Annotated in this window: 50 protein-coding genes, 2 tRNA genes and 1 pseudogene (1 of these 53 running past the window's edge); 29 read left to right on the top strand and 24 right to left on the bottom strand. The window is 48.8% G+C overall.

Annotated features, from left to right (window positions below; translation table 11 throughout):
• On the bottom strand, positions 1 to 61 hold the 5' end (the start) of the coding sequence (locus K2G41_RS08390; protein WP_300117246.1) for a DNA polymerase III subunit gamma/tau. The gene continues 1,871 nt to the left of window position 1, outside the view; 61 of the gene's 1,932 nt are visible here — the first part of the coding sequence; its start codon is at positions 59 to 61; its stop codon lies beyond the left edge, outside the window.
• Positions 62 to 382: 321 nt separating this feature from the next.
• Here K2G41_RS08390 and K2G41_RS08385 point away from each other — a divergent pair, with 321 nt between their 5' ends.
• Both K2G41_RS08385 and K2G41_RS08380 read left to right on the top strand, forming a co-directional pair.
• The gene (locus K2G41_RS08385) at positions 383 to 970 is read left to right on the top strand and encodes a DUF4230 domain-containing protein (RefSeq protein ID WP_300117244.1); all 588 of its coding nucleotides are present in this window, start codon (positions 383 to 385) and stop codon (positions 968 to 970) included.
• Positions 971 to 1,005: 35 nt separating this feature from the next.
• Positions 1,006 to 1,602, top strand: a complete 597-nt coding sequence (locus K2G41_RS08380; RefSeq protein WP_300117242.1) for a DUF4230 domain-containing protein — start codon at positions 1,006 to 1,008, stop codon at positions 1,600 to 1,602.
• A 143-nt stretch (positions 1,603 to 1,745) separates the two neighbouring features.
• On the opposite strand, the gene K2G41_RS08375 is transcribed toward K2G41_RS08380, so the two are convergent.
• From K2G41_RS08375 to K2G41_RS08330, 10 genes are all read right to left on the bottom strand, one after another.
• Complete coding sequence (locus K2G41_RS08375) at positions 1,746 to 2,606, bottom strand: OmpA family protein (RefSeq protein WP_300117240.1); 861 nt, start codon at positions 2,604 to 2,606, stop codon at positions 1,746 to 1,748.
• Positions 2,607 to 2,716: 110 nt separating this feature from the next.
• Positions 2,717 to 4,771 (bottom strand): hypothetical protein, encoded by a 2,055-nt coding sequence (locus tag K2G41_RS08370; RefSeq protein WP_300117238.1) that lies wholly within the window; start codon positions 4,769 to 4,771, stop codon positions 2,717 to 2,719.
• Between the two features lie 73 nt (positions 4,772 to 4,844).
• Entirely contained in the window at positions 4,845 to 5,105 is a 261-nt protein-coding gene (locus tag K2G41_RS08365) for a hypothetical protein (RefSeq protein ID WP_300117236.1), read from the bottom strand.
• A gap of 117 nt (positions 5,106 to 5,222) precedes the next feature.
• A complete protein-coding gene (locus K2G41_RS08360; protein WP_300117234.1) occupies positions 5,223 to 6,026 on the bottom strand; it encodes a metal ABC transporter permease in 804 nt (267 codons plus the stop codon).
• 28 nt (positions 6,027 to 6,054) lie between these two features.
• Positions 6,055 to 6,465: a phospholipase gene (locus tag K2G41_RS08355; RefSeq protein WP_300117232.1), complete on the bottom strand. Its 411-nt coding sequence runs from the start codon at positions 6,463 to 6,465 to the stop codon at positions 6,055 to 6,057.
• A gap of 46 nt (positions 6,466 to 6,511) precedes the next feature.
• Positions 6,512 to 7,777 carry a 3-phosphoshikimate 1-carboxyvinyltransferase gene (locus K2G41_RS08350; protein WP_300117230.1) on the bottom strand — a complete coding sequence of 422 codons (1,266 nt, stop codon included), beginning with the start codon at positions 7,775 to 7,777 and terminating at the stop codon, positions 6,512 to 6,514.
• A 168-nt stretch (positions 7,778 to 7,945) separates the two neighbouring features.
• Positions 7,946 to 8,491, bottom strand: coding sequence for a hypothetical protein (locus K2G41_RS08345; RefSeq protein WP_300117228.1), 546 nt, complete (start codon positions 8,489 to 8,491; stop codon positions 7,946 to 7,948).
• A gap of 28 nt (positions 8,492 to 8,519) precedes the next feature.
• A complete protein-coding gene (locus K2G41_RS08340) occupies positions 8,520 to 9,596 on the bottom strand; it encodes a lysylphosphatidylglycerol synthase transmembrane domain-containing protein (RefSeq protein WP_300117226.1) in 1,077 nt (358 codons plus the stop codon).
• Positions 9,597 to 9,795: 199 nt separating this feature from the next.
• Positions 9,796 to 10,800, bottom strand: coding sequence for a virulence protein RhuM/Fic/DOC family protein (locus K2G41_RS08335; RefSeq protein ID WP_300117224.1), 1,005 nt, complete (start codon positions 10,798 to 10,800; stop codon positions 9,796 to 9,798).
• Between the two features lie 83 nt (positions 10,801 to 10,883).
• Positions 10,884 to 11,405, bottom strand: a complete 522-nt coding sequence (locus K2G41_RS08330; protein ID WP_300117223.1) for a GNAT family N-acetyltransferase — start codon at positions 11,403 to 11,405, stop codon at positions 10,884 to 10,886.
• A gap of 96 nt (positions 11,406 to 11,501) precedes the next feature.
• Between K2G41_RS08330 and K2G41_RS08325 the strand changes: the two genes are divergently transcribed.
• The 5 genes from K2G41_RS08325 to K2G41_RS08305 all read left to right on the top strand — a co-directional run bounded on the left by K2G41_RS08325 (position 11,502) and on the right by K2G41_RS08305 (position 18,866).
• Positions 11,502 to 14,456 carry a DUF4982 domain-containing protein gene (locus K2G41_RS08325; RefSeq protein ID WP_300117221.1) on the top strand — a complete coding sequence of 985 codons (2,955 nt, stop codon included), beginning with the start codon at positions 11,502 to 11,504 and terminating at the stop codon, positions 14,454 to 14,456.
• Positions 14,457 to 14,538: 82 nt separating this feature from the next.
• Positions 14,539 to 15,078, top strand: a complete 540-nt coding sequence (locus K2G41_RS08320) for a hypothetical protein (protein WP_300117219.1) — start codon at positions 14,539 to 14,541, stop codon at positions 15,076 to 15,078.
• Positions 15,079 to 15,084: 6 nt separating this feature from the next.
• Positions 15,085 to 15,786, top strand: coding sequence for a DUF4919 domain-containing protein (locus K2G41_RS08315; protein ID WP_300117217.1), 702 nt, complete (start codon positions 15,085 to 15,087; stop codon positions 15,784 to 15,786).
• 108 nt (positions 15,787 to 15,894) lie between these two features.
• Positions 15,895 to 17,415 carry a GH3 auxin-responsive promoter family protein gene (locus tag K2G41_RS08310; protein WP_300117216.1) on the top strand — a complete coding sequence of 507 codons (1,521 nt, stop codon included), beginning with the start codon at positions 15,895 to 15,897 and terminating at the stop codon, positions 17,413 to 17,415.
• Between the two features lie 59 nt (positions 17,416 to 17,474).
• On the top strand, positions 17,475 to 18,866 hold the full coding sequence (locus K2G41_RS08305) for an alkaline phosphatase (RefSeq protein WP_300117215.1): 1,392 nt from the start codon (positions 17,475 to 17,477) through the stop codon (positions 18,864 to 18,866).
• A gap of 111 nt (positions 18,867 to 18,977) precedes the next feature.
• Here K2G41_RS08305 and K2G41_RS08300 read toward each other — a convergent pair whose 3' ends face one another.
• Positions 18,978 to 20,129: an ATP-binding protein gene (locus tag K2G41_RS08300; protein ID WP_300117355.1), complete on the bottom strand. Its 1,152-nt coding sequence runs from the start codon at positions 20,127 to 20,129 to the stop codon at positions 18,978 to 18,980.
• 210 nt (positions 20,130 to 20,339) lie between these two features.
• On the opposite strand from K2G41_RS08300, the gene K2G41_RS08295 reads away from it, so the two are divergent.
• The 7 genes and pseudogenes from K2G41_RS08295 to K2G41_RS08265 form a co-directional block, all read left to right on the top strand.
• Complete coding sequence (locus K2G41_RS08295; RefSeq protein WP_300117214.1) at positions 20,340 to 21,404, top strand: acyltransferase; 1,065 nt, start codon at positions 20,340 to 20,342, stop codon at positions 21,402 to 21,404.
• Positions 21,405 to 21,634: 230 nt separating this feature from the next.
• On the top strand, positions 21,635 to 22,738 hold the full coding sequence (gene recF, locus K2G41_RS08290; RefSeq protein WP_300117212.1) for a DNA replication and repair protein RecF: 1,104 nt from the start codon (positions 21,635 to 21,637) through the stop codon (positions 22,736 to 22,738).
• Positions 22,735 to 23,025, top strand: coding sequence for a DUF721 domain-containing protein (locus tag K2G41_RS08285; RefSeq protein ID WP_300117211.1), 291 nt, complete (start codon positions 22,735 to 22,737; stop codon positions 23,023 to 23,025). The genes recF and K2G41_RS08285 overlap by 4 nt, the downstream gene beginning before the upstream one ends.
• A gap of 41 nt (positions 23,026 to 23,066) precedes the next feature.
• Positions 23,067 to 23,534, top strand: coding sequence for a thioesterase family protein (locus tag K2G41_RS08280; protein WP_300117209.1), 468 nt, complete (start codon positions 23,067 to 23,069; stop codon positions 23,532 to 23,534).
• Positions 23,535 to 23,567: 33 nt separating this feature from the next.
• Positions 23,568 to 24,953, top strand: coding sequence for an rRNA cytosine-C5-methyltransferase (locus tag K2G41_RS08275; RefSeq protein WP_300117208.1), 1,386 nt, complete (start codon positions 23,568 to 23,570; stop codon positions 24,951 to 24,953).
• Positions 24,954 to 24,986: 33 nt separating this feature from the next.
• Positions 24,987 to 25,670 carry a tRNA (guanosine(37)-N1)-methyltransferase TrmD gene (gene trmD / locus K2G41_RS08270; RefSeq protein ID WP_300117206.1) on the top strand — a complete coding sequence of 228 codons (684 nt, stop codon included), beginning with the start codon at positions 24,987 to 24,989 and terminating at the stop codon, positions 25,668 to 25,670.
• Positions 25,671 to 25,906: 236 nt separating this feature from the next.
• Positions 25,907 to 26,806: pseudogene (locus tag K2G41_RS08265) on the top strand (pectinesterase family protein); the annotation flags it as partial.
• Positions 26,807 to 26,928: 122 nt separating this feature from the next.
• On the opposite strand, the gene leuS reads toward K2G41_RS08265, so the two are convergent.
• Positions 26,929 to 29,703, bottom strand: coding sequence for a leucine--tRNA ligase (leuS, locus tag K2G41_RS08260; RefSeq protein WP_300117204.1), 2,775 nt, complete (start codon positions 29,701 to 29,703; stop codon positions 26,929 to 26,931).
• 47 nt (positions 29,704 to 29,750) lie between these two features.
• Positions 29,751 to 30,716 carry a quinolinate synthase NadA gene (gene nadA / locus K2G41_RS08255; RefSeq protein WP_300117202.1) on the bottom strand — a complete coding sequence of 322 codons (966 nt, stop codon included), beginning with the start codon at positions 30,714 to 30,716 and terminating at the stop codon, positions 29,751 to 29,753.
• Between the two features lie 1,172 nt (positions 30,717 to 31,888).
• Here nadA and K2G41_RS08250 point away from each other — a divergent pair.
• Both K2G41_RS08250 and K2G41_RS08245 read left to right on the top strand, forming a co-directional pair.
• Positions 31,889 to 32,035, top strand: a complete 147-nt coding sequence (locus K2G41_RS08250; RefSeq protein WP_300117200.1) for a hypothetical protein — start codon at positions 31,889 to 31,891, stop codon at positions 32,033 to 32,035.
• 274 nt (positions 32,036 to 32,309) lie between these two features.
• A complete protein-coding gene (locus tag K2G41_RS08245) occupies positions 32,310 to 33,083 on the top strand; it encodes a glycosyltransferase family 2 protein (RefSeq protein ID WP_300117198.1) in 774 nt (257 codons plus the stop codon).
• A gap of 85 nt (positions 33,084 to 33,168) precedes the next feature.
• Here K2G41_RS08245 and K2G41_RS08240 read toward each other — a convergent pair whose 3' ends face one another.
• Positions 33,169 to 33,759 (bottom strand): ribonuclease HII, encoded by a 591-nt coding sequence (locus tag K2G41_RS08240; RefSeq protein WP_300117196.1) that lies wholly within the window; start codon positions 33,757 to 33,759, stop codon positions 33,169 to 33,171.
• Positions 33,760 to 33,819: 60 nt separating this feature from the next.
• Positions 33,820 to 34,530, bottom strand: a complete 711-nt coding sequence (locus K2G41_RS08235; protein WP_300117194.1) for a response regulator transcription factor — start codon at positions 34,528 to 34,530, stop codon at positions 33,820 to 33,822.
• Between the two features lie 263 nt (positions 34,531 to 34,793).
• Between K2G41_RS08235 and pyrH the strand changes: the two genes are divergently transcribed.
• Both pyrH and frr read left to right on the top strand, forming a co-directional pair.
• Positions 34,794 to 35,504: a UMP kinase gene (gene pyrH / locus K2G41_RS08230; protein ID WP_300117192.1), complete on the top strand. Its 711-nt coding sequence runs from the start codon at positions 34,794 to 34,796 to the stop codon at positions 35,502 to 35,504.
• 42 nt (positions 35,505 to 35,546) lie between these two features.
• On the top strand, positions 35,547 to 36,104 hold the full coding sequence (gene frr, locus K2G41_RS08225; protein WP_300117191.1) for a ribosome recycling factor: 558 nt from the start codon (positions 35,547 to 35,549) through the stop codon (positions 36,102 to 36,104).
• A 163-nt stretch (positions 36,105 to 36,267) separates the two neighbouring features.
• Here the strand turns inward: frr and K2G41_RS08220 are convergent, their stop codons facing one another.
• Complete coding sequence (locus tag K2G41_RS08220) at positions 36,268 to 36,870, bottom strand: DUF4254 domain-containing protein (RefSeq protein WP_300117353.1); 603 nt, start codon at positions 36,868 to 36,870, stop codon at positions 36,268 to 36,270.
• A 212-nt stretch (positions 36,871 to 37,082) separates the two neighbouring features.
• Between K2G41_RS08220 and K2G41_RS08215 the strand changes: the two genes are divergently transcribed.
• The 9 genes from K2G41_RS08215 (at position 37,083) to K2G41_RS08175 (ending at position 46,937) form a co-directional block, all read left to right on the top strand.
• Entirely contained in the window at positions 37,083 to 37,862 is a 780-nt protein-coding gene (locus K2G41_RS08215) for a radical SAM protein (protein ID WP_300117189.1), read from the top strand.
• 27 nt (positions 37,863 to 37,889) lie between these two features.
• Positions 37,890 to 38,804, top strand: coding sequence for an LD-carboxypeptidase (locus tag K2G41_RS08210; RefSeq protein WP_300117187.1), 915 nt, complete (start codon positions 37,890 to 37,892; stop codon positions 38,802 to 38,804).
• A gap of 367 nt (positions 38,805 to 39,171) precedes the next feature.
• A complete protein-coding gene (ybeY, locus tag K2G41_RS08205; RefSeq protein ID WP_300117185.1) occupies positions 39,172 to 39,600 on the top strand; it encodes an rRNA maturation RNase YbeY in 429 nt (142 codons plus the stop codon).
• Positions 39,590 to 41,470, top strand: a complete 1,881-nt coding sequence (gene mnmG, locus K2G41_RS08200) for a tRNA uridine-5-carboxymethylaminomethyl(34) synthesis enzyme MnmG (RefSeq protein WP_300117183.1) — start codon at positions 39,590 to 39,592, stop codon at positions 41,468 to 41,470. Before ybeY ends, mnmG begins: the two co-directional genes overlap by 11 nt.
• Before the next feature lie 77 nt (positions 41,471 to 41,547).
• A complete protein-coding gene (locus K2G41_RS08195) occupies positions 41,548 to 42,066 on the top strand; it encodes an adenine phosphoribosyltransferase (RefSeq protein ID WP_300117181.1) in 519 nt (172 codons plus the stop codon).
• Positions 42,067 to 42,172: 106 nt separating this feature from the next.
• Entirely contained in the window at positions 42,173 to 43,984 is a 1,812-nt protein-coding gene (gene uvrC / locus K2G41_RS08190; protein ID WP_300117179.1) for an excinuclease ABC subunit UvrC, read from the top strand.
• A gap of 216 nt (positions 43,985 to 44,200) precedes the next feature.
• Positions 44,201 to 44,581, top strand: a complete 381-nt coding sequence (locus K2G41_RS08185) for a phage holin family protein (protein WP_300117177.1) — start codon at positions 44,201 to 44,203, stop codon at positions 44,579 to 44,581.
• 266 nt (positions 44,582 to 44,847) lie between these two features.
• Entirely contained in the window at positions 44,848 to 45,297 is a 450-nt protein-coding gene (locus K2G41_RS08180; protein WP_300117175.1) for a PepSY-like domain-containing protein, read from the top strand.
• Positions 45,298 to 45,446: 149 nt separating this feature from the next.
• Entirely contained in the window at positions 45,447 to 46,937 is a 1,491-nt protein-coding gene (locus tag K2G41_RS08175; RefSeq protein WP_300117173.1) for a pectinesterase family protein, read from the top strand.
• An 85-nt stretch (positions 46,938 to 47,022) separates the two neighbouring features.
• Here K2G41_RS08175 and K2G41_RS08170 read toward each other — a convergent pair.
• The 5 genes from K2G41_RS08170 to K2G41_RS08150 all read right to left on the bottom strand — a co-directional run bounded on the left by K2G41_RS08170 (position 47,023) and on the right by K2G41_RS08150 (position 51,219).
• Positions 47,023 to 47,097: transfer RNA gene (locus K2G41_RS08170), tRNA-Pro, on the bottom strand.
• A 127-nt stretch (positions 47,098 to 47,224) separates the two neighbouring features.
• A complete protein-coding gene (locus K2G41_RS08165) occupies positions 47,225 to 48,169 on the bottom strand; it encodes a D-2-hydroxyacid dehydrogenase (protein ID WP_300117171.1) in 945 nt (314 codons plus the stop codon).
• 82 nt (positions 48,170 to 48,251) lie between these two features.
• Positions 48,252 to 48,872, bottom strand: coding sequence for an LUD domain-containing protein (locus K2G41_RS08160; RefSeq protein ID WP_300117169.1), 621 nt, complete (start codon positions 48,870 to 48,872; stop codon positions 48,252 to 48,254).
• Positions 48,873 to 49,024: 152 nt separating this feature from the next.
• On the bottom strand, positions 49,025 to 50,389 hold the full coding sequence (locus tag K2G41_RS08155; protein ID WP_300117167.1) for a lactate utilization protein B: 1,365 nt from the start codon (positions 50,387 to 50,389) through the stop codon (positions 49,025 to 49,027).
• Positions 50,390 to 50,472: 83 nt separating this feature from the next.
• Positions 50,473 to 51,219 (bottom strand): (Fe-S)-binding protein, encoded by a 747-nt coding sequence (locus tag K2G41_RS08150; protein ID WP_300117165.1) that lies wholly within the window; start codon positions 51,217 to 51,219, stop codon positions 50,473 to 50,475.
• A gap of 279 nt (positions 51,220 to 51,498) precedes the next feature.
• Between K2G41_RS08150 and K2G41_RS08145 the strand changes: the two genes are divergently transcribed.
• Complete coding sequence (locus K2G41_RS08145; RefSeq protein ID WP_300117163.1) at positions 51,499 to 52,179, top strand: tetratricopeptide repeat protein; 681 nt, start codon at positions 51,499 to 51,501, stop codon at positions 52,177 to 52,179.
• A gap of 180 nt (positions 52,180 to 52,359) precedes the next feature.
• On the opposite strand, the gene mfd is transcribed toward K2G41_RS08145, so the two are convergent.
• Both mfd and K2G41_RS08135 read right to left on the bottom strand, forming a co-directional pair.
• Positions 52,360 to 55,695, bottom strand: a complete 3,336-nt coding sequence (mfd, locus tag K2G41_RS08140; RefSeq protein ID WP_300117161.1) for a transcription-repair coupling factor — start codon at positions 55,693 to 55,695, stop codon at positions 52,360 to 52,362.
• A gap of 16 nt (positions 55,696 to 55,711) precedes the next feature.
• A complete protein-coding gene (locus K2G41_RS08135; RefSeq protein WP_300117159.1) occupies positions 55,712 to 57,358 on the bottom strand; it encodes a S41 family peptidase in 1,647 nt (548 codons plus the stop codon).
• A gap of 240 nt (positions 57,359 to 57,598) precedes the next feature.
• On the opposite strand from K2G41_RS08135, the gene K2G41_RS08130 reads away from it, so the two are divergent.
• Positions 57,599 to 57,671, top strand: a tRNA-Asn gene (locus K2G41_RS08130).

The raw sequence follows: 57,671 nt of genomic DNA, 5'->3' as shown, positions 1-57,671 counted from the left end.
CGACCACGCTGTCAAACGTCGCCGGACGATATTTTCTTGCCGAGACAATATAGTTTTCCATATCCACAAATTTACACACAATTTCCCACTTTTCCAAACAAAATCACCGCCCTATCCGTGGGGTTAAAATATAGTGGCCGTTCCTGAAAAAGGTTGACTTGATTTTGTAGGTTTACTGATTCAGATTTACTCATTTTGGGGGTAGATTAGGTATATTTTCCTTCGATTTTAAACCATTTGAGAATGAAAAAGTCTTATAAAAAAGTCTAAAATCTCTGCTTCAGATAATTGGTTACGGATGAAATATGATTTTATTTCGTATTTTTGTGAAGTGAGATCATGCAAATAATTACTAACTCTCCTAAAATGCATCAGTTTAACTATGTATGACACACTGAAATTTATACTTTGTGCTGTGATGGGGCTGACACTGACAGTATCATGTCAGAAGAAACAGGAAATCAACGTGTTTCATGAGCTTCAGGATGTGCAAAAACTTGTATTGACAGAGATGTCGCTCAACAAGGTCGGCACTATCAGCGATGAGGGGGCAAAAGGTATCGACGCTCTTGTCAATAATCTGAAAGTGGGTGACCGCATTGCCGCATATTCCTTCCAGACCTATATTGAGGCCTACATTGACTTAGGGCAGCTTCGCGATCAGGATGTGGAGGTCGATGAAAAACGTAAGTTGGTCAAACTCACACTTCCTCCGGTCCAGACCCGTTATATTGGCCGCGATCTCGGTGTAAAGGAGGAGCATTACCGCGTCAGTCTGCTGCGGTCAGAAATCACAGCCAAGGAACGCGCCATGCTTAAAGACAAGATGAGCAAGGCTCTCAAAAAGGATGTGGAGGGTAATGCCGAATACCGTTCACTGCTCGTCAAGGAAGCACAGGCCAAAGCCCGTGGCTTTTTCACCATCCTCCTGCATAGCTATGGCTATGACAGCGAGATCTCATTCCAATAAATAACGATACCTCTCAAATCACACTAATCCCAATTATGTTCAAGAAATTTATAGGTATGCATGTGGCAGGAATTGTCATGCTTGCCGCCAGTATAGCTTGTGTCGGTCTGTTGCTATGGCGCAGCACTTCGTCTTCGACCAACATGTCATTTTCCGAGACAAAACTGTCTGAAATAAAGGAAATGGTGAAGCTTTGCTCCCTTGAGGTACGCGATGACATCGCATTCAAGGACTCTATAAACGGAAAGTGGATTTTTGCCAAAAGTACTGTCAACGGCTATATTCGCTTCGACCTCGAACGCCTTGACTATCAGCTGCGAAACGATTCCGTATTCGTGATCCTTCCTCCGGAGGAAATCGATATTTATGAATCGACCTCAGACAATGCCTACGAGGTTATCGACACATGGGACAGCAGCTTGCTCGGTCTGCGCAAACTTACTGCCGCAGAGGAGAATGCGATCAAGAAACGTATGGCAGCCCGCTATAAGAAATCATTCTACTCCAAGGGCTATGTCAGGCGCGCACGCGCATCAGCCATTTCAACACTCTCCCGTCTGTTTTCAAAGATGGATCCCAATATAACCGTCATCGATCTCCGTCCCGACGGCTACGGCGAGAGAAATCAGTAAATGATATTCATCCAATCTACATATATACATTATAGCTGACTAAAAGCAACAGGCTTTATCATCTCCGTGAAAGGATGATAAAGCCTGTTGCTTTTATGGGGGTGATGTCAGTAATCTGACAGAGAAACAATCAGCAGATAGATTTATTCCTGAGTTTCAGGAGCTTTGTCAATGAGATCAAGGAACTGATCAAGCTTGGGAGTAATGATGATCTCTGTACGGCGGTTGCGCTGACGACCGACTTCTGTCGTATTGTCGGCGATAGGGTTGAATTCGCCGCGTCCGGCAGCGGTGAGGCGGGAAGGATCAATGCCGAAATCATTCTGGAGCACCTGCACGATGGAGCTTGCACGGAGTGCGCTGAGATCCCAGTTATTGCGGATATTCGTGCGGTTGATGGGCACAGGATCGGTATTACCTTCCACAAGCACGTCATAGTCACGGTAATCCTTGATGATCTTGGCGATCTTGCCGAGAGTTTCCATGGCGCGTTCGTTGACGTCATAGCTACCGGATTTGAAGAGCATATTGTCAGCGAGCGAGATATAGACAACTCCCTTGAGCACCTTCACATTCACCTCATCCATCTCGCTTGCATCCAGTGAGCGAGTCAGACGGGTCGTGAGGGCAAGGTTAAGTGAATCAGACTTGGACTTGGCCTCGACAAGCTGCTTGATATAACGGTTCGAAGCGTTGATCTCGTCAACAAGCTTGGAGATGTTGGCGTTACCCTGAGTATTCTGATTGATACTGTTGTCAAGCGATTTCTGGAGAGCAGCGTGACTGCGCTTCAACTCCTCGTTGTTTGCCCTTGCCTGTGCGAGAAGGGTCTCAAGACTCTTTCCGTTGGCACGGGTCTCGGCAAGCTCTACCTGCGAGGCATTGTACTGCTTCTGCAGCGACTCGTGTTCTGCCTGAAGAGCCACATATTTCTTGTTGCTCACACATCCGGTGAGGCCCAACATAGCTGCAACAGCTGCGATTGTCAATGAGCGTAGTCTCATGATTAAATAATGTCGGTTAAATTAGAGATTGAGTAATATGATTATAATTTGTTTGACTTAATCCAACGTGAAAGGTTTAACATTGGTTATGAAACACCCTCTTACTCGCATCACTTTGTGGGGCGGGGAGCGGAATTTTCCCTTTCGGCAGGACGGCGTTTGGCAAGATTGTCAGAGAACTCCTTGAGATTCAGCTGTCCGTTCTTTATGGCCGAACGCATCACACGGCGGTTGCTCGACTCGCTATAAGATCCTTTGGCACGCCACATCAGATCAGCGAAAAGTATCGCCTTATCATTAGTGGCACGTCCGGGAACTGAGAAGTAGTCATTATTGACCACCGCATCAATATCACCGTCCGTAATAGCCTTCACAAGGCTATGTGCCATCGGACTCTTCAGCTTCGCAACTTCCCATACAGGATAAGAGTTCATATAATTGACGTCCTCGGTCTCTTCAGGGGTCATAGCAGCCACGGTTACAGGAGTCTGTGTGCCGGCTTCCTCGGCCTCGATTTCCTCGGTAGGAGTCTCCTCATCCGACGGACCGAGATACTGAGGAATGAAAATCACACCGGCAATGATCACAAGAATCACACCCAGACCGATCCACAGCCATGACTTACGGCGACTCTGCCCGCTTTCGGCATGGCCGTCAGAATCATCCTCATCATCCTCATCAGGATTATATTCGGAATAGCTGGGAATACGGCTCTCACGTGTATCGGCAGGATCTTGATCATCCGTATTATCCTCGATTATCTCAGTAGTCGGAAGAGTCGTGTCGATCTTCGGACGTTCATCCGCAACTTCATCAGAGATATTCTCAAAGACAGGTGCTTTGCTGACAGTCTCCTGCTTAGGTTCATCACTGTCCGACGGCTGCTTACGGTCATTTCCGACGGCTGGTACGTTAGCCCGGACATCAACGTTATAGACCTCGCTGTCATCATCGGCAATCTGACGCATGGCCCGGAAGCCATGGAAATTGCCAGAATGCAGACGGTTATATTCCGGAGTGTTCTTTTCAATCGATATCTGCTGCTCGAACACACGTCCGTCACCGAAGTCCAGACGCAGGGTGATTCCCTGCTCCACAGGCTGCATCACCAGTTCAAGCTCCTCCGTGACGAGCATCTCCTCAGCAGCCTTTTTAAGTTTAAGCGAACGAAAATTATTTGAGCGCACCACGAGATCAACCTCACTTCCCGGCTTCAGATCCTTCTCATAAAACTCGATATACGGCACCATCGTATTGACCTGCCGTCCGTTGAGGGTAATGGTATAGCCATTGACAGCACCCCCCTTAGCCGAAACGACCTTGAAAGGAATGCGGCGTTCGAAACGGATACCGGTCTGCACTGCAGTCCTTACCTGCATCGTCGAACCCTCATACTTTATGTAGGCTGAAGGTGTTCCGACAATCACATTCTCCTTATGCTTGCGGAAACCATCCTTCTCATACATGATTTCAAGGCGTTCACCCTCGTAAGCCTGCTTATCGGAAGTGGTCACACCCTCCGGACAGACCACGGAATAGAGCTTGCGGATAGGGGCGGTGATACGCGGCATCCTCACTCCGGGACGCAGGGAAGCCGTAGCGGAAATCACGATGATACATCTGTACTTACCGTAATCCAGCTGGCAAGGGAACGAGAAGATGGATTCCAGTTCCTGCTGCGAAATATAGGTACGGTAAGCCGCTTCCTCCATCCGTATATCCTCCTCCGGTGCATGATACATCCAAGCCTCAAGCATCATTGGTTCTTCAGGCACATCCGCATCCTTGAGAGCGTCCTCGACAGCCTCGTCGGTGAGCGATCCCTCATCGGCAAGTGTCTTTTTGATATTGTTGAACACTCCGATCAACTGGCGTCCCGTAAGAGCGCAACCGTTGTTCAGGAGAATGGATATCATCATGTAGCCCGCATCAGGATTAAGCGTATTGCGGGTTATCAGAGAGAAATAATGGCCACGGGGCGACGACTGAAGTATATAACATTCCGAAGTGTTCAGGAAACGTCTGATAGCCGCACCCGGTTCAACCATAGTTGAGTTCCAGCGCGGATCAATCTCACTGCCTGCGGCAGGATAGGCATAGATGGTTCGTGTAGCTCCCTCAAGCTCGCCGCGCAGGGCGATGTGCAGATAGGAATACTGGGACATAAGTGTTGAGATAATTGGCTTTTGATTCAAAGGCAAAAGTACGAAAAATCTGTAACCCCACCAAAACTATCAGCTACCATCCGAACGGAGGAGGACCAGCGGGGGGCATAGGTCCGGCAGGAGGAGGTCCGCCGGGACCACCGGGAGGCGGGGGAGGAGTCGGACGACCGATAGGGCCACCGACACCGATATCGATTCCGAAACCGCCGGGCTGGGTAAAGTTCAGATCGGTGTCAGTCCCAAGCCACATGCCGGCGCAACCGCTCAGCAAGCCTGACAGTGCCACTCCCGCTCCAAGCGAGAGAAATAGGCGGAGTGTGTGTTTCTTTTTCATAGCCGAAGTTATTGTCTATATGATAAATAACAATCGGCACATTCAAAAAGTTATGCGCGCCTCCTCCTGACAATTCTACGTTTCTCGTAAAAAACGGCTCGTTTAATATCGGTTTTTTCACTTCTGTTTCATGAACGCATACAGACGCGTTACCACATAGACCCCGGTCATCGTAAGGACTATGAGTGCCGAGCAAGGCACGTCGATCACCGCTCCGAGCAGTAATCCGCAGACACAACATGCGGTCGAAACAGCTATGGAGAGCCACATCATGGTCTTGAAACGGTGACAGAAAGTCTCGGCCACCATCTGGGGCAACGCAAGCATGGACATCAGCAGCATCACGCCCACAAGACGTATGGTCAACACTATGCAGACCGCAACAAGCACAGTCATCACGGTGGTTATGAATCCGACCGGTAGATGACGCACGGTAGCAAAATCCGGATCAAACGCGCATATCACTATCTTTCGGAAAAAAAATGCGAAAAAGAGAAGCAGAATGACCGTGTAGGAACCGAATGCCCACAGATCGGCCTTGGTTATCGTGAGTACGTTTCCGAACAGAAAGGCATTAAGTTCAGGGACATAGCCCGGTGTAAGAAAGATGAACAACGTTCCGACAGCCATGCCCAAAGCCCAGATGACGGCTATAGCCGAATCCTCGCGGACACGATGACGCTTCGACATCCACTGGACACCCAAGGAGGACGCTACCGCAAACACCGCAGCCATGATGATCGGATTCCATCCTAAAAAGTAACCTAAGCCCAGACCTCCGAAACAGGCATGGGTAATACCTCCTGAAATAGACACGAGACGGCGGGTGACAATGTATGTTCCGATCACTGCCGATGCGACACTCAGCAGGATCATGCCTATCAAGGCATTACGAAAAAAATCGTATCCGAATATTTCCACAGGACAATCAATTCAATTATTTCTTCATTTACACTCTCTTTGCGCCGTCCGATTCTCCGGCCATCATCACCCATTCATCACGCAGTACCGTCGGGAGAGCCACGTTGCGCTGTGTGAGCGAGAATCCCCAAGGATAGACATCGGCCGGAAGAAGTGTATAGAGCACTTCACGGAACTCCTCGATCTCTTCCGGAGAATACTCATCGGGACGGCGTCCGGCAAAGCGGTCAAGCTCCTCATCATCAAAATAGACAGCCTTTCCGTCCGGACTAAGACCTTTCTCACAAACAGCGTGAAGACCGCAGCACACTTCCGCTTCAGTATCGGAAGTTTCCTGCCGGTCATCGGCTTTGTCCTTCCTGTCATCCGGACGATGGGTGAGGCGGAGAATAATCCCTGCCAGCACAGTCACCGCAAGTATGATCAATGCTCCAGTCATAAATGCAATCTATATTTCTTAATTTTAAATATTGATTACCAGAATATTATTCGTCAACAGGGTCGGGGAGGGGTGCATCACCGTCAAGCAGGGTGAAACCTGCCGCACGGAGTTCATCCCAGAATCCGGGATATGATTTGGCCACCACCTCTGCGTTGCGTATGATAATTCCGGGTAAGAATATGGAGATCGGGGCAAGACACATGGCCATGCGGTGATCATCATACGTGTCAAATACAGGAAGTGAGTCTATCGGCCTACGCTGACCTTCCCAAGCCACCACATCGCGCCCCTCCGGCTGGAGGAATATACCGATATTAGCCAGTTCGGTGGTCAGCGCGCCCACACGGTCTGTCTCCTTTATGGCAAGTGTGGAAAGTCCGGTGAAATGGAAAGGTATGCCGAGCATCACGCATGTGACTATCACGTACTGAGCGAGATCAGGAGTATCGGAAAAATCCACACGCAGACGCGCATCCTGATCAGGTGACGGGACGAGGTCAGTTCCTCCATCCTCGCCCTCCCACTCAGTGGTCACTCCGAGATGCCCGAAGATATCCGCGAGCTTTCTGTCACCCTGACATGATTTACGCGCGAGATTGTCAATGGTCACCGCACCGGATGATATGGCTGATATTTCGTACCACGCAGCAGCCGCACTCCAGTCACCCTCGATCTTAAAGTCGTAAGGACGATAGATCTGCGGATTTATAGTCACTACATCATCGAAGTAATCACTTTCGATTCCTGCATCCTCCATCATTTTCAAGGTCATGAGTATGTAGGGACGTGAGACGGTCTCGCCCGTGAACGTCAATTTTAATCCATCGGCCATCGTCGGTGCTATCATCAGGAGAGCCGATATGTACTGTGAGCTTACCGATGAGTCAAGCGTCAGTTCGCCACCTTTCAGTCTGTGTCCGCGGATACGGAGTGGAGGAAAGCCTTCTTCCCCAGCATATTCAATGTCCGCTCCAAGAGAGCGCAGGGCCTCGACGAGAACCTTGATAGGGCGATGGCGCATACGCTCGCTTCCGTCAAGTATGAGGTCTGACCCCTCCTTGGAAGCAAAATAGGCAGTCAGGAAACGCATGGTCGTACCGGCCGCACCGATATTGATCTCAGAGGCATCCTGATTGGCAAGCGCACGGCGCATCGCATCCGTGTCGTCACAGACCGCCACTTCCTCCATGGGTGATGCACCCGGAGTGAGGGCATTGATGATCAGAGCACGGTTGCTCATGCTTTTGGATAGCGGAAGTTGCAGACGCGCTTCCAGAAATCCATCGGGGGGAAGTATTCTATAGTCCAAAATTTCTTTGTATTATGAGGGGTGATTATTAGATTTATCGTATATCGCAATGCCAAAACGATCAGATTTCTGTTTGTAGGGCCTGCGCTTGCGCTGGCCCTACAGCCGATTTAATTTCGACACAGCCTCGTGAGTCGGGAGGGAATATTTATCTTCGGTCAGCATCCGTCATTTAGGCTGAAAGCTGACAAGTATATTGTTGGAAGCTCCGCGCCAAGGGAGAGTGCCGTAGTAACGCTTACATGTGATGGTCACCGGAGTACCCGTCCCCTGATATTGCTGCAGGCGGCGTGCCGTCTCATCATCAGGAATGCTGAAATATACATCGCGGGAATAGACATTTCCTTTGTCGGCCAGCTGGGATTCGCTCACCATCTCTCCCTCGAATGTGCGGCAGATAATACCGCGTTTTTCGACGAGCGTCACATAGCCTGTCACCTTTGATTCCGTGACATAGGGCACAAAATATCTGATACCTACCGTTACGGCAAGAATCATAAAAACAATAAGGAAGAACCAAACCCATCCATGCCGTTTCTTACGTTTGACAGGTACAGGCGCACTTGTCCCGGCACCATCTGTAAAATCAAAAGAAGGAGAGCGGTCATCCGATGCCCTCAGATCCGGGTTGGACTCGGATCGGGTAGGGGTATCATCCTTATCTTTAGAGAAATCATGGAGGAAATAATCCTGATCGCTATCGTCGAATTTCATATAATTTCAATCTTTAATAGTATTTATTTCAATTTTCAGCAGGATGGTTTCGACGTTTCGCAAGAGCGATGCAGCCGAAAGTCAGAAGTCCTTGAACAATGAGTACCAAAGTCTGCACACCTACAAGCATATTGGCGAACGACAGGGCATACTCCCTCGTAAGTCCCGGAATATCGGCAGAGAAAAGAGCCACTCCGAAGATCATGGCCCACTGGTAAGGCCCGATACCGCCGTTGGAGGGGACACCCATTGATATACTCGTGAACACAAAGCACACCGCAAGTGCCGCCAGTCCGTGGCGCGAAAGCATTTCAGCCATAAGCGGAAATGAGCGTAAGGCACAGTAGAGAGCCATTATGTAGGAGCCCCATATCAATGCCGTGTAGAGCAGCCACAACCCCTTGCCACGCATTCTGACCACCACGGCGAAACCTTCCCACAAACCCCGTAATATCTGCTTGATTTTCACAATGATCTTATGTTCGGGGAAACGGATAAAGAGCCACACCGACATTACACCGGTAGCAGCCACAGCTCCCCAGAGCACAGGTGAACTAAGTATATCGAGAAGTTTCACCATCAGTCCTCCGTCCTGCCCGAAATAAGCCCGGAGCTGCGCGCCTGCAGGAATGAATGTGAGCAGGAGCAGGAGAAACACTGTCAATGTATCGGCAAGACGATCGGCCACCATCGAGCCGAACACGGTGGTGAACGGTGCTTTCTCCCGGCTGGCTATATATCCGGTGCGCCACACCTCACCGAGCCGAGGAAATACGAGATTGACTGAATATGTTCCGAAAATACTCAACAACAGTTCTCCGAAAGAAGGACGGATCGAAAGTGCCCGCAACTGTATCTGCCATCGCGCCGCACGGAATACCTGTGCCGCCAATCCTAAAGCGATGTTGAGCAACATCCACCGGAAATCACACTCCTCACGGATGATCCCCCACATTCGTGCGGGATTTATGTCATCATTCTGAAACAACAGCCAGCACAGCCCCACGGATATCACCAGAGGCACACCATATTTCAGCAGATATGACCAGAAGCGTCTTTTAGCCGCCACCGGACTCATATCCTGATTCTCATCACTGCTGCTCATTGTCTAACGAAATGAATTAACCGTATTGAATCTACAAAGTTACAAACTTTTTCCGACTAAGCGATCATTAAATTATTAGTTGTGAATATCTCATCCTCAGGAATGGCTATTCCTATTCTTTTGTGGTTATAGAGAGTATATAAGATATATAGAATGGCCCTCGTTTATGCGTGAAAAATACGCGAATAACTACTATTTCTCAGTTATTTTTGTTAATGAGGTTGACAATTACCTTCACCATCGTATCTTTCTCCTCGGTACGGCTTTCTGCAATCATCAGGGTAAGAGCGACAAGTGTATTATCAGCAATCCGCTTAGAACCATCCTCATTGTAAAGAATACCATTGCCGTTTAGAAACCACAAGAACAATGTAGCAGCAATGCGTTTATTACCATCGCTAAAAGAGTGATTTTTCGTAACGAGGTATAGAAGCATAGCAGCCTTCTCCTCAACTGAAGGATAGAGATCAACGCCTCCAAAGGTTTGATAAATCTGACCTATAGAGCTTTTGAAAGAATCATCCTTCTCATTACCAAATAGGTTGCTTCCACCAAATTTCTCATGCAGTTCACGAATAACCTCCATTGCATTCTCGTACGTTGCATGGAAAGATTCTTTGCCGGTAGTGTCCTCAATCTCCAACTCCTGATAGTCGTAACGATCAAGAGTATCGAGGGCGTATGTATAATCAATCACTACATCAAGCAAAGAGCGACTATCCTCGGTAAGCTTTTCCTGATTCTGGACAGTACGTCCCAAAATTTTTATCAATTGACTCAGTTCGTCATATTTATGTGCTACCACACGCTCATTGATAGCGTAGCCCTGAAGAAGATATTGTTTCAAAATTTTATTAGCCCAAATACGAAATTGTGTACCGCGTTGTGACTTAACACGATAGCCTACGGAGATAATCACATCAAGATTATAAAACGTAATTTCTGTTTTTTGAGTAAATCCCTCTCTACGACCATAATTCTTGGTATGTGCAAATTTTGCACATACCAAAGATTCCTCAAGTTCACCCTCTTTGAATATATTATTGATATGTCTTCCAATAACAGTTCTGTCCTTCTGGAACAGCTCTGCCATTTGAGCTTGTGAAAGCCATACTGTTTCGTCCTGAAATTTTACATCTATACTGGTTTCACCATCACTTGTCTGATATATGACTATACTATCGGTAGGTATTATTGTATTCATATTTTATAAAATTATGAAATGATTCTTGAATATCAAGCTTATACACACCGCTCTCATTTAGAATTTGATAAGATAAATCTTACTTATATAATTTTTTCAAACAATACGAGGTCGATATTCCTGATGCCATGGAAAGTGGTGGGGACGACAGCAACCTCCTTATAGCCAAGTTTAGGGTAAAAACGACGGGCAACGGTGTTGATACTTTGTGTATCAAGCCTGAGCGAATGGCAACCGTTCTCACGGGCATAATCCTCATAAAATTTCACAAACGCGCGTCCGATTCCCTGTCCGCCGGCAGAAGGATCTACCGTCAGGGTATGGAGCACCATCACCTCATCATCCTTAACTCCGGAAGTCCATTTGGCCACACCATAACTGTCAAGTTGTTCTTTGTTTATAATAGCCGAAGCGAGAATCTCACCTCCCTCGGACTCGTATATGAAAAGATCTCCGCGATTCAGGGCATCGGCAGCAGTAGTGTAAACCGGATATATGTTGGGATTCCAGCCTATAGTGTAACGACCCTCGCGTTCCTCAGCGTGAATCTTACCATAAATTTCAGTTACTCTTGCAAGATCGTGTTCAATAGCTTTACGAATCATTTTATTTGTCATTTTGAAATTAAGATAATGGACAAATTTAGTCTTTTACTCGGATTTTTCCTACATTTGTAAACTAATAGTCCTAAAAATCGTATCATGAAACGTTTTGCCAGTCTGATTATAGTCCTATCCTCCATGTTTTTAGGAGGAATTAACCGCATTGATGCCACCGGAAGGCAGGTGTGGAATTTCAATCCCGGATGGGACTACATTTTCGAAGGTAAGAGCCATGCGAATGTGACACTTCCACGTGCTTTCAACGAGGATTATGCCTATAAGGTGTTGATCGACAGTCTCCCGACCGATACGGTGCGCTATACGAAGAAGTTCACTCTGCCCGCTTCGGCAAAGGCCAGCAAGGTTTTCATCGAATTCGAAGGTGCACGTCAAGGAGCAGAGGTATGGATCAACGGTCACCGCCTCGGACGGCATGAGAACGGCGTCATGGCGTTCGGCTTCGATCTCACTCCCTACCTGAATCCATCCGGCGAAAACCGTCTTGAAGTTCTCACCGACAATGACTGGGACTACAGGGAGAGGGAAAACCCTGCCGGAAGCACATTCCAGTGGAATAACCGGAATTTCAACGCCAATTACGGCGGTCTGCCAAAGAACGTCCGTCTCCACGTCACTGGCCCTGTCTATCAGACTTTACCGCTCTATTCATCGTTGGCAACGACAGGCGTATATATCTATCCGCAGAATATCTCCATCGCAAGCCGCAGTGCCGACATCTGCGTGGAGTCGGAGGTTAAAAACGAGACCGACAGACCGCAGGAAATCATGCTTGAAGTAGAAATCAACGATCCTGACGGCAAAAAAATAGCATCTTTCCATTCGTCACCGCAGACCGTCGGGGCAGGGGAACTGTCGGTCCTAAAGGCAAGCAGCCCAGTCGGCAATCTCCATTTCTGGAGCTGGGGCTACGGCTATCTCTATGATGTCACCACACGTCTTGTAGCCGATGGAAAATGCATCGATGAGGTGACAACCCGAACCGGCTTCCGCTCGACGGAGTTTGCCGACGGTATGTTCAAACTCAACGGCCGCGTAATGATGATCCACGGTTACGCCCAGCGCACAAGCAACGAATGGCCCGGTGTGGGGATGAGCGTAGCTCCTTGGATCAGTGACTATTCCAATAGGGAGTTAGTCCGTTCGGGCGGTAACCTTGTGCGCTGGATGCACGTAGCTCCTTGGAAACAGGATGTGGAGTCGTGTGACCGCGTCGGTCTTCTTCAGGCTCTCCCGGCGGGCGATGCGGAGAAGGATGCCGAAGGGCGGCAGTGGGAGCAACGTGTCAGCCTCATGCGCGATGCCATCGTCTATAACCGCAACAATCCCAGCGTGATCTTCTACGAAAGTGGGAACAAAGGTATCAGCGAACCTCATATAAAAGAAATGATGGCTCTGCGCGACCTCTACGACCCTCACGGCGGCCGTGCCATCGGAAGCCGCGAGATGCTCGACAGCCCCACGGCAGAATATGGAGGAGAGATGCTCTACATTAACAAAAGCGGATCGAAACCTGTATGGGCCATGGAATATTGCCGTGACGAAGGTCTGCGCCGCTACTGGGACGAGCAGTCCTATCCGTATCACAAAAACGGTGACGGCCCGCTCTATCGCAACGCCGATGCATCGGCCTACAACCTCAATGCCGATCAGCTCGCCATCGAACACATCCGTCGCTGGTATGACTACTGGCTCGTCCGGCCCGGAACAGGCCGTCGCGTCAGCTCCGGCGGTGTAAAGATCATTTTCTCCGACACCAACTCACACTGTCGCGGCGAGTCGGACTACCGCACGAGCGGTGTCACGGATGCCATGCGCATCCCCAAGGATTCATACTACGCCCATCAGGTAATGTGGGACGGCTGGGTCACTCCCGAAACGTCCCGCACTCATATCATCGGCCACTGGAATTATCCCGAAGGGACTGTCAAACCTGTCTATGTGGTTTCGGACGCACCACGCGTGGAACTCCGGCTCAACGGTGAGCCTATCGGAAACGAAAAGATTGATTATCATTTCCTCCACACATTCGATTCCATCCCTTACCGTCCCGGCAAACTTACAGCCATCTCTCTTGACAGCGAAGGCAAAGTACTCTCCTCCGACACCCTGACCACTGCCGGAGAACCTGCCTCACTACGTCTGACCCTCATGACCGCCCCCGGTGGAATGAAAGCCGATGGCGCGGACATGGCACTCATACAATTCGAAGTAACAGATGCCGACGGCAACCGTTGTCCGCTTGATGACCGCGAAGTGAGATTCACACTCGACGGTCCTGCGGAATGGCGCGGAGGAATTGCCAAAGGGGAGAGCAACCGCATACTTTCGACCACGCTACCCGTGGAGTGCGGAGTGAACCGCGCTATAGTGCGCAGCCGTACCGAGAGCGGAACAGTGAGACTCCTCGCAGAAGCTGACGGCTTACCCTCGGCCACAATCGAATGGAAAATTGATCCGGTAAGGATAGAGAATGGACTGACGGCGTTCCGCCCCGAAGCTATCCTACCGTCTAATCTCGAAAGAGGGGAGACCCCGGCTGATCCTTCATTCACGCAATTGAAACGGGCTGTAAACGTGAAAGAAATAATAGCCGGGAGCAATCAGGCTGATGCTGCGAGAAGCGTCGATGACAATGAGACCTCCGAGTGGCACAATGAAGGACCGCTCCGCAACGCATGGATCACCTATGTGTTTGACCGTCCGGAAACTATCAGTGAAGTCTCACTCAAGCTAACCGGCTGGCGTCGGCAAAGCTATCCGATCGAAATACTTGCCGGAAATGAAATAGTATGGTCAGGCGACACCGAACGTTCGCTCGGTTACGTTCATATTCCAGTCAGGCCGACGCTAACCGAACGCATGACCATACGTCTGAAAGGAGCTGCTACGGAAAATGATGCGTTCGGGCAGATAACCGAACTTGCAGCCGAGGCAGCCAACTCTCTTGACAAAGGCGACAAAAAGGGTGGCCGTCTGCGCATAGTCGAAGCTGATTTCCTGTGCAGACAACAATCGGAAGCCAATCAACGTTAAAAATATAAAAGGTTACTGAAAATCACCGAAAGGTCTTCCGGTATCCTTCACGTATTTTTCAACTATCCTAACTCCGCTTCCTATGATCACGACAGCCGTCATCACCATAATCTTCGCCGTCCTCGCCATCAGCCTGCTGCTGCTTGCCGCCGGGATGATCCTTACGTTTCTCTCCAACAGGTATGCCGTCGCTGTGTCATACGCCGGACTTTTCGGAATAGGTATGAGTATCCATGAACTTCCCTGTAATTCACTGATTTTTTGGGGTGTGGCAGCAGGTATCGTAATTGTGATCCAATGTCTCTTACCGAAAAATATCGCCAAATCGACCCGTGGCGTGGGCTACATAGCCGGTGCCACACTCGCCGGCACATTCGTAGGGCTCGCCATCTCACACGAATGGATGATCGTCGGGGCGGTGGCAGGTGCCATACTCGGCGGAATCGCTTACAGCCGTACCCCCGCAGGAAGTGTGATGGAATTTCCATCTTCCAAATTTTTAAACTATCTTTGTGCCAAGGGACTTCCGGCTGTTATCTCCTCATGTATCGTAGGCACCGCCATACTTTGGCTGACAGCCATTCTCTCCGAAATGTCCGCTTCACCTCTCATCAATCCCTAAGAACCCATGCGCTCCATCATAACTTTTCTGCTCACCATAGTCATAGGGCTTTCCGCCTCCGCTCAGATCAATAAACTCAAACGCGAGAAACCTGACCTTGAGAAAATCAAGGCTGAGACACTCGACAGTAAATCACCCTACTATTATCCCCGCCTGATGCAGGAGTTCCAGCGAAACGACACCCTGATGAAGATTGACAAATACCGTCATCTCTATCTCGGCTACATGTTTCAGGAGGACTACAATCCCTACCGCTCATCGCAGCGCGCCATCCAGTACAACGTCCTCAACCGTTCCACCAAACTCACGCGTCAGGAATGTGACTCGGTGATAGCATACGCCGAAAAGGCTCTCGCCGACAATCCTTTCAATCTCGGCGAGATGGTGCTGCTGATCAACGCTTTGCGCGAAAAAGGTAAGGCTAACCTCGCGAACATCTGGCAATACAAGCTCAACTATCTCCTCATGGCCATCGTCTCGACCGGAACAGGCGAGGATGAGGAGAATGCATGGTATGTCATCGAACCTCAGCATGAATACGTGTTGCTGAATATGATGGACTATACCGTAGATGATCATGTGTTCTATGATCCTTCCTACGAATATATTACCGTCAAGGATGCCGAAGGCAAAAACCGTGGAGGCTACTATTTCAATATCGGGCCTCTCCTTCAGGAATATTACCGCAAGCATCCCGACGAGCTTTAACACTCCAGCCGCACAATATTCAGCTAAAAGATCTACAGACTTCTCCTCACCGGTAATATAATCATCATCCACAACAGCCCTCTCCCTTTCACACAATTACAGATCCTCATGGACTTCACCCCATACGCACGTTCACTGTTCAGTAACCGGGTTAAAACCTCGCGCTCATGGACAGGTCATACAAGGGAAACCCAGCTCAACGAACTTGACCGTCTGCTGAAAGCTCTCCGCTCGACGCGGTGGGGTGCTGAACGCGGACTGGATGCCGTGAGGTCCTACGACGACTACCGCCGTGCGCTCCCATCGACAGTACCCTATTCCGAACTGCGTCCGTGGGTCATGAGGATGATAGCTGGTGAAAAGGACATATTATGGCCCGGAGTGACGCGTAATTTCGCACAGTCATCAGGTACGTCGGACGGTAAGAGCAAATACATCCCCGTAACCCCCGAATCGTTCAGGCGCAGTCACTACCGCGGCGGAGCTGACGTAGTGGCCCACTATCTCAGCCTTTACCCCGACAGCCGTCTCTTTTCAGGCAAGAGTTTCATACTCGGAGGCAGTTTCGCCAACGAGCTCAAGCTCCCTCCGGGAGTAAAAGTGGGCGACCTCTCGGCCAATCTCATCGACAGGATCAATCCTGTGGCCAACCTGTTTCGCGTGCCCTCCAAGCAGGTTGCACTCCTTGAGGACTGGGCTGTCAAGCTCCCCGCGCTCGTGGATGCAGCTGCCGATTGTAACGTCACCAACATCTCCGGCGTTCCCTCGTGGTTCCTGACCGTGCTCAAACAGATCATCGCAAAAAAAGGGGCTGCCACGATCCACGACGTATGGCCCAATCTCGAAGTATTTTTCCACGGCGGTATCTCAATGGCACCTTACAGGGATCAGTACGCCCACATTACATCTCCGCGCATGAGGTATCTCGAATGCTACAATGCTTCCGAAGGCTTCTTTGCCCTCCAGAATGCCATTGATGATCCCTCTCTGCTTCTGCTGCTCGATGCCGGGACATTCTTCGAATTCATACGCGCCGATGAGGCTGCCAGCGAGCATCCTGAGATCATCCCTGCATGGGAAGTGGAGGAGGGCGAGGTCTATGCCTTGGTGATCACCTCGTGCAACGGTCTCTGGCGATACCCGATAGGCGATACTGTCCGCATCGAGTCGGTAGATCCGCTGAAGATCACCATCTCAGGACGCACCAAAAGCTACATCAACGCATTCGGCGAGGAACTCATGGTGCAGAATGCCGAAGCGGCCCTGACAAAGGTCTGCCATAAACTTGACTGCGAGATAGCCAACTATACAGCCGCGCCGGTCTATGCTTCCGACCACTCCCGCGGTCGCCATGAATGGCTCATAGAGTTCAACCGCGAGCCGGAGTCGCTCGACGAGTTCGCCCGTCGTCTCGACCTCGCTCTCCAGCAGGAAAACAGCGACTATGAGGCCAAGCGCAGCCACGGTATCTTCCTCGATCCGCTCACAGTGATCAAGGGACGCAAAGGAGTGTTCGACGCATGGCTTGCATCCACCGGCAAGCTTGGCGGACAGCGCAAAGTCCCCCGTCTCTCAAACTCACGCCACCCGATGGATGAAATATTGAAATTCAACTCCACCGGGCATTGATTCCTCACCTCAACTTCAGCTGATAAATCAACATATTAACATAAATCAATCCAACCCCGATGAAACACAGATTTCTTTCAGCAATCGCGGCTGTCATGGCCGCAGGCTCTCTGTTTGCAGCTTCTCCCAAGTACATCTTCTACTATATCGGCGACGGTATGGGTATGGGGCAGGTGATGGGTGCAGAAGCCTATTACCGCACTGTTCTCGGCAAGAACGACCATCTGCTCATGATGCAGTTTCCTGTTTCAGCAGTCTCGACCACATATTCAGCATCGTCACCCGTGACCGACTCCGCAGCAGCCGGAACAGCACTCGCGACCGGCAACAAGACCCGTAACGGTATGCTCGGTGTTACTCCCGACAGTGCTGCCGTCACGTCAATAGCCAAGACTCTGTTTGACGACGGCTACGGCGTGGGTCTCGTTACCTCCGTGTATCCCGACGATGCCACCCCCGGTGCGTTCTATACCCATGTTCCCTCACGCTCGATGTACTACGAGATCGGCAAGGATGCCGCATCTTGCGGCTATGACTTCATCGGAGGCTCTAATCTCCGCGGAATCAAGAATAAAAAGACCGGTGAGCCCACTGACCTCATGAACATCTTCGCCGAGAATGACGTGCGCGTGATCCGCGGCACTGAAGGGTTCGACACCATCACATCACGCCGAGTGCTCATGCTCTCGCCTTTCGAGGACCGCACATCCAACATCGGCTACACCATCGACTCCATCCCCGGCGCGCTCACGCTCCCGGCCATGACCGAAGCCTGTATTAAGCATCTTGAGCGCAATGGCCGCGACCGCTTTTTCATGATGGTTGAGGGTGGCAACATCGACCATGCCGGCCATGCCAATGACGGTGGTACGATCATCAAGGAAGTCCTCAATTTCAACGAGGCACTCAAGCTTGCCTACGATTTCTATCTCGCGCACCCCGATGAAACCCTTATCGTCGTGACTGCCGACCACGAGACAGGAGGCATGGGTCTCGGAAACAATGCCGTGGGCTATGATCTCCACCTCAACTACTATGATTATCAGAAGATTTCAAAGGATGAATTTTCCGACTATTGCCGTGGACTCGCCCGTTCGCGTAACGTTTACCGTTGGGACGACATGGTGGATTTCCTCAAAGACAAACTCGGTTTCTGGACAAACGTTCCCGTCAATCCCGAACAGACTGCAAAGCTGAAAGAACTTTTCGAACGCTGCATCGTCAACCGCAACGGTGCTGATCAGAAGACTCTCTACAAGGATTTCGACCAGTTCACTCTTGAAGTGTTCCATGTGCTTGACAGCTTTACCGGTCTCGGCTGGACCACCAACGGTCACAGCGGTGGTCTCGTTCCTGTATATGCCGTCGGTGTCGGCGCAGAGAAATTCGCCTCTTTCAACGACAATACCGACCTCCCCAAGATCATCATGGAGATCGTCAACGGGAAGTGAAATATCACTGACAGGACAATTCCTCACTGAATTAATAAATCCGGTTGTAGGGCTAGCACAAGCGCAGGCTCTACAACCGGATTTATTTTGATATCGTCATTTCACTTATTTTCAAAATGTCTTAGGAAAGGGGAGAACACGGCCATCTGAAGTTTCGAATTCGGTATCGCCCGCAAAGATTACAGCAAGATGCTCCGGGGAAATATCGGAAAGCTTAGCCCATTTTTTCAGACCTTTAAAATAATCCGGATTATATGTGCTTCCACTCTTTATCTCATAAGCATACATCTCCGTTCCATCCGTTCTGATCAGATCTACTTCCAAGCCCGTACTGTCACGCCAAAAAGTAAGGTCGGGACGCATACCACGGTTAAGTGAATCCTTTATGAACTGATTCACAACCATATTTTCAAACAAGCCTCCACGTAAAAAATGTGTGTCGAGCTGATCTACGGAATTTATACCTAATAGACTGCAAGCCAATCCCGTATCATAGAAATAAAGCTTTGGGGTTTTTACAATGCGTTTATTATAGTTATTATAATTAGGTTCAAGACGATAGAGTATGTAGCTTGCCTCCAAGACTGAAAGCCATGAATCAATAGTCGGTATCGTCACCCCAGCCTCCGTCGCAAGCGATGACATGTTGAGCATCTGGCCGATCCTGCCCGCACACAGTCTGATGAATCGTGTGAAGCGGTTCAGATCGCTTATGTTGAGGATAGCTCTCACATCGCGCTCGACGTATGTGGTTATGTAGGCCGGATAATAGTCCGTCGGTGCTATATCCTTATCAAAAATTCTTGGATAAAAACCGGTAAAAATCTGTGAATTAATAGTTTCAGGCAGTCTGTCAGCATCGTGCAACTCCGCGCGGGAAAAAGGCAGAAGTTTCACGACCCCCGTCCGACCTGCCAATGACTGATCAATGGACGACATGAGATGAAAATTACTTGATCCTGCGAGCAGATACATCCCTGTATCATTAACCTCATCAACATGTGTCTGTAAATAGGAAAATAGGTCCGGTACTCTCTCCGCCTCATCAATGATCACATGATTATCGTAGGTCTTAAGGAATCCGTTTGGATCTTCGGATGCAAATGACCTCATATCGGGATTCTCAAGTGAGACATAACGATAGTCGGGAAACTGCGAACGAAGCAAAGTCGATTTTCCCGATTGGCGTGGACCCGTCACGGTTACAATCGGAAATTTTGTGCTAAGTTGTTGTATTTTAGACGATAATTGGCGGTGTATTATCATTTCTTGCAATTATAAAGTGTCACTTTAGATTTGCAAAAATATGAATTATTCATTGAAAATCAAAATATTACAGCTATTAATATTACAAGGAATATAATTAAACCAAAAAAATATGCTATATTTGTATTCTAACTTTACCATAAAGAATGATGAATATAATTAAACTCGCTGACGTAGAAGCGTCCATCATAGAAATACGAAGAATTCATGGATACGAAACGCATTTATTATTTTGATTTTATAAGGGTATATCTAACAATACTTGTATTCTATCATCACTCTGCAATTTCTTTCGGTGCGTCGGGAGGATGGTATTATATAACCGAAACAGTAACCGGACTGATCAAGGGCCTTCTTTCTGTCAATATGGGTATTGACCAGTCTTATTTCATGAGCCTGTTTTTCTTTATCTCAGCTTATCTTTTGCCGGCATCATTTGATAGAAAAGGAATGAGGGGATTCATCAAAGACAGATTAATACGTTTGGGCATTCCTCTGGCTCTATTCTATTTCATATTACATCCTCTACTTGTATTCTGGATACGTGGAGTGTGGGGTAAGCCCGGATTAGGACCAATGTGGTTTGTGTTCACGCTATTGATTTTTGAGTCTGCCTATGTAGTGTATCGCTCCTTACGCAAACGTCAAATATTAATCAGAACTACACAGAAAGAATGGATATTTACACTATTGTTCATATTATTGACGGGAGTAATAGCTTTCGTAATACGATTATGGATGCCTATTGGTAGTGAGGCATTCGGACTGCAACTCGGTTACTTTACATTATACACTGCAATGTATTTTATGGGTATCGTGGCTTACCGCAAAAAGTTACTGGACAGATTGGATATGCACAAGGCTTCTCTATGGATTGCAATAGTGGTTTTTCTACTTATACCGTCCTTGATATATTTCGGAGCTACATCACCTGATTTTCAAGATCTCTTAGCAGGCAAATGGAATCTGTATGCCTTATATTATGCAGTCTGGGAGTCAATGATGTGTGTCGGAATATGTTATTTTCTCTTAGCTTTCGGTAAGTCATATTTGAATCGCTCCTTTCCCGTCATTCAATCTCTATCAAAAAACAGCTATTCCTTCTATATCATACATCCTTTTGCAGTAGTAGGATGCGTGTTTGTGGCGGAACTATTGCCTGTATCTCCACTGCTACGGTTTATATTGGTATGTATTATCGGTATTCCATTGTGTTTTGCAGTAGCTTTCGTATTCAGAACCATACTGGGGTGGTTCAGGATAAGAATTTAAGTACATCAAGGCTTCAGGTTCAGCCAATGAGTAATTGATGTAGCTCAAATCACTATTTATCAAATATTTAAACCATACAAACACAAAAACCTTGCAAATCTAAAGTGTGACTTTAGATTTGCAAGGTTTCACATAACAACGTATATATAAGGTCTTTACAATCAACAATTATCCCATCTTCCCGCTTTTAATTTTGCCATCACGTGAAAATTGAGTATTTTTGTGGCATTATGAGGCTGGAGGAACTATCACTTACCAATTTCAAAAACATCCCGGAGGCTCGGCTGGAGTTTTCGGGAAAGGTGAACTGTTTTCTCGGAAACAACGGCATGGGCAAAAGCAATATGCTCGACGCCATATACTTCCTGAGTTTCTGCAAGAGTTTCTCACGTATGCCAGACAAGATGCTCATTCGCCGTGGCGAGGAGTTTGCCATAGCCCGCGGCCGCTATGTCCGCAAAGGTGTTGACGAAGAGCTGATGCTGGGACTGTCGGCCACACGCCGCAAGACCCTCAAACGCGGCGGTAAGGAGTATGACCGTCTCAGTTCCCACATAGGTAGTTTTCCGCTCGTCATGGTAGCCCCGCAGGACATCGACCTCATCCGCGAGAGCGGTGAGGAACGCCGTCACTGGATGGATGTGGTGATCTCGCAGAGCGATCCCGTGTATCTCGACCATCTCATACGCTACACCCGCGCGCTCGAACAGCGCAACCGTCTGCTGCGCGAGGGAGCGGTGGATGCCAACCTCTATGCCGCTGTCGAGATAGTCATGGATATGTCGGCCTCATACATACACTCGGTCCGCGCGGACAAAATCAGTGAGCTGACTGAGATCTTCGACCGCTACTACAAGGCAATAGCCGGGAGCGACGAAAACGTCACCCTAACTTACCAGAGCGGTCTGAACCGCGAAGGAACGACCATGCAGATGCTCCTCGACGAGGCGCGCCGCCACGACGAGATTGTCAAGCATACGTCCGTGGGTCCCCACCGCGACGACATCGGGATGGAGCTCGACGGAATGCCGATGAGGCGTACCGGTTCGCAGGGTCAGTGCAAGACCTTCACGATAGCCCTGCGCCTCGCGCAGTATGATTTCCTCCACACGGCTACGGGAATACGTCCGCTGCTACTGCTCGACGATATCTTCGACAAGCTCGACTCAACACGCGTGGAGCGCATCATGGAACTGGTCACCTCCGACGCTTTCGGTCAGATATTCATAACCGACACCAACCGCAAGCATCTCGACGAGATCATGGAGCGCACCGGGGGCGATTACCGCATGTGGCAGGTCGATAACGGTATTTTCACCCCCACTGAATCATGAAGCGCACATATCCCAAACATATAGCCGGAATCATCGACGAAGCGATGGCACGCGCCGGACTGACAGACTCGCTCAACGAGCAGCGGGCCTCAGCGGCATGGATCGATGTGGTAGGCCCGGCAATAAACCGCTACACCACGCGCCGCTACGTGGATCACGGTGTGCTCCATGTCTATATGACATCCGCACCCCTCAAAAACGAACTTTCATTCAACCGTGACCGACTCATAGCAGCCATAAACCGTGTGGTGGGCGTCGAGGTCATCAACGACGTGCAGTTTCACTGACCTGTCGAACTAATAAAAACTTCACAATTTCCAGTATAATCATGAGTACCAACCATTGCGAAGTAGGTATTGACGCATTCCGTCATCACATCCCCCTACAGATGAGGTTCAACGACATAGATCTGCTCGGACACCTCAACAACAGTGTCTATCTTACGTTCATGGATCTTGGCAAAGCCCGTTACTTCGAGGCGGTCAACGGCGGTCCGGTGGATATACGCGAAATGGGCGTAGTGATAGTCAATATCAACGCGAATTTCTGCGTGCCGACATTCTTCCATGAAGAAATCGAGGTCGAGACCGCAGCCGTGGCCATAGGAGAGAAGAGCATAACCCTCGAACAGCGCATCTACGCCCTTCCTGACCGTCAGGTCAAATGCTCATGCCGCACAGTGATGGCCGGTTTCGACATCAAGACCAACACTTCAATGCCCATATCGGACGAATGGGTAAAGAAATTCGAAGCTTACGAGGGCCGTAAGCTTCAGAAAAAGAAAACTCAGGAATAATTTTATTCACCCGCTAAATACTACACCCGATCCATGTCATCACGCCAACTTCCTGATGAATTTCTCGCCATGCTGACCGAAATGGGTCTGGAGGAGCTTAAAACGGTTCTTTCGGAGGGCGAACCATCCACATCCGTGCGCCTCAACCGCCTGAAAGGGATTCAGGAGAGCGATATTGACTTCGGAGGCCCGGCTGTCCCTTGGTGTGACAGCGGTCTATATCTCGACAGCCGTCCGCGCTTCACCTTCGATCCGCTTTTCCATCAAGGAGGCTACTATGTGCAGGAGGCATCCTCGATGTTCCACAGCCATGTCGTGGCGCAACTCACCGCCGGCATCTCATCGCCTCTGCGTGTGCTCGACTCGTGTGCAGCTCCCGGAGGTAAGACCACAGCCGTGATCGACGTGCTCCCAGAAGGATCGTTGATGGTGGCCAACGAATATGTCCCCTCACGTGCGGCTGTCCTCCGCGAGAACATCATCAAGTGGTCATCTCCATCAGTCATAGTGACGCGCGGCGACACGGCATCATTCCGTCGCCTGAAGGAGAGTTTCGACATAGTGATAGCCGATGTCCCCTGTTCGGGCGAGGGCATGATGCGTAAGGACGACGAGGCTGTCAGCCAGTGGTCGCCCGGATTGATACGCGAGTGTGCCGAACGCCAGTGGGAGATAGTCGGCAACCTGTGGCCGACCATTAAACCCGGCGGATACCTCGTCTATAGCACCTGTACCTTCAACCGCAGTGAGAACGAGGAGATGGTCGGGCGCATCATCAGTGAGCTCGACGGTGAAAGCGTGGAGATCAATGTCAGTCCGGAGTGTGGAATAAGCCCCGGAATCGGGACGGCCGCTCATTGCTACCGCTTCCTGCCGGGCCGCGTGAGAGGTGAAGGTCTCTTCGTGGCTGTCATCCGTAAGCCGGGTGAGCCACGTGCCGAAAAAAGATCCTCCGGCAAAGAGAAGAATACCAAAAACAAGCCATCACAGCAGCTCTCACAGGCCCTCTCTTGGCTTCAGGCCGGTTCTGAGGACAAATATACCATCTACGGCGAAGAAGACCGTATAAGCGCGTTTCCGCGCCTTCACGCCGATATGCTTAAAAAAATAAAAAAAGAGCTTGACGTAATCCATGAAGGTGTCCTCATCGGCAATGTCAAGGGACGCGACCTCATTCCCTCACAGTCACTTGCCCTGTCGCCACTACTGGCACGGAAAGCATTCCCACACTGTGAGCTCACGCGCGATGAGGCACTTGCCTATCTTTCGGGTGAGGCTGTAAGCCTGCCCGACGGTACACCGCGCGGTTTCGTCCTGCTTACCTTTCATGACCGTCCGCTCGGTTTTGTGAAGAACATCGGCAACCGGTCCAATAATCTATATCCGGCTCCTTGGCGCATAAAATCGAAAATCAACTGAAAAAACAACCGTCAAAAAAATCTACCATACACAATGCGAATCGACATTCTCACCGTACTCCCCGAAATGATTGAATCGCCCCTCAACTGTTCGATCCTCAAACGAGCGCAGGACAAGGGGCTGGCTGAAATCGTGGTCCATAATCTGCGCGAATACACCACCAACAAACATCGCAAGGTCGATGACTATCCCTTCGGAGGTGAGGCCGGAATGGTCATGCAGGTCGAACCGGTTGACCGCGCCATAGCCGATCTCAAATCGCAACGTGACTATGATGAGGTGATCTTCACTTCGCCTGACGGAGAGCAGTTCGATCAGCCTATGGCAAATACACTCTCACTCGCACAGAACCTTATAATTCTTTGCGGACATTACAAGGGGGTGGATTACCGCATACGTGAACATCTCATCACAAAGGAAATTTCAATCGGTGACTATGTGCTGACCGGCGGTGAGATCCCGGCGGTAGTGATCGCAGATGCTATCGTGCGCCTTATTCCCGGTGCTATAGGTGACGAGCAGAGCGCGCTTAGCGATTCCTTTCAGGACAATCTACTCGCACCTCCCGTCTATACCCGTCCTGCCGAGTACAAGGGATGGCGTGTCCCCGATATCCTCCTCTCAGGCCACAAAGCCAAGATCGATGACTGGAAACACGAGCAAGCTCTCGAACGCACCCGTCGCCTCCGCCCCGACCTCCTGAAAGGGATGGAGTAACCGCATTATTCATTATAAATTTATGATTTGTAGGGACGCGGCGTGCCGCGTATGCCGAATGGAATAATACATCTTTCCGAAATAACGGCTATAACTATTTTGTTCGGCATACGCGGCACGCCGCGTCCCTACAAGCCAATTAGATAATACCTGATAAAACCAATCAAACCATGCTTAAAAAATCATTATCCCTATTCCTGCTTCTCGTAGGCATCATTTCAGCTTCAGCTGACGAGCGTAAATATGACTTCGTTGTCGCTCAAGACGGTAGCGGTGATTTCACCACCGTACAGGAGGCCATCAATGCAGTCCCTGACTTCCGTAAAGCCAACCGGACCAATATACTCGTCAAGAAGGGAAACTATAAGGAAAAAGTCATCATCCCCGAATGCAAGATACAGGTTTCACTCATAGGTGAGGACGGTGCTGTGATCACCTACGATGACTATGCTTCGAAACTCAACCGCTTCGGCGAGGGGAAGTCAACCTCCGGATCAGCTTCATGCTACATTTATGCTCCTGACTTCATTGCGGAGAACATTACGTTTGAAAACAGTGCCGGCCCCGTCGGACAGGCTGTGGCCTGTTTTGTGAGCGGTGACAGAGCTACGTTCCGCAACTGCCGTTTCCTCGGCTGTCAGGACACCCTCTACACCTACGGCTATCCCACGCGCCAGTACTACGAGGATTGTTATATCGAAGGCACTGTAGATTTCATTTTCGGCAAAGCTACAGCCGTGTTTAACCGCTGCAATATCCATAGCCGTGGCAATGGTTATGTAACCGCCCCCGCCACCCCTGAAGATAGCAAATATGGCTACGTGTTCCATGATTGTAAGCTTACGGGAGCGGATGGTGTGAAGAATGTGCCACTGTCGCGTCCTTGGCGACCCTACGCACAGGCCATTTTCATCAATTGCGACCTCGGAGAGCACATCTCTCCGGCCGGGTGGAACAACTGGGGTAAGGCTTCCAACGAACAGACAGTCACCTACGGTGAGTACAACAGCAAAGGTCCCGGCGCAAATCCCGAAGCCAGAGCATCCTATTCCCGTCAACTGACCGATCCCACCCCTTACGCCATCACCACAGTCCTCGCCGGTGAAGATGGCTGGAATCCACTGTCACAGAAGTAAAGTTCAGACAACTATTAAGCCTGCTCAAATAATTATAAAAGATACTGCCCTGCCTGTTTTATAGGCGGGGCAGTATCTTTTAGTTTAGAAAATGTTCAGGTATTACCTATACTTTAAATTTCTTATCCAACGACGATGTTGACGATCTTGTTGGGGACGACGATGATCTTGCGGACAGTCTTACCGTCGAGCCACTTGGCTGAGGATTCATGTGAGAGGGCCAGTTTCTCAACTTCGTCCTTGGACATATCGGCGGGTACCTGAATGGTGAAGCGAGCCTTACCGTTGAACGAAACGGCATAATTGGCAGTGTTCTCTTTAAGATACTCCTCGTTCCAATCAGGCCACTTGGCATCATTGACGGTGGTGTCATGTCCGAGAGCCACATGCCAGAGTTCCTCTGCCACGTGGGGAGCGAAGGGAGCGAGGACAACCACGAGGGGTTCGAGCACTTCACGACTGTGACATTTGAGCGATGTAAGCTCGTTTACACAGATCATGAAAGCCGCTACTGAAGTGTTGTAAGAGAATGACTCAATGTCGCCGGTAACCTTCTTGATAAGCTTGTGTACGGCCTTCAGAGCCTCGGCAGACGGTTTGGAATCATCCACAAGACAGGTATCACCCTTGTAGAAAAGTCCCCAGAGTTTCTTGATGAAGCGGTTCACGCCGTCGATACCGTTGGTATCCCAAGGCTTGCTCTGCTCGATCGGGCCGAGGAACATCTCGTAGAGGCGAAGCGTATCAGCACCATAACGCTCTACTATATCATCGGGATTAACAACATTGAACATTGATTTCGACATTTTCTCTACAGCCCAACCGCAGACATACTTACCGTCCTCAAGGATAAATTCCGCATCCTTGAATTCCGGACGCCATGCACGGAAAGCATCGAGATCAAGCACATCGTTGCTCACACGGTTGACATCGACACGGATGGGAGTGGTGTCATACTGATCCTTGAGACCATAAGAAACGAAAGTATTAGTGTCCTTGATACGATATACGAAGTTGGTTCGTCCCTGAATCATCCCCTGATTAATTAGTTTCTTAAACGGTTCAGGTTCAACTACATATCCGAGGTCATAAAGGAATTTATTCCAGAAGCGGGAATAGATGAGGTGACCTGTAGCATGTTCAGTTCCTCCTATGTAGAGATCGACGTTGCGCCAATATTCATCGGCTTCCTTGGATACGAGAGCCTCGTTGTTGTCCGGATCCATGTAACGGAGATAGTAGGCCGACGATCCTGCGAAACCGGGCATCGTGTTAAGCTCGATAGGATAACCTTCGGGGGTCATCCAGTTCTTTGCACGACCCAGCGGAGGCTCACCCGTCTCGGTGGGAAGATATTTGTCAACCTCAGGAAGAAGGAGGGGGAGAGCCGACTCATCCATCAAATGGGGGATACCATCCTTATAATATACGGGGAAAGGCTCACCCCAGTAACGCTGACGGCTGAAAATAGCGTCGCGCAGACGATAGTTGACCTTTACCTTACCGATACCCTTTTCTTCGATATACTTCTTAGTGGCTGCGATTGCTTCGGGCACTTCAAGACCGTTGAGCGAGAAATCGGCTGAAGCCGAGTTGATCATCTTACCGCTCTTGGCCTCGAAACTCTCCTCCGAAACGTCGCAACCCTCGATGAGAGGTATGATCGGGAGATTGAAATGACGGGCGAAAGCGTAGTCACGGCTGTCATGGGCGGGAACTGCCATGATAGCACCTGTTCCGTAGCCGGCCAGCACGTAGTCACTGATCCAGATAGGTATTTCCTTTCCGGTAAGGGGATTGACAGCGTAGCTTCCTGTAAACACACCTGAAACTTTCTTGTCGATCATGCGCTCGCGCTCTGTCTTGTGCTTGATGCTTTCAAGATACTCATCGACAGCCTTGCGCTGCTCAGGAGTGGTGACCTTATCGACATACTCGCTCTCAGGTGCCATAACCATGAAGGTTACACCGAACACCGTATCGGCACGTGTGGTGAAGATCTCAAGTTCGAGGTCAGAACCGACGATAGGGAAACGCATTTCCGCACCCTCCGAACGACCAATCCAGTTGCGCTGTGTCTCCTTGAGCGAGTCAGTCCAATCAAGTTCTTCGAGACCGTCAAGCAGACGCTGTGCATAGGCCGAGACGCGCAGACACCACTGATACATGAGTTTCTGCTCGACCGGATAACCGCCACGAATCGAAAGACCCTCGCTCACCTCATCGTTGGCAAGCACAGTGCCGAGCTGCGGACACCAGTTCACCATAGTGTTGCCGAGATAAGCTATGCGGTAGTTCATCAGCACGTCGCTTTTCTCCTTCTCGGACATAGCCTTCCACTCATCAGCGGTGAAATCAAGCTCCTCGGAGCAAGCGGCATGTATGCCCTTAGAACCTTCCTTTTCGAAATGCTCAACGAGCTTAGATATAGGCTGAGCCTTGTCAACAGCAGTGTCGTAATAGCTCTCGACCATCTTCATGAAGGCCCACTGGGTCCACTTATAGAATTTAGGATCACATGTGCGCACCTCACGATCCCAGTCATAGCAGAAACCGATACGGTCAAGCTGCTCGCGGTAACGTGCGATGTTGTCCGATGTTGTCTTTTCGGGATGCTGACCTGTCTGGATGGCATACTGCTCGGCAGGGAGACCGTAGGCATCGTAGCCCATTGGATGGAGGACGTTGAAGCCACGCAGACGTTTGTAACGCGAATAGATATCGGATGCGATGTAGCCTAAGGGATGACCGACATGCAGACCTGCTCCGGAGGGATAGGGGAACATATCGAGTACATAATACTTGGGACGCGATGTGTCAATAGAGGTCTTATAGACCTTGTTGTCACGCCAGTAATTCTGCCAGCGTGATTCGATGTCTTTATGATTATATTCCATGATTGCGAAATGATCGGGGTGAAATGTCAATTATTTACCGTGACATCTCAGCTTAAAGAGAGCATACGGGTGATGGGACGGCGGGCATCCTCGATGATGGTTTCATCCACATGCACTTCAGGAAGCTCGTAGCGGAGAGTGTTGTAAAGCTTCTCAAGAGTGTTGAGCTTCATGTACGCACAATCGTTACATGCACATGTCGAGTCGTTGGGAGGAGCCGGGATGAAAGTCTTCTCAGGACAGCGGCGGGTCATCTCGTGAAGAATACCGCTCTCGGTGGCCACAATAAACTCGGTGGCGTCATCGGCTACCGCATATTCGAGCAGCACGGCTGTCGAACCTACCTTATCGGCTACCATCCGGACCGGTGCGGGACATTCGGGATGGACAAGCACTTTGGCTTGGGGATGTGCCTTTTTGAGTTCAAGGATCTTTTCAAGCGAGAACTGCTCGTGGACGTGACATGCGCCATCCCAAAGAAGCATCTCGCGTCCGGTGCAGGAATTGATGTAGTTTCCCAGATTCCTGTCAGGACCGAATATGATTTTCTCATCGGCCGGAAGCGATGACACCACTTTCATGGCATTGCCCGAAGTGACCACTATATCCGTAAGAGCCTTCACGGCTGCCGAGGTGTTGACGTAGCTTATGACCGTGTGATCAGGATGACTCTCGACAAAAGTCCTGAACTCATCGGCCGGACAGCTGTCGGCCAACGAACAGCCGGCATTGAGATCGGGGACGAGTACCTTTTTGTCGGGACAAAGGATCTTGACAGTCTCACCCATGAAGTGGACACCACACATTACTATGATGTCATTGTCGAGGGTTTCGGCAATCCGTGCGAGAGCGAGGGAGTCACCGACGAAATCAGCCAGATCCTGAATCTCGCCGACCGTGTAGTAGTGCGCGAGTATGGCCGCGTTCTTCTCCTCCTTCAGTTTCTTTATTTCAGAAACGAGGTCCAGACCGGCCTCTACCGGGACATCTACAAACCCGTTTTCAACATTCATTTATTTTATGTTTTTATTTTGTGGAAAAAATTTTTTTCAAAAAACTCAGTAAGAAGAATTATAGTGGATGTTAATAAGCGAAATAACTTTTAGCCCTATTTCTTGCATTTTTGGGTTATTGATGTCCGGTTAACATTTTCATCAAGGTTATTGACATATTAACTATCATAAATTCGATTACTTACCGATGTTATTAACATCGTGTTAATAATGTGCAAAGTTAAAAACTTTTCATGGTATTTCCAACCGTTTTCTGTTGAAAAGGGTATTGAAAACCGTTTGAGAGATTATTGATAACTTATTTTGTTGAATGTCTGTAAGTCATATAGCGAATGGTATATGATATATGCAAGCCAATTCTTTAAAAAGTCATTGTTTTGTTATCTACAGTTTTCAACAATGTTATGAACAGTGTTGAAAACTCGAAATCGAACGGTTTTTCAACATGTCATGAAGGGTCTGAAAACGGATAAAAGCTGAGGATTGATGTAGGGGCGGAATGGTCATCATCAGTTGTTGTCAATACTCTCGGATGAGACTGAAAATAGCTGATCGGGAAGAAATGGAGATGTAGGGGGGATAGCTATCAATGCTTGGAATTAAAAAAATAGTTTTAGTATTGGAAAGGGGGATAATTACAAGAAAATGATTTCGGATCTTATATCAATATTTAGACTCAATTTCATCACTCAAAATGTCCATTAGGCCAAAATAATTGATTTTTGAGTGACGAAGTCAGGGGGATGAGGGGCGGGGTAAAATAAAAAAAGATGAAATAACTTCCCAGTCACTTCATCTCATTTAACCTAACTTTTTTAGTTGACTTTGTGTTATGCGTTGCTTAGATAGTAATGCTAATGCCTACCGGCATTTTATTGCGCTACAAAGATAGCAAAGAAAAGTGAAGATTTACCCCCCCCGAATAGTTAAAATTTGTTAACTATGGCTGTTTTTATTTCTTTTTGATTTTGTATAGAGATCATAGTTTGAGGCATTAAATCACGGTAATGGGGGTATTTTTTCCGGATTTTTAGATCACTTTATTGTGAAGGGAGAGTCATCCAAAATGGAGTTCGGTAACCAGTAGATATACATACAAAATAATGACTGAATGGCTATGAGTAGGTGATGACAGCAAGGCTCGGTGAGCTTTGGCATAATTATAGAAAGCTATGGAAAAAACTAAAAATAAAAAAGATGAGGGAACTTCCCAGTCACCTCATCCCATTAACCTAACTTTTTTAGTTGACTTTGTGTTATGCGTTGCTTTGATAGTAGCTATAAGCCTACTGACGTTAGCGATACAAAATTACAAATAACTGCTGAATTATGGTATAAATTACAGGATTAAAATTTGTTAAATATACACATTTTAATAGCTTTTTGCTTTTATCCTTGGATTAATAGGATGTTTTCCTGTGTTTAAAAAGGATAAACAGAATAAATATTCTTCTTTACGTGACATAAGGAAATAAGTTCAATGAAAGTTCCTTTATAAGTTTTTTTGATGCGGGTCATAAATTTAATGTAAAATTATTCTCTTTCTGAAATATTTCATTTACATTTGTAATTGGTTAACCCTGTTACTGAGCAATGAAAAAAATTTCTGCCACAATACTTGCCTATAATGAAGAGAGGCACATCGAAGCCTGTCTGGAATCGCTGCGTGGTGTGGCGGATGAGATAATAGTGGTTGATTCCGGTTCTACCGATCGGACAATTGAAATCTGTAGGAAGTACGGATGTAAGGTGAGCACGCGTAAATTTGACGGTTTCGGTGCTCAGCGTCAATATGCCACTTCACTTACGACACATCAATATATTCTTTCGATCGATGCCGATGAGCTTCTGTCGCCGGCTCTTCAGGAGTCAATAAAGCGGCTCAAGGAGGAGGGGTTCGGTCACAGGGTCTATAGCATATCGCGCCTGAATTTTTATTGTGGTGTCCCGGTGAAACACTGCGGATGGTATCCTGACCGCCAGATAAGGCTTTTTGATAAGCGTTATGCCAACTGGAATCTGCGTGATGTTTCTGAGACGGTGATATTCCGCGATTCAGTCAGACCGGAATTACTTGACGGGGATATACTCCATCATCGCTGCGACACGCGTGAACAATATGAAAAGGTAGCCGTCTCACATGCGGCTATGAAAGCTAAGGTGCTTGCTGCCCGTGATGAGAACATAGGTCTGTTGAGTCCGGTGGCTCATGGAGTGAAAGCTTTCTGGAACAGTTTTGTCAGCGAAGGGGGACTTTTTGAAGGAAAGGTGGGTCGTGAGATCTCCTTACAGTCCTATCGGTCAGAGATCATCGCCTATAAAACGGCTCGTAAACTTAAAAATAAAGAGAACAGGCGTAAGGACTAAAGACTGACCTCAGCACGGGTCAAACCATACGATTTGCCTAACGATTTACTGAAATGATCAGAGGTAATTGTAAGGAGTCCGGTTATCAAATCTCTGAATCAGGCAGAAGCCTGAAAGTCATACGATGGAGTGGGGAGGGACCGAGTTTGGCGATTGCTGCGCGATGATCACGCGTAGGATAACCCTTGTTGATCTCCCAGTTATATCCCGGATATTCCTTGGCTGCATTTTCCATAAAGGCATCACGATAGGTTTTGGCAAGAATTGATGCCGCGGCAATGTTGCCGAGTTTAGAATCACCCTTGACAACGGTGACGTGGGGGATATCCTTGTAAGGTTTGAAGCGGTTGCCATCGACGGCGATAGCACCGGGAACGACATCGAGTTGGTCGAGTGCGCGGTGCATGGCAAGGATTGAGGCGTTGAGAATGTTTATGCTGTCAATTTCTTCATGATCACACCATGCAACGGCCCATGCGACAGCATCACGTTCTATGATCGGGCGAAGTATCTCGCGCTGACGGGCGGTAAGTTTTTTCGAATCGTTAAGAAGATCGTTAGTATATCCGTCCGGAAGAATCACAGCCGCCGCGAATACCGGTCCGGCCAGACAGCCGCGTCCGGCTTCATCGCATCCGGCTTCGAGAATGAAGGGTGTGGTTGATGAAGGGAGCATGGCAGGAGGGCTTTAGAGGAAAAGAATCTATCGCTGTATGATAACCTTACACAGCTTTTTTTACATGTCCATGAATCCGTAGCCGAGACCGGAGCGGTTGACTATATTCTGGCCATAGGCACCGAGCTTTTTACGCAGGCGTGAGATATTCACATCGACGAGACGGGGATTATTCATTTCCTCGCCGGGCCACGCGGTGGCAAAAATCTCCTCACGTGTGAAAAGTTTGTTGCGCGAGCGCATCAGGCAGGTAAGGATTGTAAATTCGGTAGGTGAAAGAGAGATTGTATCACCGTCGATAATGAGACCTCTGGAATCGACATTGAGGATCAATGTGCGGTATTCAATAGTTCGGGCTGTGGCAACAGGCGCAAAATTCCTGTGACGGCGTAGCACCGAACGGACACGCGCCATGAATTCACGCAGGGAGAATGGTTTTATCACATAATCGTCGGCACCACTGTTGAGTCCGGCAATAATATCGTTTTCAGTATCGAGGACAGTGCAGAACACCACAGGAATATGGCTCGTCATGCGGTCCTCTTTCATGCGGTCAAGGAGTTCGAATCCGTCAATTTCGCCGGGGAGTCGGATTTCGGTTATGACGAGATTGAAGGTTTCGAGTGGAAGCATGAGCGCATCCTCTGCTGTCGGAACGGACATGACGCGATAACCCTCGCTTTGGAGATTTCCCTCAAGAAGCGAAGTTATATTTCTGTCGTTGTCAACGAGCAGAATCGAAGGCGTATTTTTAGATTCAGAATTGCTCACGGAATTAAGTGAGAAGAGGTAAGTATAGGGTTAAACGGTTGACAATACAAAATTAAAAAATCTCACTCTATTAGAAAAATTTGTAACCAAATTGTGTAAAGTTTGAAATCAAATTGTCATGTATAATTCACGCGTACATATTATAAAAAGGTGGAATTAGATAAATTTTAGCGGTTAATGATTGGATAATTCTTGGAATATTCCTTACCTTTGTTGAAATATCAAAAACATATACCGGACAATATAAAAAAGCTAATATTTTTATGGAACCGAAATACAGAAGAGTCCTGCTCAAACTCAGTGGCGAATCATTGATGGGCAAGCAGGGTTACGGAATCGATACCGACCGTCTGAATGATTATGCCCGTCAGATCATGGAGATCTGTTCGATGGGTGTACAGGTGGCTATTGTCATCGGAGGCGGTAATATTTTCCGTGGTGTCTCAGGTGCAGCCAAAGGTTTCAACCGTGTGAAAGGTGATCAGATGGGTATGCTTGCGACTGTCATCAACTCGCTTGCCCTCTCGTCGGCACTCGATGCGATCGGTCAGCCTGCAAAGGTGTTCACCGCACTCAACATGTATCCCATTGGCGATTATTACTCCAACCGTGTTGCGATCGAAGCCCTGCAGCGCGGTGAAGTGGCCATCATAGCCGGTGGCACCGGAAATCCTTTCTTCACCACAGATACGGGCAGCGCGCTGCGCGGCATCGAGGTCGAGGCCGACGTGATGCTGAAAGGCACACGTGTGGATGGTATCTATACGGCTGATCCTGAGAAAGATCCGACTGCGACTAAGTTTGACAAGATAACTTATGATGAGGTCTATACACGCGGACTGAAAGTGATGGACCTCACTGCTACAGCTCTCTGTAAGGAGAATCATCTGCCCATCGTGGTATTTGATATGGACACTCCCGGCAATCTCCTCAAAGTGATCAAGGGTGAGCCTATCGGCACACTGGTATATTGAAAAATTTAATTCTTACCGATAACTTAATACATTAAATAATATATGGAACCCTCCGACTACTTACTTCCGGCCGAAGAAAAAATGGAGCTGGCCGTGGCTTATCTCGACGAGGCTCTGGCCCACATCCGTGCAGGTAAAGCAAATCCGAAGATCCTTGATTCGATACGTGTGAGCTACTATGGTACTAATGTACCCGTGTCACAGGTAGCAAATGTTGCAGTTCCCGACGCACGCACTATCACTATCACTCCTTGGGAAAAGGCAATGTTCAAGGAGATTGAAAAAGCAATTATCAATTCCGAACTCGGCATTACTCCTGAAAATAACGGTGAGATCATCCGTCTTTCCATTCCCCCGCTGACGGAGGAGCGTCGCCGCACTCTCGTGAAGCAGTCAAAGGCTGAAGCCGAGACCGCCAAAGTCAGTGTCCGCAATGCCCGTCGTGATGCAATTGACGGTCTGAAAAAAGCTATCAAGCAGGGCATGAGCGAGGACGTAGAGAAGGATGCCGAGAACGATGTTCAGAAGCTCCACGACAAATATCTCAAAAAGATCGATGATCTTTTCGCAGCAAAGGAGAAGGAAATCCTTACCGTGTGATACTATTGCAGAAAAGATGATTGCTTGCAGAATTGGAAAAAATCTGTCAGGCGGTCTAATAAATTAAAAAATGGTGGTGAAATTCCCGCAAAGGAGTTTCACCACCATTTTTTAATTTATATGCCATCCCAGTCAAATAATAATGGAGGAGGGGGAAGGCGATTTATTTTTTGTAAAGCACAGGATTGGTCGAAGGATCGTTGTACATCTTCATCTGACGATAGACTTTCATGTATTTACGTCCTGCAGCGATATCATCAAGGAGTTGGTCAATAGCGGTGGTTAGATCCTGTTCCTGCTGGAGAAGAATGTCAAGTTTAGCCTGACACTTGGCTATATGTTCGGGTGAAGCGTCTGTACGTTCCACCTCACGGGCCATGTGGTAAATCTTAAGTGCGAGAATAGAGAGGCGATCGAGTGCCCATGCCGGACTTTCGGTATTGATGGTGGCATCGGGGAGGGGAGCTACGTCAGCGTATTTCTCGCGGAAGTATGTATCGATTTCCTCCACCATGTCGGTGCGGTCCTGATTGGACTTGTCGATACGGCGTTTCAGGGCGAGAGCGGCCACGGGGTCAATGTTGGGGTCACGGATAATATCTTCGAGATGCCACTGTACGGCATCAATCCAGTTTTTAGCAAAAAGTGTAGCTTGAATGCTTCCTTCGGGATATGGATTGGCTACATGGGCATCGACATCGTCGGTGACATGGTAAAGAGCTGTAGTATCAGCAAAAATTTTGAAAGAATCACGTGCGAAATCCATGAAATATTCCTTGTTGTTAGAGTTACGGATGATTAATAAATGCAAAGATGGCGATTTTTATTTCCAAAACAAAGCACCGCACCGAAAAAAATGCTTAATTTTGCTCTATACCTATATTATTATAATAGGAATTTTCAAAAGGTAAACTTTTTCACCTACGTCTCGATGGAAATTTAACCGCGAAACCGTAGGTACAGGATAAATTTTTCAACATGCAGACCGTACTCTTCCACTCCACTATTTTCGGCCCGATCCGTTCACGACGGCTCGGAGTGTCGCTCGGTGTCAATCTGACCCCTGACGACGGTAAGATATGTTCGTTTGACTGTCTCTACTGCGAGGCTGGATTTAATGCGCAGGGACCCGGCACGACGGGGTTTCCTCCACGCGAACGAGTGGCACGACTTCTAGAGACTCGTCTGAAAAACATGAGCGAGGCCGGAGAGCCGCTCGATGTCATCACTTTCTCCGGTAACGGAGAGCCGACGCTGCATCCTGAATTCAGCGGTGTGATCGATGATACTCTCCGTATCCGCGACATGTACTATCCGGCAGCGAAAGTGAGTGTGCTGAGTAATTCCACCCGTCTTGACCGACCTGCGGTGGCCGATGCTTTGCGGAAAGTCGATAACAATATTCTGAAACTTGACTCGGCCATAACAGAGACAATGCATCTTATCGATCGTCCGAATAACCCTGAATTTACTTCCGGAAAGGCGGTCGAGGATATAGCGCGTTTCGGCAGTCAGTGCATAGTCCAGACGATGTTTCTGCGTGGCGAATTCGATGGTAAGCATATCGACAATACTACTCCGGCCGAGGTCGATGCCCTCATTGACGCATACAAGAAAATCGGCCCGCGTGAAATCATGATCTATTCGATAGACCGCAAGACCCCCGCCGAGAATCTTGAGAAAGTCGGGCGTGATGAGCTCGAAAGGATAGGGGAGAAGATAGCATCCGCTACCGGAATACCGGTGCAGGTGGCATGATAAAAATTGATTAAATCAGAGAGCATAATGTCAGACCTTCCAGTCCTAACTCCGCGTCCGCTTCGCCGTGGCGACCGCATAGCCATAGTGTCGCCGGCGGGTATCATCAAGCCTCAACTTGTCTATAATTGTCTGCCGGTTCTTGCCGATCGCGGATGGATTCCGTATGTCGGCGAGAATACCTTTAACCGTGCGGGGACGTATGCGGGAACGGATGAGGAGCGTTACGAAGATCTGGCAAACGCATTGCTCGATCCCGATACACGTGCCATCCTTTGTGCGCGTGGCGGCTATGGATGTGTCCACCTTCTTGAACAGCTCGACCGGCTTCCGTTGCGCGACGATCCCAAGTGGGTGGTGGGTTACAGCGACATTTCCGCTCTCCATGCGCTGATGACATCCAAGGGCATAAAATCGATTCATGCACCTATGACGAAACATATAGCCCAGTCGGCAGGACTCGACGATGACTCGCTGTTGCTGTTCAGCGAACTTGAGGGTGCCACTCCTGATCTCGAAGTTGAAGGTAGTTCTTTCAATCGGAGCGGAGTTTCCGAGGGACTTTTGGTCGGCGGAAATCTTGCTGTTGTTGCCGGACTCGTATCTACACCTTTTGATGTAATCAAGCCGGACCGCATACTTTTCATCGAGGATATCGCTGAACCGATCTATAAGGTTGAACGTATTCTCTACACACTTCGGCTTAGCGGTGCTCTTGGTTCACTCGCAGGATTGATCGTTGGTCAATTCACGGACTATGCTCCCGACAGAAATTCACAAAGCATGGAGGAGATGATCTCGCGGATGGTCGCTCCCTTTGATTTTCCCGTGGCATATAATTTTCCGATCGGTCACGTGGATCACAATGTTCCGATGATTTGCTCATCGACAGTCCGGCTTGAAGTCACAACTGAATTTTCAAAATTACTGACAATAGGGTAGGGGAGAGGTCAGCCTGTTGAATTTAATTTATCGCCCATATTTAATAGTTTTATATATGGATTAATGTGTCTATGTAATTAATAAATAAATTATGGGCATGGTTGATGAAATTGCATCACTTATATATTAGGTGTATTATTTAGTAATATACTTACATATTTAATATAATAGTTTTTTTGCGAATTAACTCGCTGAGAAGCCAAAAATCACGCATAGGTGTGCGAATGTTTTGAAATATTCGATTCTGAAAGGGTTAAATTTGATGTAATATGTTTATAATTAATGTATTATCTTGATTTTCGGCTATCGTGATCATGAGGCATTTAAATTTTTTGACGTTAATTGAAAAATTGACTAACTTTGTAACATGAAGAAAATAGAGTGGCTGACCGATGGCACTACAAAAATGCCTGATATTGACACCGCACGCCTTGAACGATGGATAGCAGCGGTGGCGGCTTCACACAACCGTATAGTCGGTCCTCTTACCTATATTTTTTGCGATGATCCGAAGATCATCGAGGTAAACCGTCAGTTTCTCAATCACGATTATTTTACGGATATCATCACCTTTGATTATTGTCGGGGGAAGATGATATCAGGCGATATGTTTATTTCACTTGACACAGTCCGGTCCAATTCGGTCATGGTCAATGCTACCTATGAGCGTGAACTCCTGCGGGTGATAATCCACGGTGTGCTCCACTTATGTGGAATCAATGATAAAGGACCGGGTGAACGTGAAATAATGGAATCATTTGAAAATAAAGCACTTAAACTTTTAGATGAGATTTGACTACGATCTTATAGTCATAGGAGCAGGTCATGCAGGATGTGAAGCAGCTCATGCTGCCGCACGTCTTGGAGTGAGCACGCTGCTAATGACTATTGATATGAATAAGATTGCCCAGATGAGCTGTAATCCGGCTGTCGGAGGTATAGCCAAGGGCCAGATTGTGCGTGAAATCGACGCACTTGGCGGAATGATGGGGGTCGTTACGGACGAGAGTGCGATCCAGTTCCGCATGTTGAACCGTTCGAAAGGTCCCGCGATGTGGAGTCCGCGTGCGCAGAGTGACCGCATGGAGTTTTCGCGTCTCTGGCGCAACATTCTTGAGAATACACCCAATCTTGATATATGGCAGGATTCGGCCACCTCACTCGTGATAGAGGAGGGGCGTGTCACCGGTGTGAAGACCGCGCTCGGAGTGGTGTTCAATACAAAGAGCGTGGTGCTGACAGCAGGAACTTTTCTCAACGGACTCATGCATATAGGTCCGGTGCAACTGCCGGGTGGCCGTGTGGCTGAACCTGCTGCACACGGCATAACCGAACAATTGCGTGAACTTGGTTTCACCACTGACCGTATGAAGACCGGTACCCCGGTCCGTATTGACGGACGGTCCGTTGATTGGAGCCTCACCACTCTTCAGGAGGGCGACAATGATTTCCATAAGTTCTCTTATCTCTCCAACGTGCATCGCCGTCTGCGCCAGCGTCCTTGTCACACAGTCTATACCAATCCCGAAACCCACCGCATACTAAGGGAAGGGCTTCCTGACTCACCGCTTTACAATGGTCAGATCAAGAGTATCGGACCGCGCTACTGTCCGAGCATCGAGACAAAGATAGTCACCTTTGCCGATAAGAACGAGCATCAGCTCTTTCTTGAACCGGAAGGTGAGGTGACCACAGAATACTATCTCAACGGTTTCTCATCATCGCTTCCCGTCGATATTCAGATACGTGCGTTGGAGACAGTGCCTGCGCTGAAGAATGTGCAGATCTACCGTCCCGGTTACGCCATAGAATATGACTTCTTCGATCCAACTCAGCTCTACCATACACTTGAGACCAAGCTGATCTCCGGACTTTATTTTGCCGGACAGGTCAACGGTACGACGGGATATGAGGAAGCAGCCGGACAGGGGTTGGTAGCCGGAATAAACGCTGCGCTCAAAGTCAAGGGCGAGGCACCGTTCACGCTTGCGCGTGATGAGGCCTACATCGGTGTGCTGATTGATGACCTTGTCACTAAAGGTGTCGATGAGCCGTATCGAATGTTCACTTCGCGTGCGGAGTACCGGATACTTCTCCGGCAGGATGATGCCGACATGCGCCTCACTCCCCGTGGACATGCCATTGGACTTGCCACGGATTACCGCTATGAGATCATGGAGAGCAAGCGTCGGCAGCGTGATGCGCTCATCGACTTCTGTAAGGAGTTTTCGGTAAAGGCATCCCTGATCAACCCTTATCTTGAAAGCATTGGTGAGCAACCGCTCAAACAGGGTGTCAAGCTTTATGATCTCGTGTTGCGTCCGGCTCTCAATATCCGCACACTTGCTGCCGGCATCGGGCCGTTGGCTGATTTTATCGAGCGTGAGATCGAGGCTGACAGGCGTGACGAAATCATAGAAGCTGCAGAAATCCTGATAAAATATCAGGGCTATATCCAGCGCGAGAGTCAGATCGCCGATAAGCTCCGAAGGCTTGAGAATCTCACCATACGCGGTAAGATTGATTATTCAAAATTGACGACACTCTCTACCGAAGCACGTCAGAAACTTGAAAAGATCAATCCCGAAACCATTGCGCAGGCATCAAGAATCCCCGGTATATCGCCGGCCGATATAAACATCCTTTTGCTTCTGTTGGGACGATAAAATTGCTGTTCCACGTGAAACAATTTGGACGTAAACACTTGAAAAATTGGTAGAACTTTAAACTTAATACTTATAAAATGGAATATCTGAAGCGACGTATCCGCGATGTCTATGATTTCCCTCAGAAAGGAATCATTTTCCGTGACATCACCACACTCTTGAAGGATCCCCGTGGTCTGCACATAATAGGCTGGGATCTCTCGCAGCTTTACCGTGACAAAGGTGTCACGAAGGTCGTCGGTATTGAATCGCGTGGTTTTATCGGTGGCTCTATTCTTGCGTTTGAGCTCGGCGCAGGCTTTGTGCCTGTCCGTAAACCCGGAAAACTTCCTGCCGATACTATCAGCACTTCTTATGATAAGGAGTATGGCAAAGATGTGATCGAGATTCACCGCGACGCAATCACTCCCGATGACATTGTAGTGATCCACGACGACGTGCTTGCCACCGGCGGAACCATGGCTGCTGCTTACGAACTTGTGAAATCAATGAACCCGAAAAAGATCTATATCAACTTCATCATCGAGCTCCTTGATCTCAAGGGTCGTGAAAATCTTCCGGCGGAGGCAGAGGTCACCTCTCTCATCACCTATTGAGAAACCTACTGACGAAACATCAATAACATCCCTCGCAGGACTACGCTTGCTCGCGGTCCTGCGGGGATTCATCTTACTATAAGGAAACACACTTTTTTATACGATTATGGCCAAGCACAAGAAATCGGCTTCACTGACTGAGAAAATATCTATCCTTCCCGATACCCCCGGTGTGTACATGTACTATGATTCCGAGGGTACGGTCATCTATGTCGGAAAAGCTAAAAACCTAAAGAGGCGTGTCAGCTCATACTTCAACCGTACCCACGATTCGCTCCGGACGAATCTCCTTGTGCGGGCCATCGTAGATATGAGCTATATCGTAGTCCCCACCGAGCAGGATGCGCTTAATCTCGAAGCATCCATGATCAAGGAGTATCAGCCGCGCTACAATGTGCTCCTGAAGGATGATAAATCCTACCCGTGGATCGCGGTGACGAATGAGCCTTATCCGAGGGTATTCATGACGCGTCAGCGCATCAAGGACGGGTCGAAATACTATGGCCCTTACACCGACACCGGGTCGGCACGCGCAACATTGGAACTTGTCAAGAAACTCTATTCCGTGCGTTCATGCCGGCAGCCGATGACCCTCGATTGGGTCAAGGCCGGAAAGGGACGTCTGTGTCTCGACTATCATCTCAAACGCTGCAAAGGATGCTGCACGGGGCTAATCTCACCTGAGGAATATAACAGGGATATTGACCGTATCCGCATCATACTCCGTGGCGAGACAGGCGAGCTTCTGGCATATCTCAAGGGCGAAATGGAAAAGCTTGCCATGGAGCTGCGTTTCGAGGAGGCTCAGGAGATCAAGGAGCAGTATGATCTTATAAAGCGTTATCAGGCCAAGAGCGTCATTGTCTCGCAGACCATCGAGGATATCGATGTGTTCGGTATCGATGATGAGGAATCGGATGTCTATATTAATTACATGCATGTCCGCCGTGGAGCGGTTGTCCGTTCAGTCACTCTTGAGTTCAAACGTCGCTTGGACGAGTCGCGCGCACAGCTTCTGGGCTATGCGATGTCGGAAATTTCAGCGTCGCTCGGTGTGAAATTCAATGAGGTTATCGTGGCGGAGGAACCGGATGTCGAAATGCAGGACGTGAAGTTCATCATACCCCAGCGTGGCGATAAGGCGAAACTTCTGGAAGTGTCCGAAAAAAATGCGCGTCAGCATCGGGTGGATAAGATCAAGACGATGGAGAAGCGCAATCCTGAGACAAGGACCGAACGGATTCTCACCCGTATGCAATCCGATTTTCATCTTTCCGAACTTCCGCGACACATCGAGTGTTTCGACAACTCGAATATTCAGGGTACGAATCCTGTGGCCTCCTGCGTGGTCTTTAAGGATGCAAAACCGAGCAAGAAGGATTACCGTCATTTCAATATCAAGACCGTCGTCGGCCCGGATGATTTTGCCTCGATGAAGGAGGTTCTGACGCGCCGCTACACGCGTCTGATGAACGAGGATCGCCCTTTGCCGCAGCTTATCGTGGTCGATGGTGGTAAGGGACAGTTGTCGGCGGCAGTGGAGGCTCTCGATGATATGGGACTCCGTGGAAAGATCGCAGTCGTGGGCATTGCAAAGCGTCTTGAAGAGATCTATTTTCCGGGTGACAGTATTCCACTCTACATCGACAAGAATAGCGAGACTCTGCGTGTGGTGCAGCATCTGCGTGACGAGGCGCACCGCTTCGGTATCACCCATCACCGTGACCGTCGCAGCAAGAGTCAGGCCGTATCCGAACTGGATGGTATAAAGGGTGTCGGTGAGAAAACACGCACGGCATTGCTAACCCATTTCAAGAGCGTCAAGCGGCTGCGTGAAGCAGATATTGATACTATCGCGGAAGTCATCGGTCCGGCCAAAGCATCCATTGTCTATGGTGCTCTTCACGGCGAGGAATAGATCTGACTCAGCATACTTTTTTACGGAACAGACGAGCCTCCGGAATTCGATTGCAGGATTCCGGAGGCTCGTCTTATATGGTTCAGAAAACTGACAGTCGGTTTTCATTATCGCACCCTTCCTTGTAGTTGCGGGTATTACTTTTGCAGGCGGATGTCGGACTATGAATGGGACTATTCATGAACTTTAATTCAATTACTCACAAAATCTAAAAAAATGCTCCTCGTTATTATTGATTACTTCTGTGTGCTTATCGCTGTTCTTGCCGATCTCGTCAGCGGTCTGCGTAAAGCTAAAAGCCGTGGTGAAAAATGTACGTCCTCCGGATTACGCCGGTCCGTTGATAAGATCGGACGCTACTATCTCGCGCTCTTCTCCATGAGTATAATCGATGTGCTGATTCTTGCATCACTCCATTGTCTCATGGAATCCGGAATTGATCTGATGCCTTGCTTCCCTTACATGACCACCTTCGGTGCAATATCGCTCACGCTGATTGAGGTCAAAAGTATCTGCGAGCGTTCTGATGAGAAAGGTGATCTTCGCATGACAGTAACAAGGCTTTTAGAACTTCTGACACGCCTCAATCTTCGCTGAACGCTTCATTCGCCGAACGGTTATGATGACCCTGTAGGCATCGATTTTAAGGCTGACAGAATCTATTGAAATGTCTTGATCCAATCCATCCGCATCATGACGGTTGATGTGATTTCACCAGTTGATAGAATATGTCGGAAAGATTAGGTTAAGACTTGTTATTAGTCTGTTTTGAATTGAACGAATTCACTGATGAATATGTTAAATTATAAATGTATTTTCCACAAGAACACACACAATAAACATTTTTTTAATTGGATTTAAAGATGAAAAAATTCTTTCTCTTTCTCACCGTATGCGTCTTTGCATGCATGGCATGGAGTTGTTCTGATGATGATGACAAGGATACTCCCATCTCTGTAAACGATCTTCCTGTAGCGGCTAAGAATTTCATATCCCAGTTCTATTCGTCCGATCAGGTCGTCATTGTTACCAAGGAAGTGGATAAGGCAAATTCCTCCTATGAGGTCAAGTTTAAAAGCGGGCAGGAAGTTGAGTTTGATGCTGCCGGAGCGTGGACCGATGTTGATGCTCCGACCGGCAAGACCATTCCTACCGGAATCGTACCTGAGATTGACCAATATGTCGAACAGAATTTTCAGAGCGTAGGCATAAATGAGATCTCACGTGATTCACGTGGCTACGAGGTTGATCTGCTTAACGGCCGTGAACTCCTCTTTACACTTGATTTTGTCTTTGTTGGTTACGGAGACTGATTATAGACATTTGTAAAAGAAACTTTATTCTCAGAGCTGATCCTTTTGATGTGAATGGATCGGCTCTGTTTTCTTGTATATCCGGATAATTTTTAGGAACTTTGTCGTTGAACTGAACTAAGAAACTCTAAAAATTATATCTGCTCACCATGAAAAAGATTTTTATTATGCTGACGGCTGCTTGGAGCGCATTGTCGGCATTCTCCTCAGCCCCTGTGCTGTCACCCGCCCCCTCCGCAGGCAATGTAAATGTCGATACCCGTCTGTCAATAATGTTTGACTCCGACGTTACGCTCGGTGATAAAGGCATGATAAGGATCATTGATGCGGAGACGGATATCTGTGTCGATAGTCTCGATCTTTCTATTCCCGCAGGCCCCACTGAGAGTACAAAACTACCTAAACCACCCTACACGCTCCGTCCATATATCTATGATCAGCCCCGCCAGACAAACCGCACGGCTAAACCCGGTACACCGTCAGGAACGGCAGCCCCGACGACTGACGAGTATCAGCTGACGATAATCGGTGGCTTTACGGATGGATTTCATTTCTATCCTGTGATCACTGACGGCAGAAAAGCCGAAATCTATCCGCATAACAACATGCTTGATTACGGCCACACCTACTATGTCACTGTTGATCCTGAAGTGTTTTCTACTTCTAAAGGTCGGTTTAAAGGAATAAGCAAGAAAGACGGATGGCGGTTCTCCGTCAAGCCCTCCGCTCCCTCTGCTGAAAACCGCAGACTCATTGTCGCCGCTGACGGTTCGGGTGATTTTAACACACTTCAGGGAGCAATGGATTTTATCCCGGACTTCAACGATGATCACTGGACGGTTTTCGTAAAGAACGGAGATTATGAAGAACTGGTGTATTTCCGCAACAAACGCAACGTGACCATCGAGGGTGAAAGCCGTGACGGTGTCTATGTGCATTATGCGAATAATGAAGTATTCAATCCCCATCCCGACGATGTCAGTACCAATGAATGGCTCGGCACATTTCCATCACGCCGTGCCGCGTTCATGATGGATAACTGTACAGGCATGGTGCTCCGTAATTTCACCGTAGCCACCACTCTTGTCGGTCAGGCCGAGGGTCTGCTCATTATGGGTGAACGGAATCAAGTGCTGGATGTGACGATAAAAGGATCGGGAGATGCTCTGCAGGTGAACGGCTCGACTTATTTTGACAACTGTGTCATTGAAGGTCATGGTGACAGCGTCCTTGGACGCGGTCCTTCGTTTTTCAAAAACTGTACGCTGAAATCACGCAACGCTTTCGTGTGGATACGCAACGCGGCTTCATCGCACGGCAACGTTTTTGTCGGCTGCACTTTTATCGGCATAGGAAACAGATCTGTGCTTGCCCGCACTAATGATAAATATCCGCACAGCGAGATGGTGCTTATCGATTGCAGACTTGACAATGTCCCGTCTGAAGGTTGGAGCGGAATTGATAAGGATAATTGTGATTATATCCATTACTGGGAGCTCGGAAGCACGGATCTCAACGGATCACCTGTTGATTTTAGCAAGCGTGCTTATGGATCTCGCCGTCTCGATCCCGTGGCCGACAAGGCCATTATTGATGCCTACCGCAATCCGGCTTTTGTGTTAGGTTGGAAACCGGAGTGACGTGTTGGATAAGAATCACGGACTTTTAACAGAATAAACGAGCGGATGACTATTTAAGTCATCCGCTCGTTTATTCTGTATCTTGTCGGGGTGGCGAGATTCGAACTCGCGACCCCCTGCTCCCAAAGCAGGTGCGCTAACCGGACTGCGCTACGCCCCGATAGTCCTTTAAGCCGTTTATGGGCTTTGAACGGTGCAAAGTTAGTTACAAAAAATCACTTATGCAAGCAGTAGAGCATCTATTAAATGACCTATCGGGAATTAATTTTAATTTGATTGATAATATCTCATACGAGATTCTGCGGTGTGCCCTCACAGAACGCCTTCAGATTGTCGCAGGATATGTTGATGAGACGTTCACGCGCCTGTGATGACTGCCATGCAATGTGCGGGCTTATGAAGCAGCGTTCACAGCCGATCAACGGTGATCCTGAGCGTGGAGGTTCTTCGCAAAGCACGTCTATTCCGGCGGCCGCAATCTTTCCCTCACGCAGGGCCTCGGCAAGAGCGTCCTCATCCACGAGCGGTCCGCGCGATGTGTTTATCAGGATGGCCGTAGGCTTCATTATTGCGAGAGCTTCACGGTTAATTATATTCTTTGTAGCCGGGGTCAGAGCCGAGTTAAGTGAGATCACGTCGCTTTCACGGAACAGATCTTCCAACTCCACTCTTCTTACTCCCTCAGGTAATTCCCGTCTTGAATTGGTGATGACCTTCATGCCGAACGCACGTGCTATTTCTGCCACGCGGCGTCCGATATTTCCCATCCCGATAATTCCCATAGTCAGCCCTGACAATTCAGCGAATGGCCGCAGCCGGTAACTGAAATCACGGTTTTCCGACCATTCACCGTTGTTGACGGAGGCAGCATAGTCAGCGATAGCGTTGACTATATTGAGCAGATGCGCGAACACCACCTGAGCCACTGATTCGGTGGAGTAAGCCGGGACATTGCATACAGCTATTCCTCTTCTGCGGGCAGCCTCGACATCCACATTGTTGTAGCCGGTGGCAAGCACGCCGATGAATTTCAGCTTAGGGATTGCCTCCATGATTTCATCGGTGATGACGACCTTGTTGGTATAGATAACCGATGCTTCCTTTGCACGCTCAAGCACCTCGTCAGGTGCTGTGCGGTCATATACTGTAAGCTCACCAAATTCTTTGAGCGCGTCCCATGAGAGATCGCCGCTGTTGGCCACATAGCCATCGAGAATCACAATCTTTTCCATGCTTCAAATTTACATATCCTCCATTATATTTCCAAATCGGTGTCTGTCCCATACACGGATTCTTCCCGTCAGTTCTGTTGTTTCAACCGATGAGTATCACCGTAAGCGATATCTCTCCTTGCGCGCCGGTTATATGGACAGCCTCGATGTCTGCCGTGGCTGATGGGCCGGTATAGAAAGCACCGTAGCATAATTCTGAAAGGTCCAGAGCTTCGTAAGCCTGATGCATACCGGGATAGATCTTGTCGGTTTCAAGCAGCAGATAGAGATCCGTCGAGAACAGCGCGCAGGCGGTAAGCCCAAGTGAATTTTCAGTAACCCATACCGAGCCTGTCTCACCCACTCCTATTACACCTGCCGCGATGCAGATATCAACCGTGTGGGCTGAATGAGGATCTGTCGTATCATATACCTCAAAGTTTCCTTTGAAATCCGGTATGGCCGAATAGACCTGCTTCCCCTCGGTCACGAGGTTGGTCGCAAGCCAGCGGAGCGCATCACCGCGCGAATCCACTCGCACGGCTTTTCCATCGAAGTTTTCAAGTTTGGTTATGAAATTCTCCACTGGATCTCCTTTAGGTTCGTATAACGGAACCTTCGGCAGTGCAATTTCATCATGCGAGGCACATGCGGCCTTTATTCTGGACATGAACTTTTCACGTGCCGGCTCCTGAGAGGATGCATAAACTATATCCTTACCCATAAATTTAATTTCATAAATAGAAGTTGTGACTAATTTAATCGTTGATTAGAGGATGCTAACTAAATAAATCGGGCTCACCTGCCCTGCTACGGGCTACTTCATATTAAATTCTAAACTAAAATATTCTTCTCAAATAGATACTCACAAAGAATTTATTTTGTCCTTTTGTAATATTCTCTGAAAGTTTCCTTCGGCGGCTCAGGATTCGTGTGATCTTTGGCCCACGGATTGGCCGGCGAATTTAGCAGCCATTGAGGGAAGGAGCGCAAGGCCCACAGACCGAGTTTTTCCGCGTGTGAAAGGTTGGTGGCATTCCGGAGCACCAATTCCATTCCATCCTCTTCAATCCGGTGTGAGAGTTCATCCTCGTGATGATCCACCACGATGTTGCGCCAGTAGAACACATATTTCGGGATAGGAACTTTAACCGGACATACGTTGCCGCATGAACCGCAGTGAGTGCATGAGTACGGCAGACGTGCATAGCGGTGGAGATCATAGCTTGGTTCGAGCACTATACCGATCGGTCCCATGTAGGGAGCATCATAGCTTAGTCCGGATGTGCGCCTGAACACGGGACATGTGTTCATGCATGCACCGCAGCGGATACATTTCAGAACCTCGAAATATTCTGCTCCGAGACGCTTCGAGCGTCCGTTGTCAACAATTATCACATGCATCTCCTGTCCTTTTCGCGGACGCGTATAGTGGGAAGTGTATTGCGTTATGTCAAATCCCAGCGCACTGCGTGAAAGCAGACGTATGAACAGCGGTAGATCACTCTGGCGCGGGATGAGTTTTTCTATACCCATGCTGGCCACGAACAGCGGCGGCACGTTAGCACTTATGTCTGCATTACCTTCGTTTGTCGCCACGACTATTGTACCCGTCTCGGCAACTCCGAAGTTCACGCCGTTCATTCCGGCATCCACCTTGATGTAGTTTTCACGCATTGATTTGCGCATTACACTGTTGAGATAATGCGGATCGTCGTTGTCAGGATCACTACCGAGTTTTTCTGCAAAAAGCTTGGCCACATCTCCGCGAAGCTTGTGGATGGCAGGCATTACTATGTGCGATGGCCTCTGACGGTCGAGCTGCTGAATGCGCTCGCCCAGATCCGCCTCATAGATATCTATACCACGCTCTTCAAGATATTCCCTCATACCACACTCGTCCATCAGCATGGATTTTCCCTTTGTGACAGTCTTGACTCCGTGTGAACTGAAAATCTCATAGACGATGCGGTTATGCTCCTTCGCATCCTCAGCCCAGTGGACATGGATACCATGTTCCTTCAGCCTTGTCTCGAATTGTTCCAGATACCGGTCCAGATGCGTGAGGGTGTGCAACTTTATCTGCGAAGCGAGTTCGCGCATCTCCTCCCATTCGGGTATTTGAGATGCCGTCTTGTCGCGTCGCATACGGGCTTCCCACAGACAGCGGTCATGGCTGACACGGTGGGGTGTATCGGCGATGAACTTCGCCCCAAGTTTCACTTGATTGACCTGACTCATATTTTATAGGGGTTGTTCAACACACAATCGATCATTATGAATTATGCATTGAGCATTATGAATTGAATATTATGCATTGAATCTTACTCTTCCGCCGTCCCGTTGAGGAGCTCGGCAATATAGAAAGTCTTTATATCCACTCCAAATTTCTTCGCCACGCCCTGCTGATGCATCAGACATGAGAAATCCGCGCTTGTGACATATTTCAGACCGTTGCGTGCGTAATCGTTCACCTTATCAAGACCCTGCTGTCCGGCACAGCTTTGGTCCCAGATGGCAAAAGTGCCGCCGAAACCGCAGCATTCGTCACGCCGTGTCGCATAGCATACCTCCAACCCTTCGACGAGGTTGAGCAGATCAGCTGTTTTGGAGAAATCCGGGATCATCAGTTCCGTCGGTCGTGCCTGATTGAGATAGCGGAGCGAATGGCAACCGTTGTGGAGTGCGACGCTGTGAGGAAATTTCGCCCAAGGGAGACTCTTCACCTGAAGCACATCGTGGAGAAAATCCACTATATCGTGCGTGGTATTCATTATGTGCTGCACTTCCGGAGTCTTTTCGAGTGAATCAAGATGATTGCGCACCTGATCCGTGCAGATCCCCGACGGGATCACCATGTAGTCATAACCGGAAAAATACTTCACGATATTCTGCTCCAGATTGCATGCCTTGCGCTCGTAGCCCATATCTGTCATCGGCAGTCCGCAGCATGAAGCCTGTTCTATGTAATGTACGTCAAGATCAAACTTGCGCAGCAACTCATAGCTTGCTATAGCAGCCTGAGGAGCCAGCATATCGACATAGCACGGCACAAAAAATCCTACCTTCATCGAATTGAAATAAATAATTGAAACCTAATATAACTACATTCCGCAGCCGTACATGGTTCACGGTCATGCTGAGGGTCGAGTAAAAAACAGATGACTTTTATCACATTTTATCCAACCGCTTTACGAAATGAGCACCACAAGATAGTAAAATTCCGTCATATAAATTTCATTTATTGGAGAATATTGCCTAATTTTGCACTTTAGAAGCTTATAAAAGCTTTTAAATCCGCATTTTATCCTTAAATTATAGTTAATAAATCAAAAACGAATCACATAAAAATGGCAAACAACAAGCCCACAGAAGAAAACCGTACCTCTATCGACGAGGTTAACGACACCCTCACCGGCATCGGTGAAAAGGTCCAGAGCAACCCTAAAGTAGTTGTCTGGTCATGCATCGCCGTGACAGCGGTCGTTGCCCTTATCCTTCTCTATGTATATGTAATCCGTCAGCCGGCGCAGAACGCTGCAAACAATGCTCTTGGTCAGGCCGACATCGAACTGCTCATGGGTAATGACTCTATCGCCCTTGCAAAATATCAGCAGGTGGCAGCTGACCACGGTTATTCCGCCGGTAATCTCGCCAACCTCAATGCAGCCATCCTCCTTTACAAGAAGGGTGACTATGAGAAGGCTCTCAGCTATCTCAAGGACTACTCTTCATCTGAGTCTGTCATCGGTGCGTCTGCAAAATCACTCGAAGGTGACTGCTATGTCAACCTCAAGCAATATCCGCAGGCAATCGACTGCTACAAGAAGGCTGTGAAGATCTCTGACAACAATCCTCACTACACTCCTGCTTTCCTCCTGAAGGAAGCTACAGTGCTCCGCGAACAGAAGGACTTCAAGGCTGAAGCTGCCATCTACGAGCAGATCCTGAAGGATTATCCCGCTTACGGATCTGAGATCGGTGTTGATATCAAGAAGTATCTCGAACGTGCACAGGACGCTGCAAAATAAATAGATCGTTCCTTACTGAAGAACAAGATAACAATGACGGCCTTGCTGAAAAGCAGGGCCGTCATTGTTTTCTGTTACAAGGTTTGATATGTCTCGGACTATTGCGGGATTACGGGATACTATGTAAACCACACGGAGATCGGGATCGTGTAGTCTGAATATCTATTAACTGTCAAAGTGTCAGCCTACGATCTGCTGCAGAATATCGACTGCAGTCTCGACTGTATCAACATCGGCGATTGCGAATGATCGTTTGCCGTTGCGTTCACGTATCTGCACGCGACGGGGATTAGATGTGAGATAGTTAAGCATCTTACCGAACATTTCAGACTGATAGTAAGCCTTGTTGCTTTCATCGACGAAGAAAGTGTACATCTTACCTTGCTTGAGCGATACTTTCTCGATGCCGAGACGGCGCGCGAGACGGCGTAGACGCGGGATGCGTAGCAATTCGGCCGTGACGGCCGGAATCTTACCGAAACGGTCGGTCAGACGGCTCTTGAAAGCCTGCAGATCCAGCTCGCGCTCTATTCCGTCAAGTTCCTGATAGAGGGCTATGCGCTCGCTTTCGGTGGGAACATAGCTGGCCGGAAGCAGCAATTCCATGTCACTTTCGATCACGCAGTCAGCCACGTAGTCGGTGCTTTCCTCCTCACCAAGACGGTCGGCCTGTTCAAGATCCGAAAATTCTTCCGTACGGAGCTCGGTGACGGCTTCTTTTAGGATTTTCTGGTAAGTCTCGTAGCCGAGATCAGCGATAAAGCCTGACTGTTCCGCTCCAAGCAGATTGCCCGCGCCACGGATGTCGAGATCCTGCATGGCTATGTGGATACCACTGCCGAGATCGCTGAAACTTTCGATGGCCTGCAGACGGCGTCTCGCCACCGGTGTGAGGGGGATGTGGGGTGGAACGAGAAGATAGCAGAAGGCTTTGCGGTTACTGCGGCCTACACGTCCGCGGAGCTGATGGAGTTCGCTTAGGCCGAAATTCTGCGCGTTGTTGACTATTATGGTGTTGACATTCGGCATGTCGATACCGCTTTCGATAATTGTGGTTGCGATCAGCACGTCGTAATCATGATTAGCGAAGTCGATTATGGCCTTTTCGAGTTTTTCGGGTGGCATCTGACCGTGGGCCACGATGATGCGTGCGTCCGGCACGAGACGTTTCACCTGTGCTTCAAGCTCGTAGAGACCCTCGATGCGGTTGTTGATCATGAATACCTGTCCGTTGCGCGAAAGTTCGAAATTGACAGCCTCGGCTATGATGTCGTCGCTGCTGGCACTTACGGAAGTGATGATCGGATAACGGTTTGCGGGAGGAGTGTTGAGCGATGTGAGGTCACGCGCGCCCATGAGCGAGAACTGGAGTGTACGGGGGATAGGGGTGGCACTCATCGTGAGGGTATCGACGTTGACCTTCATCTGTTTTAGTTTCTCCTTGACGGCGACACCGAATTTCTGCTCCTCATCAACGATCAGGAGTCCCAGATCTTTGAACTTGACATCCTTCCCGACGATTTTATGAGTGCCTATGAGAATGTCTATCTTGCCGTCGGCGAGATCCTTGAGTATCTCCCTAACCTGTTTCGCGGTACGCGCGCGGGAGATGTAATCGACTCTTACCGGAAGTTCTTTCAGACGTTCGCGGAAAGTGTTGTAATGCTGATAGGCGAGCACTGTAGTGGGGACGAGTACGGCAGTCTGCTTGCCGTCCGCAGCAGCCTTGAAGGCCGCACGTATGGCTATCTCCGTCTTGCCGAAGCCTACGTCACCGCAGATAAGGCGGTCCATCGGCTTCTCACTCTCCATATCGGCCTTCACAGCTTTTGTAGCTGTCAGCTGGTCGGGAGTATCTTCATAGATAAAGGATGCTTCCAGTTCCTGTTGGAGATAGCTGTCCGGGGCGAAGGCGTGGCCTTTCTCCTCCTTTCGGGCCGCATAGAGCTTGATAAGATCGCGTGCGATGTCCTTGAGCTTGGATTTCGTGCGCTCCTTGAGCTTATTCCATGCTCCGGATCCGAGTTTGTTGATTTTCGGGGGCACACCTTCTTTGCCACGGTATTTGGCAAGTTTGTGGAGGGCATGGATCGAAACGAATATTATGTCGTCGTTGGCATAGACGAGTTTGATCATTTCCTGTGTCTTACCGTTGACATCCGTGCGCAGAAGTCCCGCGAATTTACCCACTCCGTGATCCACGTGTACGATGAAATCGCCCGGCTCGATCGCGCTAAGCTCTTTCAGCGAGAGAGCGAGTTTGCCTGAACGCGCACGATCGCTTTTAAGGGTGTATTTGTGGAAACGGTCGAAGATCTGGTGGTCAGTGAATACGCATATTTTCAACGAATGGTCGGTAAAACCTTCATGAAGAGTTGTTATGACCGGTGAGAAGTCTATTTTGTCGCCACGGTCGGCGAAGATCACTTTAAGGCGTTCGATCTGCTTCTCGCTGTCGCTTAGTATATAGATATTGTAGCCGTCCGCGAGAAATTTCGTGAAGCTTTCGCTTATCAGCTCGAAATTTTTGTGGTAGATCACCTGTGGAGAGCAGTGGAAATCTATTGTGGCCTTGGCCTCAGGATCGGGCTGTGCTGCGGATGTGAAGCGCAACTGAGGAAATGTGGCGAATTTTGCAGCGAACGCCTCGCCATCGACCACTTGCTTCATGGCATTGGTGTCCGCTTCGCCTGCCACTATCGCACTTTGCGAGATCTCCTCGTTACCGATGGCACGTATGCGTTCCAGAGTGAAAGAGGCATCACGGACAGCAAAGAGTGTCGAGGGGGCTATAAAGTCGAGCAGCGATTCGCCGGAAGCTTGTGATGCTACGCCTGACGTTATGGCTACTTCGTCAAGCTGGCGTTCGGATAGCTGTGTCTCGATGTTGAATGTACGGATCGAGTCGATCTCATCACCGAAAAAATCCACTCTGAATGGCAATTCGTGGCTATAACCGAAGATGTCGAGGATTGAACCACGGGCGGCGAACTGCCCCGGTTCATAGACATAATCCACAGGTACGAAACCGTTTTCACGCAGCCATTTTATCGTCTCCATGAGATCCGTAGCCTTATCCTTACGCAGATGGAGTGTATGGCGGTCTATCACTTCGCGGCGAGCCACTTTCTCAGCAAGAGCTTCGGGATATGTAACCACATAGACCGGCGGATGCTCCGAGTGCCATTGATTGAGGGCTTCGGTACGCAGTATCTGTGAGGGTGGATCTATCTGTCCGTACTTTATGTCGCGCTTGTAGCCTGACGGAAACATCAGGACCTTATCTTCGCCGACGAGGCGAGATAGGTCATGATACAGATAACCGGCATCGTCGAGCGAATCGCCTACCACGATGGTCGGGACTTTACGTGGCGGAAGCGCACCGAGCAGCATGGCCGGAGCTGATCCCGCAAGGTTATAGACGGACACTATCGCAGCCTCGCCGCCGAGAGCCTTTTTCAAGGCATCACGGCGGCGGGGAGTCATGAATTCATTGCAGAGTTCCTTTATGGTCATAAGCAGCCTCTAAATCCTATTTCTTTCCGAGAATTTCATTGAAACGGGGAGTGGAGAGAACCTCTACGGCGGAGTCAACGGCTGCATCGTCGCGGAGCGAGTAGATGACCTCTCCGCGGTTGAAATAGTAGCGGTTGAGGATCTCGCGGGCTATGTAGGGCGACAGATTCTTGCGGTTGAGGTCGAGATCATGTTTCAGATCATGTTTCAGCAACGAGGCGAGGCGGTCAAACTCAGCTGAGGTCGAGTCATTCATATAGCCTTCTGCCTTGGCGATCTCACGCAGTTGCTCGACGGCATTCTCACACACTTTGTCATAGTTGAATTTGTCAGGATTGATGAAATCCTTGAATTGCTCGTAGATCTCATCGGTTACCTCGAATGTCTCCGGTGAGGCTACCGAGTCATGTTCGGAGGCATATTTCGTAGCGAAATCGAATGCCCAGTTATCGCGTACCACATTGTAAGTCATGCGATTGACTTCCGGATACTGGATCTTGATGTCAGGTGTGATGCCTCCACCGTCGCGCACCTCACGTCCACCGGCGGTCTTGAATACATTGGTGAGGCTGTCCGGGATTCGCGCCACAGATCCGTCAGGATTGCGGTGGGAGTAGTCGATGGCCTGAATGAGACGTCCGGAAGGGATATAGTATTTGGCCACAGTGACTTTCAGCAACCCGTCGTAGGGGAGTTCGCGTGTGCTCTGTACGAGCCCCTTGCCAAACGAACGGTTTCCGATAACTACGGCGCGGTCAAGGTCCTGAAGAGCACCGGTGACGATCTCCGAAGCTGAGGCTGAATTTCCGTCAACGAGCACCACGAGAGGGATCTTGGTATCCACCGGATTGACGCTTGTGCGGTAGATCTTTTCATTCATTACACCTTTGCCACGGGTAGTGAGCACGGTAGTGCCTTTCGGCAGGAACATTCCGAGGATTTCAACCGCGCTTTCGACAAGGCCGCCGCCATTGCCACGGAGATCGAGAATGAGGCTCTTGGCACCATCCTTGATAAGCTCCTCGACACCTGCACGCACCTCAGGATAGCTCTTTTCAGAGAATGTGGTGAGTCCGACGTAGCCTATGCCCGGACGGATCATACCGAAGTAGGGGACGGACGGCATCTGGATCTTGGCGCGTTTGAACTCGAAGTTGAGGATCGAATCAGAGGTCCACGGACGTTTCATGACGAGGCGGAGCGTAGATCCGCTCTGGCCCTTGAGCTTGGCACTGACACGGTCTGAAGTCCAGCCGGTGACTGTGTCACCGTCGATCTGAAGAAAAATGTCGCCGGGACGCAGACCTGCCATCTGGGCGGGGCTTCCCTTGTAGGGCTCGACAATGATCACACCCTTCTCGTTCTGCTGGATGACCGAGCCTATGCCACCGTATTCGCCGGTGGTCATTGTCCGGAATTGATCCTGCTCCTTTGCGGAAAAGTATTCCGTATAGGGATCAATATCGTTGAGCATGGCAGCGATAGCCGTGTTGATTGACTTCTCGGCATCGATGGAATCGACATAAAATGTCTGTAATTCTTTATAAAGCGAATTGAAAATATCAAGATTACGTGAAATCTCGCTTTTTTTGCTGCGGGTAGCGGCTGAAGCGAGCAGGCTTATGGTGACAAGCAGAGCGGCGACGAGTGTTAGTTTCTTCATAAAAATCGTGGCTGAATTTGTGAAATCGTTGAAACGGAGACCAAAGTTAGTCAATAATTATAACAAACGAACTACTGAATAGTCAGATTTTTTGAAAAAAATCGTTGAAAAAAGAGTTTAATATCAATTTTTTTTGGGAAAAGGTTGCACAATTAAAAAAAACAGTGTAATTTTGCATCGCAAAAATCGGAGTAAACAGCTGATTTCTGCTTCCGCCACAAGCGTGTTGACGGACTTACTGCTTCAGTAGCTCAGTTGGTTAGAGCACCTGACTGTTAATCAGGGGGTCGTTGGTTCAAGCCCATCCTGAAGC

This window comes from Duncaniella sp., assembly GCF_029056165.1.
Classification (GTDB): Bacteria; Bacteroidota; Bacteroidia; order Bacteroidales; family Muribaculaceae; genus Duncaniella.
This window is presented reverse-complemented; position numbering and strand designations above follow the sequence as displayed.

Bases quoted from the DNA above. Each gene is read 5' to 3' on its own strand.
- K2G41_RS08375 (WP_300117240.1), bottom strand. From the start codon at position 2,606: ATGAGACTACGCTCATTGACAATCGCAGCTGTTGCAGCTATGTTGGGC.
- leuS (WP_300117204.1), bottom strand. From the start codon at position 29,703: ATGGAATATAATCATAAAGACATCGAATCACGCTGGCAGAATTACTGG.
- K2G41_RS08275 (WP_300117208.1), top strand. From the start codon at position 23,568: ATGTCATCACGCCAACTTCCTGATGAATTTCTCGCCATGCTGACCGAA.
- K2G41_RS08380 (WP_300117242.1), top strand. From the start codon at position 1,006: ATGTTCAAGAAATTTATAGGTATGCATGTGGCAGGAATTGTCATGCTT.
- trmD (WP_300117206.1), top strand. From the start codon at position 24,987: ATGCGAATCGACATTCTCACCGTACTCCCCGAAATGATTGAATCGCCC.
- K2G41_RS08325 (WP_300117221.1), top strand. From the start codon at position 11,502: ATGAAACGTTTTGCCAGTCTGATTATAGTCCTATCCTCCATGTTTTTA.
- K2G41_RS08385 (WP_300117244.1), top strand. From the start codon at position 383: ATGTATGACACACTGAAATTTATACTTTGTGCTGTGATGGGGCTGACA.
- K2G41_RS08195 (WP_300117181.1), top strand. From the start codon at position 41,548: ATGGAATATCTGAAGCGACGTATCCGCGATGTCTATGATTTCCCTCAG.
- K2G41_RS08250 (WP_300117200.1), top strand. From the start codon at position 31,889: ATGGAAAAAACTAAAAATAAAAAAGATGAGGGAACTTCCCAGTCACCT.
- K2G41_RS08345 (WP_300117228.1), bottom strand. From the start codon at position 8,491: ATGAAATTCGACGATAGCGATCAGGATTATTTCCTCCATGATTTCTCT.
- K2G41_RS08305 (WP_300117215.1), top strand. From the start codon at position 17,475: ATGAAACACAGATTTCTTTCAGCAATCGCGGCTGTCATGGCCGCAGGC.
- K2G41_RS08210 (WP_300117187.1), top strand. From the start codon at position 37,890: ATGTCAGACCTTCCAGTCCTAACTCCGCGTCCGCTTCGCCGTGGCGAC.
- K2G41_RS08220 (WP_300117353.1), bottom strand. From the start codon at position 36,870: ATGGATTTCGCACGTGATTCTTTCAAAATTTTTGCTGATACTACAGCT.
- K2G41_RS08215 (WP_300117189.1), top strand. From the start codon at position 37,083: ATGCAGACCGTACTCTTCCACTCCACTATTTTCGGCCCGATCCGTTCA.
- K2G41_RS08135 (WP_300117159.1), bottom strand. From the start codon at position 57,358: ATGAAGAAACTAACACTCGTCGCCGCTCTGCTTGTCACCATAAGCCTG.
- nadA (WP_300117202.1), bottom strand. From the start codon at position 30,716: ATGAATGTTGAAAACGGGTTTGTAGATGTCCCGGTAGAGGCCGGTCTG.
- K2G41_RS08240 (WP_300117196.1), bottom strand. From the start codon at position 33,759: ATGCTCCCTTCATCAACCACACCCTTCATTCTCGAAGCCGGATGCGAT.
- K2G41_RS08370 (WP_300117238.1), bottom strand. From the start codon at position 4,771: ATGTCCCAGTATTCCTATCTGCACATCGCCCTGCGCGGCGAGCTTGAG.
- mnmG (WP_300117183.1), top strand. From the start codon at position 39,590: ATGAGATTTGACTACGATCTTATAGTCATAGGAGCAGGTCATGCAGGA.
- K2G41_RS08165 (WP_300117171.1), bottom strand. From the start codon at position 48,169: ATGGAAAAGATTGTGATTCTCGATGGCTATGTGGCCAACAGCGGCGAT.
- K2G41_RS08285 (WP_300117211.1), top strand. From the start codon at position 22,735: ATGAAGCGCACATATCCCAAACATATAGCCGGAATCATCGACGAAGCG.
- pyrH (WP_300117192.1), top strand. From the start codon at position 34,794: ATGGAACCGAAATACAGAAGAGTCCTGCTCAAACTCAGTGGCGAATCA.
- K2G41_RS08155 (WP_300117167.1), bottom strand. From the start codon at position 50,389: ATGAGTCAGGTCAATCAAGTGAAACTTGGGGCGAAGTTCATCGCCGAT.
- K2G41_RS08175 (WP_300117173.1), top strand. From the start codon at position 45,447: ATGAAAAAGATTTTTATTATGCTGACGGCTGCTTGGAGCGCATTGTCG.
- K2G41_RS08245 (WP_300117198.1), top strand. From the start codon at position 32,310: ATGAAAAAAATTTCTGCCACAATACTTGCCTATAATGAAGAGAGGCAC.
- K2G41_RS08315 (WP_300117217.1), top strand. From the start codon at position 15,085: ATGCGCTCCATCATAACTTTTCTGCTCACCATAGTCATAGGGCTTTCC.
- K2G41_RS08180 (WP_300117175.1), top strand. From the start codon at position 44,848: ATGAAAAAATTCTTTCTCTTTCTCACCGTATGCGTCTTTGCATGCATG.
- uvrC (WP_300117179.1), top strand. From the start codon at position 42,173: ATGGCCAAGCACAAGAAATCGGCTTCACTGACTGAGAAAATATCTATC.
- K2G41_RS08295 (WP_300117214.1), top strand. From the start codon at position 20,340: ATGGATACGAAACGCATTTATTATTTTGATTTTATAAGGGTATATCTA.
- K2G41_RS08365 (WP_300117236.1), bottom strand. From the start codon at position 5,105: ATGAAAAAGAAACACACACTCCGCCTATTTCTCTCGCTTGGAGCGGGA.
- K2G41_RS08355 (WP_300117232.1), bottom strand. From the start codon at position 6,465: ATGACTGGAGCATTGATCATACTTGCGGTGACTGTGCTGGCAGGGATT.
- K2G41_RS08320 (WP_300117219.1), top strand. From the start codon at position 14,539: ATGATCACGACAGCCGTCATCACCATAATCTTCGCCGTCCTCGCCATC.
- K2G41_RS08330 (WP_300117223.1), bottom strand. From the start codon at position 11,405: ATGATTCGTAAAGCTATTGAACACGATCTTGCAAGAGTAACTGAAATT.
- K2G41_RS08335 (WP_300117224.1), bottom strand. From the start codon at position 10,800: ATGAATACAATAATACCTACCGATAGTATAGTCATATATCAGACAAGT.
- recF (WP_300117212.1), top strand. From the start codon at position 21,635: ATGAGGCTGGAGGAACTATCACTTACCAATTTCAAAAACATCCCGGAG.
- K2G41_RS08150 (WP_300117165.1), bottom strand. From the start codon at position 51,219: ATGAAGGTAGGATTTTTTGTGCCGTGCTATGTCGATATGCTGGCTCCT.
- frr (WP_300117191.1), top strand. From the start codon at position 35,547: ATGGAACCCTCCGACTACTTACTTCCGGCCGAAGAAAAAATGGAGCTG.
- K2G41_RS08340 (WP_300117226.1), bottom strand. From the start codon at position 9,596: ATGAGCAGCAGTGATGAGAATCAGGATATGAGTCCGGTGGCGGCTAAA.
- K2G41_RS08160 (WP_300117169.1), bottom strand. From the start codon at position 48,872: ATGGGTAAGGATATAGTTTATGCATCCTCTCAGGAGCCGGCACGTGAA.
- K2G41_RS08145 (WP_300117163.1), top strand. From the start codon at position 51,499: ATGGCAAACAACAAGCCCACAGAAGAAAACCGTACCTCTATCGACGAG.
- ybeY (WP_300117185.1), top strand. From the start codon at position 39,172: ATGAAGAAAATAGAGTGGCTGACCGATGGCACTACAAAAATGCCTGAT.
- mfd (WP_300117161.1), bottom strand. From the start codon at position 55,695: ATGACCATAAAGGAACTCTGCAATGAATTCATGACTCCCCGCCGCCGT.
- K2G41_RS08310 (WP_300117216.1), top strand. From the start codon at position 15,895: ATGGACTTCACCCCATACGCACGTTCACTGTTCAGTAACCGGGTTAAA.
- K2G41_RS08280 (WP_300117209.1), top strand. From the start codon at position 23,067: ATGAGTACCAACCATTGCGAAGTAGGTATTGACGCATTCCGTCATCAC.
- K2G41_RS08185 (WP_300117177.1), top strand. From the start codon at position 44,201: ATGCTCCTCGTTATTATTGATTACTTCTGTGTGCTTATCGCTGTTCTT.